Source organism: Arthrobacter sp. 3Tela_A, from assembly GCF_049311025.1.
In the GTDB taxonomy this organism is placed as follows: domain Bacteria; phylum Actinomycetota; class Actinomycetes; order Actinomycetales; family Micrococcaceae; genus Arthrobacter_B.
The window spans coordinates 1-56,191 of record NZ_JAXIOM010000015.1 but is presented as its reverse complement, the minus strand read 5'-3'; the positions used below and the strand labels follow the sequence as shown (position 1 = coordinate 56,191).

Genomic DNA, 56,191 nt, shown 5'->3' with positions numbered 1-56,191 from the left:
CGCCAGCGCCTGACCCGGGCCATGTCCTACCCCGGACGCCGGCAGGCAGCACGTTTCGTGGAAACCGTGGCCGTTCCGGCCCTGGCCGAAGTCCACGACGAGCTTGAAGCCAAGGGCGCCGACGTCTCGCTCTCCCAGACCGAGGCCGGCAACGGCATCCTCTCCGCTGACCTGACCGTGGGCCTGGGCGAGGAACGCCCGTTCAAGTACCAGGTTTATCCCGTTGAGTACGAGACCCCGTCCTACGCCCTGCGCAGCGCTTCCGCCGAGACGAAGTACTTCCGCACGGAGGTCTTCTCCCTGGAGGGCAGCCACGGCTACGACGTCATGGGTTACACCAAGGACCAGCTGATCACCGACGTCCTGGACCATTACGAACGCCACCTCGAATTCCTGCACCTCAACCGAGAGATGCCCGGAAACACCGCAATCACCGAAGACCCAGTTGTCAAAGACAACTGGGACGCCGACTTTGTCGGCGGGGAGGAGAAACGATGAGTACACCGGCAACACTTTTCATCGACGGGGCCTGGGTGCCCGCATCCGACGGCGGTACCCGCGAAATCCGCAACCCCGCCGACGGCGAACTGGTCGCCGTCGTTTCCGAAGCAACTGCACTGGACACGGAAAAGGCCATTGCCTCCGCCCGCTCGGCGTTTGACCGCGGCGAGTGGGCGGCCGTTCCGGCCCCGGAACGCGGCGACTTCCTGCTCCGGGTCGCAGCCGAGCTGAAGGCACGCAAGGCCGAGTTCGCCCGTGCCGAGACACTGGACACGGGCAAGCGGCTGTCCGAGAGCGAAATCGACATGGACGACATCGCCGCCTGCTTCACGTACTTCGGCAAAATCGCCGGCCAGAACGCCGGCCGGATCGTGGACGCCGGGAACCCCGACGTCGTCTCCCGAATTGAGTACGAGCCCGTCGGCGTGTGCGGGCTGATCGCACCCTGGAACTACCCGCTGCTGCAGGCTGCCTGGAAGATCGCCCCCGCTCTGGCGGCCGGCTGCACCTTTGTGCTCAAGCCCTCCGAGCTGACACCGTCCACCTCCATCCTGATGATGCGGGTCCTGGAAGACCTCGGGCTTCCCCGCGGCACGGCCAACCTGGTGCTCGGTGCCGGCGCCGTCGCCGGAGCGCCGTTGGCGGAATCGCCCGACGTCGATCTGGTCTCCTTCACCGGCGGAGTCGCCACGGGCAAGACCATTGCCGCAGCCGCGGCAGGCACGGTCAAGAAGGTCGCGCTGGAGCTGGGCGGCAAGAACCCCAACGTCGTCTTCGCCGACGCCGACTTCGACGCCGCCCTGGACAACGCACTGAACGCAGCCTTCGTCCACTCCGGACAGGTCTGCTCCGCCGGTGCCCGGCTGATCGTCGAAGAGCCGATCGCGGAGCGCTTCGTGAACGAGCTGGTCCGCCGCGCCGAACAAATCCGCATGGGCGGGCCGTTCGATGAAAACGCGGAAACCGGACCGCTGATCTCCGCCGCACACCGGGACAAGGTCACCGCCTACGTCAAAAACGCAGTGGCTGAAGGAGCCCGCGTCCGCTGCGGCGGCACCTGGGGAACCGGCGAGCTGGAAAAGGGCTACTACTACGCCCCCACCGTCCTGGACAATATCCAGCGCGGAAGCTCCGCACTCCTGGAAGAAGCCTTCGGCCCGGTAGTCACCGTTGAAACCTTCAACGGTGAAGACGAAGCCGTAGCCCTCGCCAATGACACCGCCTACGGTCTCGCCGGAGCCGTCTGGTCCGCTGACGCCGGCAAGACCCAGCGCGTCGCCCGCCGCCTGCGCCACGGCACCATCTGGATCAATGACTTCCACCCCTATCTCCCGCAGGCCGAATGGGGCGGCTTCGGGATCTCCGGTGTCGGCCGGGAACTCGGCCCTACCGGGCTGGGCGAGTACCAGGAAGCCAAGCACATCTACCAGAACATCAACCCCCAGGTAACCGGCTGGTTCAACGACCACGGAAAGGTCAACTAAGTTTCATGACTGATCTGCACAAACGCGAGTTCGACTACATCGTCATTGGCGGCGGCTCCGCCGGAGCGGCCGTCGCCTCCCGGCTCAGCGAAGACCCGTCCCTCGAAGTAGCCCTGGTCGAGGCCGGCCCGGATGACCGTGGCCTGGAGGAAATCCTGCAGCTGGACCGCTGGATGGAGCTGCTGGAATCCGGCTACGACTGGGACTACCAGATCGAGCCCCAGGAGAACGGCAACTCCTTTATGCGCCAGGCCCGGGCCAAGGTGATGGGCGGATGCTCCAGCCACAACTCCTGCATCGCTTTCTGGGCGCCGCGGGAGGACATCGATGAATGGGAATCCCGTTTCGGCGCCGAGGGCTGGAACTCGGCGATGGCGTTCCGCCTGTTCAAGCAGCTGGAAAAGAACGAAGACGCCGGCCCGGATGCGCCGCACCACGGGGACAGCGGTCCGGTGCACCTGATGAACATCCCGCCGAATGACCCCTGCGGCGTGGCACTGCTGGACGCCTGCGAGCAGGCCGGGATCCCGCGTGTGAAGTTCAATACCGGTGAAACCGTGATCAACGGGGCGAACTTCTTCCAGATCAACCGGCGTGCGGACGGCACCCGCTCGTCCTCGTCCGTCTCCTACATCCACCCGATCATGGAACGGCCCAACTTCACGCTGCTGACAGGCCTGCGTGCCCGTGAACTGAAGTTCGACGAAAACAACCGCTGCACCGGCGTCGACGTGGTGGACGGACAGTTCGCCCGCACCCACGCGCTCACGGCCCGCACCGAGGTGATCCTCTCCGCGGGGGCGATCGATTCGCCCAAGCTCCTGATGCTCTCCGGCATCGGTCCGGCCGCACACCTGGCGCAGCACGGCATCGACGTCCGGGTGGATTCCCCCGGTGTGGGTGAAAACCTGCAGGATCATCCGGAGGGAGTCATCCAGTGGGAAGCGAAGCAGCCGATGCCGGAAACCTCCACGCAGTGGTGGGAGATCGGCATCTTCACCCCCACGGAAGAGGGGCTTGACCGCCCGGACCTCATGTTCCACTACGGTTCGGTCCCGTTCGATATGCACACTCTCCGGCACGGTTACCCCACCACCGAGAACGGCTTCTGCCTCACCCCGAACGTCACCCATGCGCGCTCCCGCGGCACCGTGCGGCTGCGCAGCCGGGACTTCCGCGACAAGCCGATGGTTGACCCGCGGTACTTCACCGACCCGCATGACATGCGCGTGATGGTCTACGGCATCAAAAAGGCCCGCGAGATCGTCGCGTCCCCGGCGATGGCCGAGTGGGCGGGCCGTGAGCTCTACCCGGGACCGGACGTGCAGACGGACGAGGAGATCACCGAGTACATCAGGAAAACGCACAACACGGTCTATCACCCGGCCGGCACGGTGCGGATGGGAGCAGCCGACGACGCCATGTCGCCGCTGGATCCGCAACTGCGGGTCAAGGGTGTCACCGGACTGCGCGTCGCGGACGCCTCGGTCATGCCGGAGCTGACCACGGTGAATCCGAACATCACCACCATGATGATCGGTGAACGCTGCGCCGAACTTGTGCGGCAGGACCGCCCCGGCGCGGGCGCTGCTGCCACTGCGGAGACCGCCGCAGTGTAACTGCGCGTAACCAACCCCCGAGGGGGGGGCGGGGGGCGGGGCGCCCCCCCCCCCCGCGCGGCGGGCGGGGGCGGGCCGGCCGCCCCCCCCCGCTTCTTGTACCGGCTTTTTCGACCTGCGCCGGTACTGTGGGCGCATGGGGAAACACCGCTGGCTCGCGTCTGTCCTGTCCGTCGCTGTCCTGGGATTGTCGCTGAGCGCCTGCTCGGCGGACGGCCCGACACCCGAAGAAGCAGCACAGACCCTCGCGGACGGACTGGCTGAACTGGACGTCTCGGGCAGCACGTTCCTGGACTCCACCACGGAGGAAGCCAACTCCCTTCTCACGGACTGGACCTCCGGCATGGCGCCGCTGAAACCCGCCGTCAGCGTCGCCTCGGTCGAGGAAACCGGCGACGGTGAGGCAGTGGCCACCCTGAACTACGTCTGGGACGTGAACGCCTCGGAGAACGACTACAGCTACGAAACCACGGTGGCACTGCAGCGCAGTGACGATGAGGACTGGCAGGTTCGCCTCACCTCCACGGCGGTGCATCCGGAGCTTGCGCCCGACGACTCCCTGCTGCTTGAAACGGGGGCACCCCAGCGAGGGGACATCCTCGGAGCAGGAGGCCAGGTGCTGGTCACGGACCGGCCGGTGTGGCGGGTCGGGATCGACAAGACCCGCATCCCGGAGGCACAGCTGGAAACCTCCGCCGCAGCCCTGGCATCGTTCCTGGAACTGGACCCCGCTCCCTTCGTCGAGCAGGTGAAGGCCGCCGGCCCGGAGGCCTTTGTTGAAGCCATAACGCTGCGCCAGGATGCTGTCAGCCCGCCGCCCGTCTTCCAGGAAGAGATCGCTGCGATTTCAGGCGCTGCTGCACTGTCCTCCACCCTGTCCCTCGCACCAACACGAACTTTCGCCCGGGCACTGCTCGGCTCCGCCGGGGAAGCGACAGCAGAACTGATCGAAAAGTCCGAAGGCAGGCTCTCCCCCGGTGACATCACCGGGCTCTCCGGGCTGCAGCGGGAATATGACGAACTGCTGCGCGGCGCTGATTTTGTGAGCGTCCGGACTGTCGCAGCTGATGGGACCCGTTCTGCACCGCTCTTCGAAGAAGCCGGAGAACGCGGCGAACTGCGCACCACGCTGGACGCCGGCATGCAGACGCTCGCTGAATCAGTGCTGGAGGACGAGCCCTCCGCTTCCGCCCTTGTTGCCATCCAGCCTTCCACCGGCAATGTGCTGGCCGTGGCCAACGGACCAGGCAGCGAGGGACAGCAGACGGCCCTGCTGGGACAGTATGCACCCGGCTCCACCTTCAAGCTCGCCACCACCCTGGCGATGCTCCGCTCCGGAACGACGGCTCAGAGCACCGTCTCCTGCCCGGCGGAACTGAACGTGGACGGGCGCAGTTTCAATAACGCCAGCACCTACCCCGGCAATTTCCTGGGCGAAATTCCGCTGATCCAGGCTTTCGCCCAGTCCTGTAACACTGCCTTCATCAACGCCCGCGGAGAGATCCCGCAGTCGGCCCTGGCCGACGCCGCGCTGAGCCTGGGCATTGGAGTGGAATCACCGATCGGCACGGGCGCCTACTTCGGTTCAGTTCCGGACACGGCGGAAGGCACCGCGCATGCTGCCTCCATGATCGGACAGGGCCAGGTACTCGTCTCCCCGTTCGCGCTGGCCGTCGCTGCCGCTTCCATTGGAAACGGCAGCCTCGTTTCCCCCGTGCTTGTCGAGCAGGCAGACCAGGCCGCGGCGCCGTCGGCTTCTGCCTCCCCGTCCACCGCGGGCGGAAAGCCGTTGACCACTGAGGAGGCCGCGGCGCTGCGGGAAATGATGCGTGCCGTGGTGACCGACGGCGGCGTCCAGCTGCTGGGATCCGTGCCGGGTGAGCCTGTGATCGCCAAGACCGGCACGGCGGAGTTTGGCAGTGATGTTCCGCCGCGCACCCATGCCTGGGTGGTGGCCCTGCAGGGCGACCTCGCCGTGGCCCTGTTCATCGAAGAAGGCGAACTCGGTTCCACCTCCGGCGGGCCCGTGATGAAAGCGTTCCTGGACGGCCTGTCCGGAATTGGCCAATAGGCTCCGCACAGCCGCACTTCGGGGCTTCCCTGTGCCCTTTTCCCCGGCGCGCAGCTAGCCTTCCCGCATGGGGAAGAACCGCCTGACCGCTGCCATCCTGGCCGTCTCGTTACTGGGCCTCCCGCTGGCGGGATGCTCTCCTGAAGAGCGCCCGGGCCCGGAGGAATCCGTTGCGTCATTGGCCGACGGGCTGTCCCGTCTGGATGTCACCGGAAACGAGTTTGCCGGGTCAACCGTCGAGGCCGTGAACGGAATGCTGGACTACGAGGTCTCCGGCATGAACATCAGGCCTTCCGTGACGGTCTCCAAAATCGAGGAGGTCTCCTCCAATGAGGCGGTTGCCACCCTGAAGTACGTGTGGGACGTCAACGCGTCACCGGAGGACTACAGCTACGAGACCACCGTGACCCTGGAACGGGGTCCGGACAGCGGCTGGGAAACCCGGTTCCGGTCCACCACCGTGCATCCTGATCTGCTCCCGGGGCAGCGGCTGGTTCGCAAGGCCAGCCCGCCGCCCCGTGCGGATATTCTCGGCGCCGGCGGATCGGTGCTGATGCGGCACTGGCCGGTGTGGCGCGTAGGCCTGGATAAGTCGGTGCTGGCTGAGCGTGAGTACGCTTCCTCCGTCTTTTACCTTTCCCTCTATCTGGGACTGGATGCGGACGCGTTGGCAGCGAAGCTCCAGGCGGCCGGGCCGGATGCGTTCGTCGAAGTCGTAACCGTGCGGCAGGACAAGGTATCACCGGCGTTCGAAACCGACATAGCCACCATTCCGGGCGCCGCAGCCCTTCCGGAAAGACGCGTACTGGGCCCAAATCCCGGCTTCGCAGCGGAGCTGCTGGGGACGGTGGGCCCGGCGAGTGAAGAGATGGCCGCAGACGGACCGCTTGCGCCCGGAGACCTGGCCGGCCTGTCCGGGCTGCAGCTTGAGTACGACCGGCAGCTGCGCGGCTCGGACGCGGTAACCGTTCGTGTGATGGGCGCAGATAACACCCTTTCCCCGCCTCTTTTCGAGGCTCCATCGGAACCCGGCACTGCACTGCAGACCACCCTTGACCTGCGGGTCCAGTCCCAGGCAGAAGCCGTCCTTCCGGGGGAACCCGGCGCTGCGCTGGTAGCGGTGCAGCCGTCCACCGGCAACGTCCTGGCGGTGGCCAATGCTCCCGGAGGCAAGGGCACCCAGACCGCCCTGCTGGGTGAATACTCCCTGGGCAGTTCGTTCCAGCCGGTCACCGAACTGGCCCGGCTCCGTTCCGCTGAGGCCGGGGCAGGAACGGAAGACGGCGGCGTTCCGGCCGGATTGGCCTCTGCTGCCCAAAGCCTGGGGCTGGGGGTTGCTGCCGGCCTGGGAACCCAGGCATTCTACGGCGGCGTGCCGGACGGTTCCGATGATGCCGCGGCGGCTGCAGCAGTCGACGGTCCTGGCACTGTGCTCGCTTCTCCTTTTGCCGCGGCAGCCGCCGCGGCGTCGGTGGCGAGGGGCGAGCGGGTCTCTCCCGTGCTGGTCCTTAACCCGGCTGACGAGCAGGATTCCGGGAACGGGGAAACGGAGTCAGCCGCGCCGCCGCCGGATGAGGAGGACGTCCCGGCGCTAACCCCCGATGAGGCAGAGGAACTGCGTTCCGCGCTGCGCGCCAACGTTGCCGGGGGACGCGCGGATGAGGGCCTTCAGGTGCTGGGCTCCGTGACCGGCAAACCCGTCCTGGCAGCGGCGGGCATTGCGGGATCCGGCGGAGCGAAGCCCAACAGTGCCTGGGTGACGGTCATTCAGGGTGACCTCGCGGTCGCCGTCTTCCTGCCGGGCGCCGGCGCGGATCCCGCTTCCGTGGCGGCAGCCTTCCTGGAAGGGCTGGCAGGCTAGCGGTAGGACGGACCCGGGTACGTTCCATACGGGGCGTTCCGGCTGTACGGCACCAGACCGGGACCCGACGTCGGCACAATCCGCTTGCCCAGCGGGGTCAGCGAGATAGGGATCATCTTCAGGTTCGCGATGCCCAGCGGAATTCCGATAATGCTCAGGAACATGGGAATGGCCGTGGCGATGTGCCCAAAGGCGATCCAGATACCGGCGACGATCACCCAAATGACGTTCCCCAGGGTGGCCATCACTCCGGTGCCCCGGCCGTTGTCCACTACGGTGCGGCCAAAGGGCCAGAGGGCGTAGGACGCGATCCGGAAAGACGCGATGCCGAACGGAATGGTCACGATCAGCAGGCAGCACACAATGCCGGCAACAACGTAGCCAAGAGCCAGCCAGATGCCGCCGAACAGTAGCCAGATGACGTTCAGGATTGCCTTCATGAGCCCATTGTTCTCCATTTGGCCTGCGGAGTCACGGCTGGCTGCTTACCGGCCCGGCTGCGGTTATGCCTAGACTGGGGACATGCCGCCAACCAATGATGCAGGGGTACCCGTCGAACTCGGATCCAGTGACTGCTGGGAATACATCCGCCAGGCCTCCGTGGGACGGCTGGCGGTGGTGGTGGACGGACATCCGGAGATCTTCCCCATCAACTTCGCCGTGGACCACGGATCTCTCGTCTTCCGCACCGCTGAGGGGACCAAGCTCTCCGCAGCCCTGGACGATTCCGCTGTGGCCTTTGAAGTCGACGGCTATGACGACCGGCTCGGCTATGCCTGGAGCGTCGTTGTAAAGGGCACTGCGTCCCGGCTGGAGTCCATCGAAGATGTCCTGGACTCCGCAGAGCTGGAGCTCTTCCCCTGGCAGGCCGGGGAGAAGAACCACTTCATCCGGATCGTCCCCGCAGAGACCACCGGCCGGCGTTTTTTGATCAGCAACGCCGCACGCCGGCACGTCCTCGACGCGCGCCGCCGCCAGGCGCTCATCGAATAGGCATGGCAGCTGCCCTGATGCGGTTCGCATCCCTTCCGTCCCGGTCCTGGGGCTCGAATTCCGGCCGCGCCAAGGACCTGGCCACCGGACCGGCCGGCCCTTCGGGCAGCCCGGGCTGGCGGCTGTCCGCCGCGACCATCGAGAAGTCCGGACCGTTCACGTCTTTCGAGGGCCTTGACCGGATCACCGTCCCGGTGGAGGGCGAACTGCTAATCCTGAATGTGGACGGCACCGAGCACGCCATGGAACGGCTCCGCCCGCTGCGCTATCCCGGCGACGTACCGGTTCAGGCCTCGCTGCCCACCGGTGAGGTGACGGTACTGAATACCTTCGTGGACCGGAACAGCTACGGAGCCGCCGTCATGGTGGTGGAACTGTCGAAGAAGAATCCGCCCTCCCTTGGCCCCGACCAGTTCCTGGTCCTCCTCCAGGGCTCTGCCAAAGCCGTGCTCGAGGGCGGAAGCCGAACCGAAGACCTGGATCTGCTGGACACAGTTGCCGGCGGCGACGACCGCCCCCAGGTGCTCGGCCGCGGCTTCGCCGCCGTCGTCAGTTTCTATCCCCTGGACTGAGCGGAAATCCCGGAGGGCTGGGCCACAGAGCTCACGGATGCCTAGCATCGAGGCATGAGCACATCACCGACGTCGCTGAACGAGCTGCCCCGGATCGGGGCACCGGCTTCCCGCGGGCTGGGAGCGGCGGGGTACACCACGCTCCGCCAGCTCGCCGGAGTCCCGCGCGGGGAACTCGCCCAGCTGCACGGTGTGGGGCCGAAAGCCCTGGACCTTATTGAAGCCGCATTGAACGAGCACGGGCTCGGCCTGACATGACACCAAAGGCCCTGCACCCGAAACGGGTACAGGGCCTTTGCTACGCGTTTGGTTAGCGGCCGCGGCGTTCGTTCGATGCCGGTGCCGTTGCGCGGCGGGGCCCAGCCGAGCGGGCCGGACGGCCGCTGCCTGCCGGGGCTGCCGAGCGGGTGCCGCCGGAGCGGTGCGTGCCGGTTGCTGCCACGTCTCCGGCGCGCTGGCCGGTGGCGGGACGGCGGTTGCGGCCCTGCGAAGTGGCTGCGGCAGCCGATCCGCGGCGGCCCTCGGGGCTGCGCTGGGCGCGGGGAGCGTCAGCGGATGCCGTGCGCTCGGCCGAGACGCGTCCACGGCCGCCTGCACCGCCGCGTCCGCCGGCACGGGTACCGGTACCGGAACGGGCTGCGCGCTTGCGCTGGGCATTGGCGCCGGTGGAGCGTCCTGCACCCTGCTGCGGGGACTTCGCGGCCAGCTGGGCTGCACGGACGTGCGGCTCCACTACGGCTGCGCGCTCACCGATGAGCTTGGCGATGGATGGGGAGTTGTGTGAGACCTTCTCGATCGAGACGTCGACGCCGGCAGCCTTCATCAGCTTGGACACCTCGCCCTTCTGCTCGGGCAGGGTCACCGTAACAACGGTTCCGTCCGAACCGGCACGCGCGGTGCGGCCGGAGCGGTGCAGGTATGCCTTGTGCTCCGTCGGCGGGTCAATGTGGACAACCAGCTCGACGTCGTTCACGTGGACACCCCGGGCGGCTACGTCGGTGGCGACGAGGACGCGGACGTCGCCGGAGGCGAACTCGGCCAGGTTCCGGTCACGGGCATTCTGCGAAAGGTTGCCGTGCAGGTCGACGGTGGGGATGCCGCTGTCCGTGAGGAACTTGGCCATCTTCCGGGCGTGGTGCTTGGTGCGCATGAACATGATGCGGCGGCCCTGGCCGGACGCCAGTTCCTTCACCAGCAGCTTCTTGGCCGTCTGGTCCTGGACCAGCAGCACGTGGTGTTCCATGGTGGACACCGCTGCCTGCGGCTCGTCCACGGAGTGGGTCAGCGGGTTGGACAGGTAGCGGCGGACCAGCTTGTCCACGCCGTTGTCCAGGGTGGCGGAGAAGAGCATGCGCTGGCCCTTTTCCGGGGTGCGGTCCAGCAGGCGCTGCACTACGGGGAGGAAGCCGAGGTCCGCCATGTGGTCGGCCTCGTCCAGCACGGTGATTTCAACTGACTCAAGGCTGATGACCTTCTGCTTCATCAGGTCCTCAAGGCGGCCCGGGCAGGCGATGACAATGTCGACGCCGGCGCCGAGTGCCTTTTCCTGGCGCTGCTGGGAAACGCCGCCGTAGATCACGGTGGTGTTCAGGCCCAGCTCGGCGGCCAGCGGCTCGATGACGTTGTTGATCTGGGTGGCCAGTTCACGGGTCGGTGCCAGCACCAGGCCCAGCGGGCGGTTCGGCCGGCGGCGGTAAGCTGCCTCGGCTTCAGCCAGGCGGGTGACCAGCGGCAGTGAAAAGGCCAGCGTCTTGCCGGAACCGGTGCGTCCGCGGCCCAGGACATCCCGGCCCTTGAGGGTGTCAGGGAGGGTCTCCACCTGGATGGGGAACGGTTCTGCGATTCCCTGGGCGGAGAGGTTTGAAACAAGTGCCTTGGGTACGCCAAGGGCAGCAAAAGTGGTCATGAAAAGACAGGCAACTTTCGGTAAGTGGCCCCCTATGCCGTGTGGCGCAGAGGGTTCGCCGAAGAAAAGTCAGACAGTGTCCACCGCCCCGTAACTAACGGGCGGGACAAAAGAAAGCGTTCATCGACGCAGGTTGCGCTGCTTACACACGCGGCTTTTAGGCGCGGCAGTCGCAACAACTTGCCCCAGTTTACCGGATCAGCGCCAGTTACCTAATTAGGGCCGCTTATTCCGGACACGGTGGCGTGCCCGGACACGGTTAGCATTAACAGTGATGACTACTGACCCAGCCCTGCCCGTTTCCGACGCTGCCGACGGGTCCGAGAGCCCGGATGCCGTGCATTTCCGGGCCCCGGTGTCCTTTGTCCGCAGGGGTTCACGCCTGCAGGGACGCCGCCAGCAGGCCTGGGATGAGCTCTCGGATGTCTTCGTCATTGACGTTCCGCGTGTGCATTCGGACACCTCGGTGGACCCGGACTATGTGTTCGACGCCGAAGCGGCTTTCGGTCGCAAGGCTCCCCTCGTCGTCGAAATCGGTTCCGGCCTGGGCGAAGCCATTACCCATGCCGCGGAGCAGAACCCGGAGAAGAACTTCCTTGCCGTCGAGGTGTACCTGCCCGGCCTGGCTCAGACCCTGCAGCGCATCGGTCAGAAAAACCTGACGAATGTGCGCGTGGTGCAGGCCAATGCCCCCGAGGTCCTCACCACCATGCTTCCGGCAGGCTCCGTTGATGAGCTGTGGGTTTTCTTCCCCGACCCGTGGCACAAGACGCGCCATCACAAGCGCCGCATGGTCAAGGACACCTTCGCCGAACTCGCGGCCCGTGCGCTGGTTCCCGGCGGCCTCTGGCGGCTGGCGACCGACTGGTCCGACTATGCCGTCCAGATGCGCGAAGTCCTGGATGCCTCCCCCGCCTTCGAGAGCCTGCACCCCGGCGAGCGCGCCGGTGCGGAAAGCCCGCTGACTAAGGTCCGCACCCAGGGCCTGGAAGGCAAGGAAGCCAGCGACGACCCCGACACCCTGGGTGGCTGGGCGCCGCGCTTCGAAGGCCGGACCCTCACCAGCTTCGAGAACAAGGCGCACCAGGCCGGCCGGCTCATCTTTGACCTGACTTACCGGCGACTCTGACGGTCTCCCGAATCCGAACCCCGCGCTGCCAGCTGGCGCGGGGTTTCGTCGTTTACAGGGCGCCAAACGACGGAAACCTGACGAAATAGTTTGAAAAAAACATCTAAACGAAACATGGGCGGACTAGGTTTCTGCCATGACGGCAGATCTCATCATCCACAACGCCCTGGTCCGCACCATGGAGCACGCTTCGCCTGAAGAGGCCGGGGCCGGCCCCGGACCCACCGCCGTGGCGGTCACCGGGGACCGGATCACCGCGGCAGGCTCCGATGCGGAAGTGCTGGCCCTCGCAGGCCCGGATACCCGGGTCATCGACGCCGGCGGCGCGGCACTGGTCCCCGGGCTCATCGACTCCCACATGCACCCAATCTGGGGCATCGAACTGACCCGCGGCGTTGACCTGTACGGCTTGGACTTCGAGGGCGTCCGTTCGGCACTGGCCCGGGAGGCCGACCAGCTGCCGGAAGGGGCCTGGGTCTGTGCCTGGAACCTTGACCACAACATCTTCGACACGCCGATGCGCGGAGATGTCTTCGACGACGTCCTCGGCGGCCGCCCGCTCGCCGTCGTGCTTTATGACCTCCACACCGGGCTGGGCAACCCGGCCGCGCTGGCAGCCGCCGGAATCACCGGCGACGAAACATTCGACGACGCGAGCCTGGTGGTCCTGGACGAGGACGGCGTGCCCACCGGCGAGCTCCGTGAAATCCCCGCCTACCTGCTGCTGCTCGACGCCGTTCCCCCGATCCCGCAGGCCGAGTACATCGCCCGCCTGCGTGACCTCTTTGCCACGCTGAATTCCGCGGGTATCACCTCCGCCGTCGTGATGGACGGCCGGGACAAGCATCTGGACCTGCTTGCCGAAATGGAACAGGACGGGGACCTCTCCGTGCAGCTGCACATCGCCATGTGGCACCAGCCCGGCGATGGCGATGACCGGGTCGAGAAGATCATCTCCCAGCTGGGACGCAGCGGCCGCGGGTACCGGGTTCAGCTGATCAAGATGTTCCTGGACGGCGTGATCGAGTCCGGAACCGCCTGGCTGAACGAACCGGACACCTGCGGCACCGGCACCCACTCCTTCTGGAAAGACCTGGACCGGTATGAGGAAGTCACCGGCCGGTACATCGAGGCCGGCTACCAGATCGCCACGCACTCTGTGGGCGACGCCGGAGTTGGACAGATCCTGGAGGCCTACAAGCGTGTGGGCACGGCCTCACCCGGGGGTGCGCCCAACCGGATTGAACATCTGGAAGTCCTGACCGACGCGGACATTTCGAACCTGGCGGAGACCGGCGTCGTCGCTTCGATGCAGCCGCTGCACATGCAGTGGCGGGCCGGCGACGGCAGCGACGCCTGGGCCTCCCGGCTCGGCCCGCACCGCTCACACCACGGGGCGTTCCGGGTCAGGGACGTGCTTGCGGCAGGCGGCCGCGTTGCCCTGGGCTCCGACTGGCCCGTGGCTCAGTACGACCCGCGGCTGGGCATGGCCTGGGCGCGGCTGCGCCGCACACCGGGCAGACCCGGCGCACCGGTTTTTGAGCCTGGCCAGCGGCTCACCGGCTACGAAGCGCTGCTTGGCTACACCCGCTGGGCCGCCGAAGCACTGGGCCGTCATGACCTGGGCGTCATTCGGACCGGCGCCAAAGCAAACCTGGTGCTCTTTGCCGAAGATCCGGCGGAGACCGAAGGCGATGCCCTCCCCGAGCTGCCGGTGCTGCTGACGATAGTGGACGGAAAACCTGTCCATTCCGCTCTGGCGTAGTTCGGACTGCCTCACTACTCTCTTCCTCCCCTGCCAGTTTCCTGGCCCCCACAGAAACGGAAATCGGATGGCAAATCCCCAAACCGCACCGGCGGGAATCCGTAAACCACAGCTCAAGCGCACCCTGGGACTTCCCTCGGTTGTGTTTTTCGGACTCGCCTACATGGTGCCGCTGACGGTGTTCACCACCTACGGCATCGTCACCGAGCTCACCAGCGGACACCTTCCCGCCGCCTACGTGGTGACCATGGTCGCCATGATCTTCACCGCGGTCGCCTACGCGAACATGGTCCGGGCCTACCCCGTTGCGGGAAGCGCGTACACCTACGTACAGCAGTCCTTTGGTGCCTCCACGGGTTTCCTGGCCGGCTGGGCGCTGCTCCTGGACTACCTGTTCCTGCCGATGCTCAACTACATGGTCATCGGGATCTACATGGGAGTCGCCTTCCCCGCCATCCCCGCCTGGATCTGGGTGGTCGCTGCCATCGCCGTCGTCACCACCTTCAACGTCATCGGCATCCGGCTGGTAGCCAGCGCCAACATGATCCTGATCGCCGCCCAGGCCGTGTTCATCGGCGTGTTCCTGGTGATGTCACTGGGCACCTACGCCGGCTACGCCGAGCCGATCAGCCCGCTGGCACCGTTCTACAGCGACGGCTTTGACGCGAGCACCATTTTCGCCGGTGCCGCGATCCTCTGCCTGTCTTTCCTGGGCTTCGACGCCGTCTCCACCCTGGCCGAGGAAACCCGGGATCCGCGCCGGATCATTCCGCGCGCCATCCTGCTGTGCACCGTGCTTTCCGGATCCATCTACCTGGGTCTGTCCTGGCTGGGCCACGTCGCCTTTCCGGACTGGATGTCCTTCACGGACCCCGACTCCGCGGCCGTTGACGTCATGGTCCATGTTGGCGGCAGCTTCCTGAGCACGTTCTTCACCGCTGCGTACGTAGCCGGGTGCATCGCCTCCGCTATGGCCTCCCAGGTTTCCGTGTCCCGGATCCTGCTCTCCATGGGCCGGGACGGCACGCTGCCCCGGGGACTCTTCGGACGAATCCACCCGCGCTTCAAGACCCCCTATTCGGCGTCCCTCATTGTCGGCGCCGTCTCCCTGGTGGCCCTGGTGCTTAGCCTGGAACTGGCCTCCTCGATGATCAGCTTCGGCGCCCTGATCGCCTTCACCTTCGTGAACCTGTCCGTCATCAAGCACTACGCCGTCGACAACGGCCGGCGCGCCGGGATGGACGCCGTGAAGTACATTGTGGTGCCCCTGATCGGTGTGGCCCTGTGCCTGTGGCTGTGGACGTCGCTCTCCGCCACAACCTTCGTGGTGGGGCTTATCTGGGTGGGGCTGGGCCTGCTGCACCTGATCTACCTGACCCGGCTGTTCCGGCGCCCGACGCCGACCCTGGACTTCAGCGAGACAACTGAAGTACCGGAAGAGTCCCGGAACTAGAAACAGGAAACCCGCGTCGAACAGGGGAGCTGGTGCCGCGGCACCGGCTCCCCTGTTTTTTGTTGGCACCTCTTGCCAACATCAGGTTTGTACCGCAAACTACTTTGCATGAACGAGAATTCCTTCCGCAACGGCCGGTCTGACGCCGCCGCACCGGGTTCATCCGCGGCAACCACAGAGTCCGTCAGCGGAACAAACAGCCAGGCCCCGGCCGAGGCCATGGACCTGCACGCCGCGCTGAGCGTGGTCCAGGACGCAGAGCGTTCTGCCCGTCGGACCCTCGACGGAAACACCGCGCTGGTTTACCTGCTCTGGGGCCTTGCCTGGATCATTGGCTACGGTTCGCTGTGGGGAGCCCAGCAGGGATGGCTGCCCCTCGAACCGGCCTCCGCACTGATCGTCATGGCCACTGCCCTTGCTGCGGCCACCGTGTCCACTGTTGTCATCTTCACCCGCAGCAGCCGGGGCATTCGGGGACAGTCCGCTTTCCAGGGACGGATGTATGGGGCTGCCTGGGCCCTGGGGTTCACTGTCGTGGGTACCCTTAGCGCCGTGATCAGCAGGGCGGTTGATGACTTCTGGCTCCGCGGACTACTGATCAACTCGATCGCTGTCCTCGTTGTGGGGCTCCTGTACATCACTGGTGGTGCTGCCTTTAATGACCGAGCACAGTCCTACCTGGGGATCTGGCTCCTGGTTGTTACCACGGCCGCACTGGTTTCGGGACCGGCTCATTTCCTGGCCGTCTTCCTCTTCCTGGGTGCCACGGGCCTCCTGGCCGGTGCTGGTGTGGAATACCTGCGTAACCGCAGGCACAGGAAAGGACCGGCCCGTGCCTGAACTTGATCCGGTCATCCATGCCGAGTCCCGGCTGCGGACTCTGACGACACTCAATGAAGTGGGCGAGAACAACCAAATCGCCTTTACCAAACTGCAAAAAATGCTGGAAATGACCGCCGGAAACCTCTCCACGCACCTGCGGAAACTTGAAACCGCCGGCTATGTGGAGGTCACCAAGACCATCGAGGGCCGAACGCCCGCCACCTACGTCGGCATCACTCCGGAGGGAAAAGCAGCCTACGCCCTTTACCGCAGGAACCTCCACGACCTGCTCTCCGGCCTCACCTAGCCCAAAGCGCCACCAACGCCCTCAGGAGCTACCTGCCATGACCATTCCTTCCCCTCCCCTCCCCGACGTCCTGGCCCGTGCCTGCGGTGTCTGCAAGAGCTACGGCCCTGTGACAGCCCTGGACGGCATCGACTTCGCCGTCACGGCAGGAGAAACGGTAGGTCTGCTGGGCCCAAACGGTGCGGGCAAATCAACCCTGCTGAACCTGCTCAGCGGACTCCGGCAACCTGACTCCGGGCGTGTCGAACTGTTTGGGCGCGATCCGCGGAGCCCGCTGGCCCGCCAGCTGCTGGGAACCACACCGCAGGCGACGTCGGTTCCGGCCACCCTGCGGGTGCGCGAAACCGTGGACTTCGTCGGCTCGCACTACGCGGACCCGGTGCCCACAGGTGAACTGCTGGACGGGTTCGGGCTGGGACCGGCAGCCAACAAGCAGTGCGGCGGGCTTTCGGGCGGACAGCAGCGGCGCCTCCTGGTGGCCCTGGCCCTGGTGGGCCGGCCCCGCCTGGTGATCCTGGATGAGCCCACCACCGGACTGGACGTCGAAGCGCGGGAGAACCTCTGGGAGCGTCTGGCGGACTACCGTGCCGGGGGCGGAACACTGCTGATCACCAGCCATTACCTGGACGAAATCCAGACCCTGGCCAGCCGTGTGGTGGTGATCAACGGCGGGGCCGTGGTCGCAGACGGGCAGGTGGATGAGATCCGCAGCCGGGTCAGCGTCAGCCGGGTCTCCTTCCACACCGCGCGTCCGGCGTCGTTCTTCGAAGCCCTGCCGGAGACAGTCTCAGTGAGCCTGTCCCCCTCTGGTGCCACCACGGTCCTCACGCACGACGCCGATGCCACCGTGCGGACGCTGGTGCGCCGGGAGGTGGATTTCCGCGGACTCGAAGTGCACGCCGCGAGCCTGGAAGAAGCATTCATTTCCCTCACCCACTCCGGGGCTGCACCGGCCCCGGACACCCGCAGCATGGACAGGAAGGCAGCACGATGAGCAGCACCGCAGCGGTTCCCCACAGCACGCCTGTTCCGGCGAACAAGCCGCTTTTCACCCTGATCCGGATCCACACCCGCGCCCAGGTCCTGGAGCAGCTGCGGATTCCGGTGGCGGTGCTGTCCTCTACCGTCTTCCCCACTCTGGCACTGGTGTTCTTTGTGCTGCCGCAGACGGCGGTGACCTCCGACCCCCAGGCGTCGCTGATGTCGATCGCCCAGCTGGCGGTCTTCGGGGTGATGAGCGCGTTCCTGTTCAACTACGGGATCGGCGTGGCGGAGGAGCGGGCTAATCCCTGGAGCAGCTACGTGCGCACGCTGCCGGTCGGGGCTTTCCCCGCGACGGTGGCACGTGCGGTGACTGCCATGATGTTCGCCTTCTTCGCGCTGATCCCGGTGCTGGTGGTGGGGGCCACCACCACGGCAGGGCTGCAGCTGTACACGGACGGCACCCTGTCCTGGTGGCGGATACCGGCCTCGGTTGTGGTGTGGCTGCTGTGCGGGCTGCCGTTCCTGTTCCTGGGACTGCTCATTGGCTACCTGTGCACGTCCAAGGTGGCGATTGCGGTGACGCAGGTGGTCTTCTTTCCACTGGCCTTCGCCGGCGGAATGATGCTGCCTCCGGCCATCTTCTCTCCCGGCCTGAACACCTTTTCGCAGTTCCTGCCGTCCCGGGCAGCCCGCGACATTTCAGTTTCGGCGCTCTCCGGTGAGGATCTGGCAGCGACGTCGGTTCTCTGCTTCCTGGCGTGGACCGTACTGCTCTGCGCGGGAGCTGTGTGGGCCAACCGGAGGGACCAGGGACGCCGCTTCCGCTAGACCCGCAGACGCAGGCCTGCGCTGGAGAGCGCTAGTTGGCGCGGAAGAAATCGCTGCGGTCTGCGGTGTAGCCAAGTTCGGTTTCCACTGCGGCTCCTTTGCCGGCGGGCAGCGCCATCACCCGGCGGCTGCGGGCCACGAGGGATGCCAGTCCGGTGCGTGCCGGCGCCTTGGAGGCAGGGGGACGCTGTCCGCGGGTGAGCGTGACGACATCCCCGGCCAGGCCGGCTGCGAACACACGTCCCATGTCGGAGCTGCGCTGCTGGATCTGGTCCAGTTCGGCGGAGAGCTGGTTCACCCGTTCACGCAGTCCGCTCACCTGCTGCTGCAGCTGCATGATGCGCTTGATGCCCTCGAGGGAGACGCCCTCCTGGGAGAGCCGCTGCACCTCCCGCAGCATCTCGATGTCCCGCTGGGAGTACCGGCGGGAGCGGCCCGGAGCCCGGCTGGGGCTGACGATGCCCAGCCGGTCGTACTGCCGCAGGGTCTGCGGATGCATGTCGGCAAGCTCTGCGGCAACCGAGATCACGAAGATCGGCGCATTGACGTCTATGCCCACTGCCCTCTCCTTCGTTCCTTGGGTGTTCTCGTTATAGTAGCTGCGCCCCGGCGGGACAGGGCTGAGGCCCTACAGGCGTGCCTTGGCAGCCAGGCCCGCCCGCGGGTCTTCGCCCTTGGTCGCCTCCGCGAAGGCTTCCACGGCGGCCTTGGCATCCTTGTTCAGGTGGGAGGGAACCGCAACATCGACTGTCACCAGCAGATCCCCGTTGCCCTTGGAGGTATGTACCCCGCGCCCCTTGACCCGCAGTGTGCGTCCGGACGGCGTGCCGGCCGGGACCTTCAGCTTCACCTTGTCCGCGGTGAGTGTGGGCACCTCGATGGTGGCCCCCAGCGCGGCTTCGGGGAACGTGATGGGAACATGGATGCGGATGTTGTTGCCGTCGCGGACAAAGAAGTCGTGCGGGGTAACGTGCACGGTGACCATCAGGTCCCCGTTGCCGGCGGCGCCGGGCATGCCCTTGCCGCGCACCCTGATCCGCTGCCCGTCCTTGACCCCTGCAGGGACGCGGACTTCAACTACTTCACCGCTGGGCTCGCGCAGCCCGATCACGGTTCCGTTGATGGAGCCCGCAAAGGAGATGGTGGTGCTGGCCGTGCGGTCCGCACCTTTCTGGGGCGGAGCGGAGCCGAAGCCGCCGCCGCCGCCAAAACCGCCGCCGCCGAACAGATCGGCGAACTCCGGCGGGATGTTGCTGCCGCCGGTGCTGTACGTGGTGCGGCGCGAACGTCCGGACGGCTGGCCGAACAGGCCGCCGAAGATGTCCTCGAATCCGGCACCGGCACCGCCGGCGGGGCCGCCGCCGCCAGCCGAGAACCGGGCACCGCTGCCCATGGCACGGATGGCGTCGTACTGCTGGCGTTCCTCGGCGTCGGAAAGCACCGAGTAGGCCTCGGAGACGTCCTTGAACATCTTCTCCGCGGACGGATCATTCTGGTTCTGGTCCGGGTGGTATTTGCGGGCGAGCTTCCGGTACGACTTCTTGATGTCGGCGTCGGAAGCGTCCTTGGGAACACCCAGAATCTTGTAGAAATCCTTGTCGACCCAATCCTGGCTAGCCAATTGGTGTCCCCTTCCTGTGTCTTGCATAAACAACGCTTAAACCGGCTCCGATGCGGAGCCGCCAGGGACCGCCGAAGCGGCGGTCCCTGGCGTAAAGTGCTACTGCTCCGGAACGGAGACGATCACCTGTGCCGCACGCAGCACCCTCTCGTTCGCCTTGTAGCCGGTGCGCAGGATCTGCGTAACGGCGTCGAAGGTGACGTCAGGGCTCTGCTGCTGGATCAGTGCTTCGTGGACGTTCGGGTCGAACTCCACGCCGGTCTCGTCGATCCGGGTCAGGCCGTAGCCCTTGAGCGTGTTTTCCAGCTTTACCGCGATCGAGGCGAAGGGCCCCTCCGCGAGGTCGCCGTGCTGGCGTGCTGCCTCGATGTCATCCAGGACGGGCAGAAGGGAATTGAGCATTCCGATCACTGCCATTTCCCGGGCGACGTCGCGGTCACGTTCCACACGGCGGCGGTAGTTCACGTACTCTGCCTGCAGCCGAAGCAGGTCGTTGCGCAGTTCCTCCGCTTCGGGGGATCCCGCAGCTGCCGGTGCCTCGGCGCCGGCGCTGTTCAGGATTTCCTCAGCCTGGGACAGTGCATCGCCCTCGGCGCCGTCCTCCGCGGCGGGCTGGCCGCCCGCCTCGGAGGATCCTGCCTGCTGTGACTGGGGGTCCAGGTTTTCCTCCGGCTCGTTGCCGGGAGTCTGGTTTCCGTTGGTGTCCTCAGCAGCCATGGCTACTTCTTTTCTTCGTCATCGACGACTTCGGCATCCACGATGTCTTCATCGCCTGCAGAAGTTCCGTCTGCGCCTTCACCCGCGGCGGAACCGCCGGCTGCACCGGCGCCCGAGTCCCCGGCAGCCTGGGCCTGGGAGTAGATGGCTTCGCCGAGCTTGGTCTGGGAAGCCTGCAGCTTCTCGAACGCGGTCTTCACCTCGTCGTCGTTGTCGGTGCCTTCCAGCGCCTTCTTCAGCGCATCGACGTCGCCCTTGACCTCGGACTTGACGTCCTCGGGCAGCTTGTCGTCGTTGTCGGTGAGCAGCTTGTCCACCGAGTAGGCCAGCTGTTCGGCGGAGTTGCGGACGTCGGCGGCCTCGCGGCGCTTCTTGTCCTCGGCAGCGTGCTCTTCAGCTTCGCGGACCATGCGGTCGATGTCTTCCTTGGAGAGGGAGGAACCGCCGGTGATGGTCATGGACTGCTCAGCACCGGTGCCCTTGTCCTTCGCGGAGACGTGCACAATGCCGTTGGCGTCGATGTCGAAGGTGACCTCGACCTGCGGCACACCGCGCGGAGCCGGCGCGATGCCGGTCAGCTCGAAGGTACCCAGCGGCTTGTTGTCGCGGGTGAACTCGCGTTCGCCCTGGAAGACCTGGATGGCCACGGAGGGCTGGTTGTCATCAGCGGTGGTGAAGGTTTCGCTGCGCTTGGTCGGGATGGCCGTGTTGCGCTCGATCAGCTTGGTCATCACGCCGCCCTTGGTCTCAATACCCAGGGAAAGCGGGGTGACGTCGATCAGCAGCACGTCCTTGCGCTCGCCCTTCAGGACACCGGCCTGCAGCGCTGCGCCAACGGCCACAACCTCGTCCGGGTTCACGCCCTTGTTCGGCTCCTGGCCGCCGGCCAGTTCCTTGACCAGCTCGGAGACAGCCGGCATACGGGTGGAGCCGCCAACCAGGATGATGTGGTCGATGTCCGAGACCTTGATGCCGGCTTCGGAGATGACGTCGTGGAACGGCTTCTTGGTGCGGTCCAGCAGGTCCTTGGTCAGGTCCTGGAACTTGGCCCGGGAAAGGTGCTCGTCCAGGTGGACGGGGCCTTCGGGGGTCACCGAGAGGTACTGCAGGGAGATGTTGGTGGAGGTGGCCGAGGAGAGTTCCTTCTTGGCCTGCTCAGCGGCTTCCTTCAGGCGCTGCAGGGCGATCTTGTCCTTGGACAGGTCTGCACCCTTGGCCTTGGCCTGGCTCAGCAGGTAGTCGACGATCCGCTGGTCCCAGTCGTCGCCGCCGAGGCGGTTGTCGCCGGCGGTGGCGCGGACCTGGATGGTGGAGAAGTCGTCTTCATCCTTGCCGACTTCCAGCAGGGACACGTCGAAGGTACCGCCGCCGAGGTCGAAGACCAGGATGAGTTCGTCTTCCTTGCCCTTGTCCAGGCCGTAGGCGAGTGCTGCGGCGGTGGGCTCGTTGACGATGCGCAGGACGTTCAGGCCTGCGATCTCGCCGGCTTCCTTGGTGGCCTGGCGCTCGGCGTCGTTGAAGTAGGCAGGAACGGTCACGACGGCGTCGGTGACCTTCTCGCCCAGGTACGCCTCGGCGTCGGCCTTCAGCTTCTGCAGGATGCGGGCGGAGATTTCCTGGGCGGTGTACTTCTTGCCGTCGATGTCCACGTTCCAGTCGGTGCCCATGTGGCGCTTGACCGAGGAAATGGTGCGGTCGATGTTGTTAACGGCCTGGCGCTTGGCGATCTCGCCAACCAGGACCTCACCGGACTTCGCGAAAGCAACAACCGACGGGGTGGTCCGGCCGCCTTCGGCGTTGGCGATGACGGTGGGCTCGCCGCCTTCCAGGACGGAGACAACGGAGTTGGTGGTTCCGAGGTCGATACCTACTGCACGTGACATATTTGCTTCCTCTTTCCTTGGAAATCGATGGCCGCCGCAACAGCATCCGGCCTGCAAGCTGCCGGATCTGTTGCTGCGCCACCCGTAGCGCATATTGAGCGTTCTACACTCAACTCTAGCGCCGGCCTGCATTTTGTCAACAAAGTTGAGTGGACTGGACTCAACTATGCTGCAGGATCAGCGTCCCATGGCGTGCAGCAGGGAACGCGCCCAGAACTCCGCTTTCTCAACTTCACCGGACAGCAGCGGCCCCTCGGTTCCTTTGACGTAGAAGGGCTGCGGAGCAGAGATGATTTCCGCTCCCCGGGAACTGAGCTCATCGGAAAGCTTCCGGGCCGCATCACCGTGGATAAACAGCCGGACACGGGTATCGAAAGCGGCCGCCCTAATCCCCCGGAGCTGGTCCCGGCCCAGCGCTTCAAGCGCCGCAGAAACGATCGGGGTTGGCCGCCAGCCGTTGATCGGGCTTCCGACTACCAGCAGGTCACCGGGCCGCAGCTCTTCCGGGTGGAACCCGGGGACCTCAGTGGCCTTGGCGTCCACGCCCTCGAGCGAACCTGCAATCGCTTCGGCTATGCGGCGCGTGTTGCCGTAGGCGGAGTCGTAGAGGACAACGGCCTTCATCCGCGGGTTCCTTCCTGCGCGCGTCCGGGTTCTATCAAGGCACCGCCGCGGTGCGGCGCACAAGGGGTTTCCGGAATCTGAGGCGGCGGGAAGGGAAGCGGCATGTGACACAGCATGACCTCCGGCGCCTTCCACGGCAGCCAAACCGGGCCGGGTCCGCGTATCGTCCTGCTATGCCTCAGGACACGTACTCGCATGGACACCACCGCAGCGTAGTCAGCGCGCACGCCACCCGCAGCGCGGCGGACTCCGCCGCCTACCTGCTCCCGCATCTGCAGCCCGGGCTGCGCATCCTCGACGTCGGCTGCGGCCCCGGCAGCATCACCGTGGATCTCGCGGCCCTGGCCGCACCGGGACTGGTCACCGGGCTGGACCGCTCCAAGGACGTGCTGGTGCAGGCGCGTGCGCTGGCCGCCGAACGCGGCGCCGGCAACGTGGAGTTCCTGCCCGGCAACGTCTATGACCTCGATTTCCCGGACGACACCTTCGACGTAGTGCACGCCCACCAGGTGCTCCAGCACCTGACTGATCCGGTGGCGGCCCTGCACGAAATGCGCCGGGTCACCCGCCCCGGCGGCCTGGTGGCGGTGCGCGACGCCGACTACCGCGCCATGAGCTGGTACCCCGAAGTGCCGGAGCTGGAGGAATGGATGCAGACGTACCAGCAGATCGCCCGCGGCAACCAGGCAGAACCCAATGCCGGACGCCGCCTGATCGCGTGGGCGCTGGAAGCCGGATTCACCGAGCTGGAGCCGTCGTCGTCGAACTGGCTATACGCCACCGACGAACGGCGCCGCTGGCATGCCGGCGCCTGGGCTGACCGGGTGCTTCATTCGGCCTACGCCGAGCAGGCGCTGGAACGCGGCCTTGCCTCCCGGGAAGACCTGGCCCGGATCGCGGACGGCTGGAAGCGCTGGGCGGACGCCGCTGACGGCTGGTTCCTCATGCCCAACGGCGAGCTGCTGGCCCGGGCATGAGCCAGCCCCGCTCCGGGGAAGGCCGGCTGCCGGCCGCTGGGTAGGCTGGGAAGATGTACCGAATCATCACGGTGTGCACCGGGAACATCTGCCGCTCCCCCATGGCCCAGTTCAGTATTGAGCGTGCCCTGTCCGAAGCCGGGCTGCAGGCGCAGACCCAGGTGGACTCCGCCGGGGTGACGGGCTGGGAAGCCGGACGTCCCATGGACCCCCGCACGGCCGCCGAGCTGCTTAAGCACCAGTACCCGGAACCCGCTGTGGACAGCTTCCGGGCCCGCGCCTTCGAAGCGGACTGGTACAGGTCCCGGGACCTGATCCTTGCCCTGGACTACGGGCACCTGACCCACCTGCAGGCCGAAGCTCCGGCCGAGGCAAGGGACAGGATCCGGATGCTGCGCAGCTTTGATCCGGCTGCCGCCCGCCTCCCGGCCAGCGAACAGGGCATCGAGGACCCCTGGTACGGGGACATGTCCGACTTCGACTCCTCCTACACCCTGATCCAGGCTGCCGTGCCCGGTGTGGCGGCATACGTCCGTGCAGCCCTGGCGGACCGCATCCAATGACCGCACCTGCCGGGCGCCCGCTGCTGATCGGCGTCGACGGGTTCTCCGGGGCGGGGAAAACCAGCCTGGCTCTGGAGCTGGCCGCTGCCCTGCGGGTTCACCGTTCCGTTGCCGTTTTCCATCTGGAGGATGTCTACCCCGGCTGGGACGGACTGCAGGAGGGCATGGAGTATTACCTCCGCGAGGTGCTGATGCCGCTTGCCTCCGGGCAGGCCGCGGTCTGGCAGGCGTGGGACTGGACGGCCGGGTGCTACGACCGGGCGCGGCACACCGAGCCGGCGGAGATCATCATTTTCGAAGGTGTGGGTGCCGGGCACCGCGCCGCCCGCAGCCTGCTGGACGCCGTGGTGTGGGTGCAGGCGCCCCCGGCGCTGCGCAAGGAACGCGCGCTGGCCCGCGACGGCGAGACCTACGCGCCGCACTGGGACCGGTGGGCTGCGCAGGAAGCTGCCTGGACTGCTGCCGATCCGGTGGCCGCCGAGGCTGATGTGCTTCTCTCGAGCGGTCCCGCGCCCTTTCCGCTCCACCAGTACGTGCTGCGTGCGCTGGCGTCACTTCCCTTTTCCCGCCCCCGGACTCGGCCTGCCGCCCGCCGGGGGTGAAGTCTCCGTCCAGACGCTGCCTGGCGCTCCGGATCCGCAGGTTCTGTTCAGTGCCCTGTTCGGCAGCAGCGCCAACGCGGTATGGCTGGATAGTTCCGACGCCGGTTCCGCCGGGGCCGGCGGCAGCCCCGCCGAGCGCAGCCGGTTCAGCATCATGGCTGACGACGGCGGGCCGCTGGGCAGGCATGCCGTGCACACCGCCGGAAACACCCGGGTCAGCTGGGGGCCGGTCGAGGCCAACGTCCCGGGCCCGTTCTTCCGCTGGCTTGAGTCCGAGTGGGGCAGCCCCAGGGTTGCCGCACCGGATGGTTTTCCCTGCCCGTTCGTCCTGGGCTGGGCGGGAGCCCTTGGGTACGGACTCAAGCGGGAAACCGGTGCCGCGGCGGACTCCGGGCAGCCCGTTCCAGGATCAGAGCCGGCTGCCGCGGATGCCGCCCTGGTTTTCGCGGCCCGCGCCGTGGTGCTGGACCACGCCCTGAACAAGGTTCACCTGCTGGTCCTGCATGATCCGGATCTGCAAGATCCCGGCGCCGGAACACCCTGGCTGGAACAGGCCCGGACGGTCCTCGAGGCCGCCACCCATCCCGGCGGCCCCGCGGGACCTGCAGAAGTTCCGGCGCAGGTCATCGGACCCTCATTCACGTTTCGGGACAGCCGCGCGGACTATCTGGCCAAGGTGCGCCGGGCCCAGGCGGAGATCCGGGACGGCAACAGCTACGAAATCTGCCTGACTACGGCGTTGGAGGGATTCCTTCCCGGCCCCGTGCCGCCGCAGGAGGTCCTGGCGCTCTACGCTGCCATGCGCCGGCGCAGCCCGGCCCCCTTCGCCTCGCTGCTGCGGGTGGGTGGACTGGCACTTCTGGGTACCTCCCCCGAACGGTTCCTGAGGATCACCGCCGGCGGCGCGCTGCGGGCTGAACCAATCAAGGGCACCCGCCCGCGGGGGTCTGCTCCCGCGGAAGACGCCGCGCTGCGGCAGGAACTGCTCGAGAGCATCAAGGACCGGGCGGAGAACATCATGATTGTGGATCTGATGCGCAATGACCTCTCCCGGCTGGCCGTTCCCGGATCGGTCACGGTTCCGCGGCTGTGCGTGGTGGAAAGCTATGCCACGGTCCATCAGCTGGTCAGCACCATCGATGCGCAGCTCGCGCCCGGTGCCAGCCGGGCCGAAGCCGTGGCCGCGGCCTTCCCCGCGGGGTCAATGACCGGGGCGCCGAAAGTCAGCACCATGGCTATCCTGGACGGCCTGGAAGCGGTGCCCCGTGGTTTCTATTCCGGAGCGGTGGGCTACTTCTCCCTGAGCGGCGCTGCGGATCTCTCCGTAGTCATCCGCACCCTGGTGATGCAGCCGGACACGGCCGGCGGCACCTCGCTCACCCTCGGCGTCGGCGGAGCTGTGACCTCCGGATCGGATCCGGAGGCGGAATGGGAAGAGGTCCGCACCAAGTCCCGGGGTGTGCTCGGTGCACTCGGCTCAGAGGTCCCCGCCGGCTAGGACTCCTACTGCAGGGTGGCCGTAAGGCGGGCGACGTTGTCCACGTAGCGCTGCCAGACGGGACGGTTGCGCCATTCGTCAAGGATCAGTTCCTTCGACAGGCCGCGGTACGTGTCTTCGATCTGGCGCATTTTCTCCACAATGTTCCCGCCGAACATCATCATGGAGACTTCCAGGTTCAGCGAGAAGGAACGCATGTCCATGTTGGAGGAGCCCAGGACGGCGACGTCGTTGTCCACGGTGAAGTGCTTGGCATGGAGCACCAGCGGCGCGGGATACTGCCAGATCCGGATGCCGGCCTCCAGTAGCACCTCGTAGTAGGAACGCTGGGCGTGGTCCACCAGGAACTGGTCGCCGCGCTCGGAGACGAACAGTTCCACCTGCACCCCGCGCTGCGCCGCCGTCGTAATGGCGTAGAGCAGGGAATCATCCGGCACGAAGTACGGGCTGGTGATGGAGATCCGCTCGGAGGCGGAGTACAGCAGCGAGGTGAACAGGCGCAGGTTGTTCTCCGTCGTGAAACCGGGACCGGAAGGAACAACCTGGCAGGTGATGTCGCCGGGCTTGGACGTTCCCTCATACAGGCTCAGTTCCTGCTCAAGGTTCTCGTCCGTCTCCATGTTCCAGTCGGTGGCAAACACCACGTTGATTTCATCAACTACCGGGCCTTCGAGCCGGCTCATGAGCTCCACCCATTTGCGGCCGATCCGGTGGTTGCGGGGTTTGCGGTAGCCCGGTTCCACGAGGTTCTGCGAGCCGGTGAAGCCAATGACCCCGTCGACGACGAGGATCTTGCGGTGGTTGCGCAGGTCGGGGCGCCGCCAGTGGCCGCGGAGGGGCTGGATGGGCAGCATGGGATGCCACTGGATCCTGCTGGACTTCAGCTCCTTGAGCAGCTGGCGGTAACCCTTCACGCGCAGGGTGCCGATGTGGTCAAACAGCAGGCGCACCGTCACGCCGCGGTCCGCCGCGTCCCGCAGGGCAGTGAAGAACTCCCGGGTCACGGCGTCGTAGCTCATGATGTAGAACTCGACGTGTACGTATTTGGAGGCACCGCGGACCGCTTCGGTCATCTGGCGGATGGATTCCTCGTAGTCCCGCTGCAGTTCAACCCTGTTGCCGTCCAGGCTGGGCAGCGAACCGAGCCGGCGGTTCAGTTCCACGGCGGAGAGCACCCAGTCCGGGCCTGAATAGGAGGAGGACTCCGCTTCGAGCTCGCGGGTGTTTTCACGGACCCTTTTGTTGATCATGGTCTGGCGTTCCACCCGCTGTTCGGAGAGCCGGTGGTTGCCGAACAGCGCGAACACGATGATTCCCGGGACGGGCAGGAAGAAGATGGCCAGCAGCCAGGCCATGGCAGTGGTGGGGCGCCGGTTTCCGGGCACCACGCCCAGGGCGATGATCCGGATTGCGAAGTCGAGAATCGTCAGGCTCGTCGCAAGCCAGTTTGGAGCAGTTACCGTCCACCACACGTGCGCTAATCCCTCCGACCACCCAACCGTCCCTTCAGCCTAGCGCCCGGGGTCGCCCACTGCGGCAACTAGGCTTGCTGCATGACAGTTTTGGTTTTCCTCGATCCTGCTTTTCCCGCCGGCCGCACGGCCGATGCCTCGCAGCCGCAGCTGATGGCGACGGACCTCGGCGCGACCCGCGGCGACGGGGTTTTCGAATCGATGCTGGCGGTGGACGGGCGTCCCCGGAAGCTGGCCATGCACCTGGAACGGATGGCGTCCTCCGCGGCCGCCCTGCAGCTGGACTTTCCCTCACCGCAGATGTGGGAGCCTGCCATTGCGACGGCGATGGCTGAGTTCACGCGCGTGCACGGCGAGGTGCCCGCTGTGGTGAAGCTGATGCTGACCCGGGGTCCGGAGGGCGCCGGAAGCCCGACGGCGTGGGTGGCGGCGTCCCCCGTTCCGGAGTCCAGTGCCCGGCAGCGCGAGGAAGGCCTGGACGTGCTGCTGCTGGACCGCGGCTACGATTCCTCCGTGGCGGAGCGCGCTCCCTGGCTGCTGCTCGGCTCCAAGACGCTGTCCTATGCGGTGAACATGGCGGCTATCCGGTTCGCAAAGCAGCACGGCGCCGATGATGTCATCTTCACCTCCTCCGACGGCAAGGTCCTGGAGGGGCCCACGTCCACAGTTGTGCTGGCCGTGGTTGAAGACGGGGTGAAGACCCTGCTCACTCCGGAGCTTGAAAGCGGCATCCTGCCCGGAACCACGCAAAGCGCACTGTTTGCCGCGGCAGAGAAGGAAGGCTGGCAGCTTGGCTACGGCCCGCTGGAGCCTTCGCACCTGATGCAGGCCGACGGCGTGTGGCTGATTTCCAGCATCCGCCTGCTCGCGCCGGTGAAATCGGTAGACGGGAACCCGCTGCCGGTCTCCCGCGAACTCACTGACGAGCTCGCCGCACTGGTGGACACCGTCCTGTAGCACCCGGCTCACCGCCGGACGGGGACAGCCGGTTGGCGGCCCCGCCCGGCGGTGCGGGACTTCTAGGACAGGATGAAATTGAACGTTCCGGCTGCCGCAGCAGCCCACACGGCCGCTGCAGCCAGTCCGACACCGTAGGCCAGGACCCACAGATCGATCCGGCTGAATGTGGAAGCCCGGGCCCAGGTCCGGTCGCTGCTTCCGAAGCCGCGGGCCTCCATGGCCACGGCCAGCCGGGTGGCGCGCCGGATCGCCTGGATAAGCAGGGCCAGACCCTGGCCCAGGAAGTTGCGGAACCTGCCCAGCGGGGAGGCAGCGGCGTCGGCCCCGCGGGCGTGCCGTGCCAGTCCGAGCGTGCGCCATTCCTGAACCAGCAGGCCCACCAGCCGCATCGCTGCCAGTGCCCCAAGGACAAAGCGGGAGGGCAGGCGCAGCCGCTGGGCCAGGGCGTCCGCCAGGTCCGTCGCGTCCACGGTGACCAGCAGGAAGATGCCCGGCAGCGCGATCGCCAGTCCGCGCAGGCCAATCGCGATACCAGCCGCCACCGAGTCAGTGGTGAACAGCAGCGGACCGGCATCCAGCAGGACCTCTCCGGTTTTCTCCGCGAGCAGGGCGGTGCCGTAGGCGCCTATCACCGCAGCGATCAGCAGCGGCCAGATCCGTTTCACCAGGGTCCACGGATTGATCCGCAGCAGCGGCAGGAGGGCCAGTTCCCCGGCCAGCACCACGGTGGCGCTGACCCAGTCCACCGTCAGCAGCACCGCGACGGTAACGGCGACGGCGGCGCCGAGCGTGGAGAGCGGGTTCGCCGCTGCCAGCCGGGACTTCCGCGGGCCGGCAGCTGTTCCCGCGGCTGGGGCTCGAACGGCCTGGGCGCTCATGCTGCAGCTCCTGCCGCCGGTTCTGCCGGCTGCAGGCGGGCAGCGCCGTCCTGCACCCGGAGGACCTGTCCGCCGAGCGCCGCAATGAACTCGCGGTCGTGCGTCACCGAGACGACGGCACAGCCGGAGTCCCGGCGCAGCTCAGCCAGCAAGGAGACCAGTTCCTTCCACGTGTTCGCATCCTGTCCGAAGGTGGGTTCGTCCAGCAGCAGGATGTCCGGAGATGTGGCGAGCATGGTGGCCACGGAGAGCCGGCGTTTCTCCCCGCCGGAGAGGGTGAAGGGGTTGACCTTGAGCAGCGCCGCCAGCCGCAGCCGCTGGGCCAGTTCCTCCACTGTGGCCTGGACTTCAGCGTCGCTGCGCCCGGCCCGCCGCGGCCCGAAGGCCAGTTCGTCACGGACTGAGCCGGTGAGGAATTGGTGTTCCGGTTCCTGGAACACCGTTCCGATCCGGGTCACCAGCTGGGCCGACTTCCACTTGGACGGGATGTTCCCCGCTTCGCGTGCCAGCGCCGGGGCTGCGGCCAGGGTTCCGCCGCGGGGACGCAGGAGTCCGCCCAGGGTCAGTGCCAGCGTGGATTTGCCGGCTCCGTTGGGTCCGGTGATGCCCAGGGCATCTCCGGCCTGCAGGGACAGATCGACACCGGAGAGCACGGACTGGCCTTTGGGGGTGCGTGCAACCTCGAGGCTGTCCGCGGCCAGCAGCTCGGGAGCGGAGGAAACGGGCAGAAGCGGCGGCGGCACGTCCAGTGCGGCGCCGGGCAGCCAGACACCGGCTTCCGCCAGACGGGCACGGGTCTGCTCCGCGGTGAGGACTTCCTCAGGCGGGCCGTCAGCGAGCAGTCCTCCGCCGGCGTCGAGCACTATCACCCGGTCCACCAGCTCCGCCCAGGCGGCGACCCGGTGCTCCACCACAATCAGTGTGGCTCCGGTACCCTCCAGCACCCGCTGAACGGCGTCCCGGATTTCCAGGACACCGTCCGGGTCGAGGTTCGCAGTCGGTTCGTCGAGCAGCAGCAGGCCGGGAGACATAGCCAGGATGGAAGCCAGCGCCAGGCGCTGCTTCTGCCCGCCGGAGAGCGCTGCGGTTGAGTGTTCCAGCGGCACCCGGAGTCCGACGTCGTCTAGCGCAGTATGCACCCGCTGCCAGATCTCCGTTCGGGGCACGCCCAGGTTCTCCGCACCGAACGCGACCTCGTCGCCCACCCGGGAAAGCACGATCTGCGACTCGGGGTCCTGCAGGAGCAGGCCCGCCCGGCCGCGTGCGCCCTGCGGGTGAACGCCGTCGAGCTGCAGCGAACCGGTTTCCGTGCCGCCGGTATCCTCACCGAGAACCCCGGCGAGGGCATGCAGCAGGGTGGATTTGCCCGCCCCGGATGCTCCCAGCAGGAGCACCCGCTCCCCCGGGCTAATGTCGAAGGACACACCGGCAACGGCCTGGGCCTTTCGCCCGGCGTGACGCCATCCCCAGTCCCTGGCGCTGACCGCCACGGGAGTAGCTGCGGCCATCGGTTACGCGTCCGCGGTGCGCCCGGAGGCAAAGGCGGAAAGCACTCCCGTGCGGGCCAGCGCCCTCACCGCCAGCCAGGACAGCAGGCCGGCCAGCAGCAGTCCGGACACCATGGCAAAAACGGTGTACAGCGCCTGCCACTGGAAGGCCCATTCGGGCATGTACAGAATCGTTTCGCTCACCCCGAGGAAAAGGCCGGAGCCGAGGCCCGCCAGCAGCGCCACGGGAAGAGTGAACTTCCGGTACAGGAAGAGCAGGAACACCAGTTCGGCGCCCAGGCCCTGGATGGCTCCGGAGAGCAGCACGGAAAGGCCGAACTGGGTTCCCAGCACACCGGAAACAGCAGAAGCCAGAATCTCGCAGTACAGTGCGGCACCGGGTTTGCGGATGATCAGCGCGCCCAGGACGCCGGCAATCAGCCAGCCGCCGGTGTACAGCCCGGCCAGCGGCGGGAAGGCCACGAACACTGCGGCCACGCCGCCGTAGGCGAGGGACCAGGCCCAGAACACAACGCCGGTGGCTACGGCAAGGACGGACGCGACGACGATGTCCACTACCCGCCAGGATGAGCGGACGGGCTTTATGGATTGGGTTTCTTGCATGGAAGGTTCCTCCTGGATTCAGGAGGGGAGGGAAAACCGCCGGCGGCGGTGCACCCCTGAGATCTCGACTCCCTTCGCCGGTACTAACCGGAGCAGGTTCGAGGGTCTGCGGCTTGGTCCGCACTCTCAGCGCCCGAAAACCGGCGTCCGGATAATCTCCGGAGCCGGGAAGCGGCGCTCCCCTGTCGTGTGTATGCGTGGTCCACTGTACACGCAGTGCCGCGTGGAATCCGGGTGCGGCAGGTAGCGTAGGGGGAAACAGCAACGCACAACACCAAGGAGCACTTATGAACCTGATCCTGAAACTGCTGGGTACCGGTGTCAGCGTGGGCGCGGGACTTGCCTCGGCAAAGATCCTGGACTTCGTCTGGACCAAGGCAACGGGCAACGAACCGCCCAAGGACAAGGACGGCGCCCTGGATGCGAGCCTGCGCTCGGCAGTTATTTTCGCGCTCGTTTCCGGCGCGGTCAGCCAGGTGATCCGGGTGCTGACCAACCGCGGCACGCAGCGTGCAATCGCCCGCTACAGCCGCACCCCCGAGGTCGTCTAACTCGTCTCACCGTAACGAGATTACAGAAACTGCCCGTATAAGCGTTCATACGGGCAGTTTCTGTAATCTCGTTTTCGTATGGCCGCAGCGTCAGCCTTCGCGGCTGCGCCCGGGCGGCCGGCTGGCCGCTTCGGCTTCGGAACGGGTGCGTGCCAGTTCCTCGTCGCTGAGATCACCGGTGTAATAGGTACCGTCCGGTTCCTGCCCGGGATCGTCGTCGACCTTCGGATCCGCATCTGAGTCGGCGGCAGCCTTTTCCTCGGTGGCCTCAAACATCAGCTGCTGTGCCCGCTCGACGACGTCGTCCAGCTCATCGATGGTCAGCAGCTCCGGGCGCAGGTGCTTGGTGCGGTAGCCGGCACGGCCCACCATGTGGGCAGAGACCGGCGCGGTCAGCAGCATAAAAATCCAGCACAGCGCCAGGACCGGCAGCAGGACCCAGCTGCGGAACTCCACGGCCATGGCCAGCAGGAAGAGCAGCAGGCCCAGCACCTGCGGCTTGGACGCGGCGTGCATCCGGCTCATCAGGTCAGGGAACCGCGCCAGGCCAATCGCTGCGGCGAGAGACATTGTGGCGCCGCCAAGCAGCAGGGCTGCCACGATTACGTCAATCACGGTTTCGTTCATGGCTACCTCCGGTCCGTTACGAAGCGGGCAACCGTCACGGAGCCAATGAAGCCGATCAGCGAAATTGCGATCAGCAGGGCCAGGTAATTCAGGTTCCGGTTCACAACCATGTCCACCACCAGAGCGCCGCCCACGATCGCCAGCAGGACGTCTGCGGCGAGCACGCGGTCAAGGATGGAAGGACCGCGGACGATCCGGAAGATGGCACCGGCGGCGGATACGGCCAGCATGACGGACACGATGATGATGGCAACAGTCATCGGCTGACCTCCCCTTCGCGCAGTTCCCTGAGGTCCTTCTGTTCCGCCCGGACAAGCGCCAGCTCTTCCTTGGTGCCCATCATGCGGATCAGCCAGGATTCGGTGGCGCGCACGTCGTCACGGACCTTTTCGGCTGCCTGCTGGCTGTCCACTCCCAGGCAGTGCAGGTACAGCGTGGAGGTGGATCGGTCCACCTCCACCACCAGGGAGCCCGGGATCAGGGAGAGCGCATGGCCGGTGGCCGTAACCAGCAGGTCCGAGTGGCTGCGCAGCTTCACCGCGACGACGGCGTTCTTGATCCGCGGTCCCTGGACGGTGGCCAGCCACAGCACATGGACACTGGCGATCACCAGTTTCCACAGGAACCGCACGCCAAAGCCCGCGGCGTAGAAGATGTTGAACCGCCCGGAGAGGTCAACCGGGGGCAGGTAGAAGATATTCGTGACAACGAACGCGATGATGGCGCCGAACACGAGGTTGCCCAGGCTGAAGTCCTGCCAGAGTGCTCCCCAGAGCAGCACCAGCCAGATGATCAGCGGCAGTTCCTTCAGCAGGGGAATCCGCGGGTGGTTGCGCATGAGTGCCTTCTTGGTCACGGTGCACTCCCTTCGCCGAGCACTGCCTCAATGTACGGCGTGCGGTCCAGCAGGTCCTGTGCCGCGTCGTCGCTCAGTGAGAACAGCGGTCCGGCCAGGATGGTGAGGGATACGCCCAGGGCAACCAGTCCCACCGTGGGATAAACCATCGTCTTCGGCAGCAGGTCCACCGTGGAGCGGCCGCCGAAGCGTCCGCTGCTGTGCCCGCTCACGTTGCCGGAGTCCCGGACGGTACTGCCGTCGGTGGTGGTGGCCAGCAGGATCGGATCCGGATGGACTGCGTCTTCCGGGGTGCGCCAGAACGCACGGTTCCAAACCCGCGCCATGACCAGCAGCGTCAGCAGCGAGGTCAGGACGGACGCGGCAACCAGGACGTAGGCAAGCGGCGTACCCAGTTCCACGCCGGCCTGCATCAGGCCGAGCTTACCCAGGAAGCCGGAGAACGGCGGTATGCCGGCGAGGTTGATCGCCGGGATGAAGTACAGCACTGCCAGCAGCGGAGAGAGCCGCGCCAGGCCGCCCAGGCGGTCCATGTTGGCTGTCCCGCCGCGCCGCTCGATCAGGCCGGTCACCAGGAACAGGCTCGTCTGCACGGTGATGTGGTGGACAACGTAGAACACTGCTGCGCCAATGCCCACAATCGAGGCGACTGCCAGTCCAAACACCATGTAGCCGATGTGGCTGACCAGGGTGAAGGAGAGCATACGTTTGATGTCGGTCTGCGCCAGCGCACCCAGGATGCCCACCAGCATGGTCAGGCCGGCCACCACCATCAGCAGCGTATTGATCCGGTCTCCCGGGAAGAGCAGCGTTTCGGTCCGGACCATGGCGTACACGCCGACCTTGGTCAGCAGGCCGGCAAACACCGCAGTAACGGGTGCCGGGGCCGTCGGGTAGGAGTCCGGCAGCCAGAAGGAAAGCGGGAAGACGGCGGCCTTGATGCCGAAGGCGACCAGCAGCATCAGGTGCAGCATCATCTGCGTTCCCGGGTCCAGTTCGCCCAGCTTGATGGCCAGGTCCGCCATGTTCACGGTGCCGGTGGCGGCGTAGATCATGCCGATTGCGGTGAGGAACAGGACGGAGGAAATGACGCTCACGACGACGTAGGTCACGCCGGCGCGGATCCGCGGCGTAGTGCCGCCCAGGGTCATCAGCACGTAGCTGGCCGTCAGCAGGATTTCGAATCCAACGTAGAGGTTGAAGAGGTCACCGGCCAGGAAGGCGTTGGAAACGCCTGCCACCAGGATCAGGTAGGTCGGGTGGAAGATTGAAATCGGACCGTCTTCATCACCATCGGCCATGCCCTGGCCGGCGGCGTAAATGAGCACCGCCAGGCTGATGGCAGTGGAGACCACCAGCATCAGGGCGGAGAACTGGTCCACCACCATGGTGATGCCGAACGGCGGCATCCAGCCGCCCAGGTTCACTGCCTGCGCTCCGGTCTCCCAGACTGCTGCCAGCAGGAAACACTCCAGTGCCAGGGTCAGGGTGAGCACACTGATCGAGACGATGCGCTGGGAACGCTGGTGCCGGATGAGCAGGAAGGCCAGGGCTGCGCCGAGGAACGGCAGGACGACGGCGAGCGGGGCAAAACTGGAAGCGTTCATCGTTTTGCCTCTCCTGTGGATCCGGTACCCTGGCCGCGCTGCGACCCGGGTGCTTCCTCGGCCTCGTCAGCCGGCGTGAACTCGGTCGTGTCCTCGGGGACATCGGCGTCGTCTTCCGCGTCGTAGCTGCTCTGGCTGGCCACGCGGCGGTCTTCGATGTCGTCCTGGACCTCGTCCTGGCGCCCCAGCACCCAGGACCGGTAAATGATGCCGAGCATAAAGGCCGTCACGGAGAAGGAAATGACGATTGAGGTGAGGATAAACGCCTGCGGGAGCGGATCGTTGTAATCTTCCGGCGGAATCTCGGAGCTGAACAGCGGAGCCAGGCCCTGGAAGCCTCCGGTGGCCAGCAGCAGCAGGTTGGTCGCGTTGGTCATCATGGCCAGGCCCAGCACCACCCGGGTCAGGCTCCGTTCCAGTACCAGGTAGATCCCGGCCGCGTAGAGGGCGCCCATGATGAGCAGCAGCGTGATGTTGACGCTCATCGGGACACTCCTTCCGTTTCAAGCATTTCGGGTTCGGGTTCCACCAGGTCATCGTCGTCGTCGTCCGGCCCGCCTTCGCTGCGCTCGTCGATCTCCGAGCCGAGGCTGCGCAGGACATCGAGGACCAGGCCGACCACCACCAGGTACACGCCAATGTCAAAGATGGTGGAGGTGACGAACTTGATGTCTCCGAAGATCGGCCAGGTGAACTCGATGATGGCGCTCTGCAGTACCTGCCCGCCAAAGAAGAGCGGCGCTGCGGCAGAGAGCGCAGCCAGGCCCAGGCCGCCGCCAAGCAGGGTTCCGGCGCTGACGGGGGTTGCTTCGGCAAGTTCGAAGCGTCCGCCCGCCAGGTAGCGGATGGTCAGCGCCAGGCCGGCCATCAGGCCTCCGGCGAAGCCGCCGCCCGGTGAGTTGTGGCCTGCAATGAGCAGGTAGACGGAGAAAATGATCACCGAGTGGAACAGCAGGCGGGTGACCACTTCGAAGATGATGGAGCGGCGTTCAGGAGCCAGCGTGCGGCCGGCCACCAGCCACGCCTCACGGGCCACGGAGGAGAACTTCCGGGCCAGGGCCAGGGTGGCGGCTTCCCGCTCGGAGGACGCGAAGTGTTCGCGCCCGCGGTCCACGGAACCGGTGGCAACTTCATTCGCCCGCCGGCGCTTGTCGCCGCGCCCGCGGATGAAGATCAGGGACGCAACACCGGTAGCGGCCATGGCCAGGACGGAGATTTCGCCGAAGGTATCCCAGGCGCGGATATCCACCAGGGTCACGTTGACGATGTTCAGTCCGCCGCCGCCTTTGTAGGCAAGCTCGGGGTAGGCGAGCGAAATGGGTTCGGCCACGCGGGATGCCATCGCGGTCATGGCGAAGACCACCATGGCGGCACCGAAGGCAATCCCGAGTCCGGCCCGCAGCAGGCGCTGGCCGGTGGGTTCACGCTTCCAGAGCCGGGCCGGCAGCGACCGCAGTGCCAGCACAAAGGCCACCAGGACGATGGTCTCCACCAGCATCTGGGTCAGGGCCAGGTCCGGGGCACCCTGCAGGGCAAAGATCAGGGCGATGCCGTAGCCGCTGACGCTGACCATCAGCACCGCCAGGAACCGCTTGTTGGCGCGGGCTGCGCCCACGGCACCGATCACCACGGCTGCACCGATCACGGCCTGCAGCGGTGAATCGAACCAGTGGAAGTGTTCCGGCGTCGGCGCGTTCCGCAGCAGCACCGCACTCAGCGGCGTCACGATCGCCATGCTCAGGATGACAAAGAGGTAGAAGGTCAGCGAACCGCGCTGCGTGCGCCCGGTGACCCAGACGGCGGCGTCGTCCAGGATGCCGATCAGGCCGCGGTAGGAACGCTCTGCGTCCAGCGGGCTGGCCATGCCGGCCTGGATTTTCTCAACCCGGGTGCGCTGCCAGAAGAGCAGGGTACCTGCCGCGATCGTCAGCGCGGTCAGGCCCAGAGCCAGGGTGAAGCCGTGCCAGAGCGCCAGGTGGGTGGCTTCGCCCTCCAGCGGGTACAGATCTGCGTACGGGCTGATGACCGTGTCCAGCGGTTTCGGCCAAAGACCGAAGAATACGGTGGCGGCTGCCAGGATGGCCGGCGGAGCCAGGAACGGCCATGGAATGGCCTTGAACGCCGTCGGCTTGCAGGATTCCTTGGTGGCGAAACCGCCCCAGACGAACCGGCAGCTGTAAGCGAAGGTCAGGATGGCACCGGCAACAACGCCCACCAGCAGCACGATGGCTGTGGGTGTGCCCTGCTTCTCGGCAAAGTGCACATAGGTTTCGTAGACGGATTCCTTGGCCACGAATCCGAGCAGCGGGGGCAGCCCGGCCATGGAGGCAGCACCGATCGCAGCCACGACGGCCAGGACGGGAGCTGAACGTCCGACGCCGGAGAGCTTGCGGATGTCGCGGGTTCCGGCCTGGTGGTCAATGATGCCCACTACCAGGAACAGGGTGGCCTTGAAGAAACCGTGGGCCACGAGCAGGCCCAGGCCTGCCAGCGCCGCCTCGCGGTTTCCGAGCCCTACAACGAGGGTGAGGAAACCGAGCTGGCTGACGGTGCCGTAGGCAAGCATCAGCTTCAGGTCGTGCTGGCGCAGTGCGCGCCAGCCGCCAAGCAGCAGCGTGGCCAGGCCCAGCACGGTGATCACCGGGGTCCAGTACGTGGTTTCCCAGAAGCCCGGTGCCAGGCGCGCCACCAGGTAGATGCCGGCCTTCACCATGGCTGCAGCGTGCAGGTAGGCGCTGACCGGGGTCGGTGCGGCCATCGCCGCGGGGAGCCAGAAGTGGAAGGGGAACAGCGCGGACTTGGACACCGCGCCGATCAGCATCAGCACGACCGCCACGTCGACGATGACGCCGCTGGCCACCAGCTCCGGTGCCATCGCCATGATTTCGGAGATGCGGTAGGTGCCGGCTGCAGAGCCGAGCATGATCATTCCCACCAGCATTGCCAGGCCGCCGAACGTCGTGACGATCAGCGCCTGCAGGGCTGCGCGGCGGGCCGAGAGGCGGTGCGCGGCATAGCCGATCAGCAGGTAGGACAGGATGGTGGTCAGTTCCCAGAAGATGAACAGCAGGATCAGGTCATCTGCTGTGACCAAACCGAACATTGCCGCGGCGAAGGCCAGCAGCTGGGCACCGAAGCTGCCCATTTTGGGGTCTTCCGGGCGGAAGTAGCGGGCGCAGTAGAACAGGACCAGGGAGCCGACGCCCAGGATGAGGATCGCCAGGACGGCGGAGAGCGCGTCCATGCGGAAGGCCAGTTCCACCCGGAGGTCCGGGATCCAGCCGATGATGACCGACGGCGGCGCGTTGGGCGCGCCCGACGCGAGGGACTGGCCGGACTCGATGTACCGCGGATACGTGGCCATCAGCCAGATGAAGGCACCGGCGGGAACTGCCGCAAGAAGATAGAAAGCGGACCTGCCAATCCGGCGGAAGAATAAGGGCGCCACTAGTGCCACCGCAAATAGAACGGTTAGCACAAATAGCACGTAGATCTCCCGGGTTCTCTGATGGGCCTTGCAGGTCAGAACACAGCTTTAGTTATCAACGTCGGGTCGAGGGGCTTTGTTTATTCTAGCGGAGGCATACGCACGGGTCATATTCGGTACAACAGCAAAGGCGGCCGCGTCCGTGCACCTTCCGCGCGCTTTTGCCCGCTAGCATCTGGAGCATGGCTTCGATGACGCACGCAACCCCCGGACAGTCCGGGATCCCCGCTCAGGCGCGACGGCGGGAGGTTTGGGCGTGGGCATCCTGGGACTGGGGATCGGCGTCATTCAACGCCGTCATGACCACCTTCGTTTTCACGGTGTATCTGACTTCCGATTTATTTGGTGATGAAGATCATGCTTCGGCGGTGCTGGGCGCCGGCCTGGCGGTGGCCGGCGTTCTGGTGGCCGTGCTGGCCCCCGTTGCCGGCCAGCGGTCCGACGCCGGCGGGCGCCGCAAGCTGTGGCTGGCGGTCAACACCGTGGCGGTCTGCGTTGCAACCGGACTCTGCTTCTTTGTGTATCCCAGCGAGAACTTCCTGCTGCTCGGCGTCGCGCTCATTGCCCTGGCCAACGTGTTCTTCGAGTTCGCCAACGTGAACTACTTCGCGATGCTCAAGCAGGTCTCCACGCCGGGCACGATCGGCAAGGTCAGCGGATTCGGCTGGGCCATGGGATATGTGGGCGGAATCGCCGCCCTGGCGCTGGTACTGGTGGGATTCATCAACCCGGACGTCGGCTGGTTCGGCGTCACCTCGGAGAACGGCCAGAACATCCGCGCCGTGGCTCTCTTCTCCGCGGCATGGTTCCTGGTCTTCTCCCTGCCCATCTTCTTCACCGTGCCTGAGGTTCCAAGGACCCGCGCCGCAAAGATCGGTTTCTTCGCCTCCTACGGGCTGTTGTTCCGCCGGATCAAGGCAATCTACAGGACCAGCCCGCACACCATCTTCTTCCTGCTGGCCAGCGCGGTGTTCCGGGACGGGCTGGCGGCCGTCTTCACGTTCGGGGGCATCATTGCAGGCGGAACCTTCGGCTGGGAGCTCCCGCAGGTGATCATGTTCGCCATCTTCGGGAACATCGTGGCGGCAGCCGGCTCCTTCGCCGGCGGATTCCTCGATGACCGGATTGGTCCCAAGCCTGTGATCGTCGGTGCGCTGACGGGCCTGCTGCTGGCAGGAACGGTCATTGCCGTGCTCGGTGCGGACGAGGTGAGCATGTTTGGCCTTGAATGGACCGGGGACACCACGTTCTGGATTTTCGGCCTGGCCCTGTGCCTCTTCGTCGGACCGGCCCAGTCTGCCTCGCGTGCCTTCCTCGCTCGGCTCGCGCCCGACGGCGAGGAGTCGGAGCTCTTTGGGCTCTACGCAACCACCGGCCGCGCCGTGAGTTTCCTGGCGCCGTCGCTGTTTGCGGCCTTCATCGCCATCTTCGGGGCGCAGCGGTACGGCATTATCGGCATTCTGCTGGTGCTGCTGCTGGGCCTGCTGGCGCTGCTGCCGGTCCGTGCCCCGGGGCGTACGCCCAAGGCAGTGGTGCCGGAGGTCTAGCGGCTATTCCAGCTGCGCCACCCACTGGCGGACGACGTCGGTGAAATCATCCATGGCCGCTTCGGCTGCCGCCCTGCTGGAGAAGGTCACCACTCCCCTGTTCCTCCCGGCCATCCGCAGCACCTTGCGCGGATCGGTGACGGTGATTTCCCGGTGGTCGGGTTTCGGCCTGGCGCCGGTGTGAAGGACAACCTGGATGTTCTCCGGGCGGCGCAGGCTGAAAGTGGCAAAGTCATCACGCAGGGCGAAGTTCGGGGCGCCCCACTTGATGTTCTCGCGGATCCGGGGATCCACGGAGAGAATGGCCGCACGAAGGTGCCGCACCACGGAGGACATCGGGTGGTCCAGGGCTGCCAGGTAATCCGTCAGCTCTTCTGGTTCTGCGGGTTCCATGCGCACAATCTGGCACCGTGCAGTGCCGGTGTCCACAGTATTCAGGCGCAGACGGTGCCTGGAGACCCTAGATGCTGGTGCGGTGGAAGTTCTGGTAGCTGCGCGACGCCGTCGGGCCGCGCTGGCCCTGGTACCGGTTGCCATAGGCGCCGGAACCGTAGGCGTGTTCCGCTGGCGAGGTGAGCCGGAAGAAACACAGCTGGCCGATCTTCGAGCCGGGCCAGAGCTTAATCGGCAGGGTTGCCATATTGGAGAGTTCAAGCGTCACGTGGCCGGAGAAACCGGGGTCGATGAAGCCGGCAGTGGAGTGCGTCAGCAGACCGAGCCGGCCCAGCGAGGACTTGCCTTCCAGCCGGGCAGCAACGTCGTCCGGGAGGGTGACCTGTTCGTAGGTGGATCCAAGGACGAACTCGCCCGGGTGCAGGATGAACGGTTCGTCCGGGGCCACTTCAACCAGGCGGGTCAGGTCGGGCTGGTCCAGGGACGGATCGATGTGCGCGTACTTGTGGTTGTCGAAAAGCCGGAAGTAGCGGTCGATCCGTACGTCCACGCTGGAGGGCTGCACCATGGCCGGGTCGTAGGGATCGAGAACGATCCGCTCGTCTGCAATTTCGGCTCGGATGTCGCGGTCAGATATCAGCACCTTCTAAAAATAGCGCATCCTCATGCCTGCTTAATTTCGGTCCGGACAGCATAGAGCTCGGGAAAAAACGTCAGGTCCAGGGCGCTGCGCAGGAAGTGCGCGCCGGAGGATCCCCCGGTGCCCCGCTTCATCCCAATGGTCCGCTGCACGGTTAGCAGGTGGCGGAAGCGCCAGAGCTGGAAGTTGTCCTCCAGATCCACCAGCTCCTCGCAGGCCTCGTAGATGTCCCAGTTCTCCGCGGGATTCTCATAGACGAGCCGGAATATGTCCATCAGGGCTGCGTTGAAGACGTGGGCCTGTGTGACGTCACGTTCAAGCAGTTCCTGCGGCACCGGGTAGCCGCGGCGGCTGAGCGCAGCGATGAACTCGTCATAGACGCTGGTGGCGGCCAGCAGTTCCGCGAGCAGCGCCTGGGCCTGCGGATCGGAGCGGAACACCTCCAGCATGGCGGCGTTCTTGTTTCCCAGCAGGAACTCGACGGCGCGGTACTGGTAGGACTGGAAACCGGAGGAAGCGCCGAGCTCGCCCCGGAACTCGGCGTACTCGGACGGAGTCAGCGTGGCCAGGACGGACCACTGTTCAGTCAGCGAGCGCTGGATGTGCTTGATCCGGGCGATCCCCTTCATGGCAGCACGCAGGTCGTCAGCCATCAGCCGGGCACGGACACCGCGCAGCTCGTGCAGGACAAGCTTTAGCCACAGTTCGGAGGTCTGGTGCTGAATGATGAACACCATCTCGTCATGATGGCTGCTCACCGGATGCTGGGCGGAGAGCAGCTCATCAAGGCCCAGGTAGGAGCCGTAGCTCATTTTCCGGCTGAAGTCCCGCTCGATTCCTGGCTCCAGGTCCCTGGTGTTCCGGTCTACGCTCATCGCTGCTCCATTAGTGGCTGACTGTAGTGGCTGATTGGCTGCCTGTGCTCTGTACATACCGCTTTATAAGGCCTGTGTGTTCGCCCTTACCCGGTTCACGGTAGCCGGGACGCCGCACCAGTGGCTTCTGCGCCACGGGGAGGCTGTGGAAGACTGGCGGTTTATGCATCCGACCCTCCAGAGGAGGTCCCCTTGGACAACGGCACCGAGAACAGCACCAACGGCATCGAAGACGACCGCAGCCAGGAAACCGGCACCCCGGAAGGTGCCCAGTCCGGATCGCCTGCTCCCGACACGGAACTGGAGCAGGTCATTGTTGCCGGCCAGGCGGGGACGGCCAGCAACAAGGACGTCATCACGGCAATCTGGAACTCGGAGCTGCTCAGTGTCGGCCGGCTGACTGTCGAGAACGACCCGGCGAGCTTCCAGGCCCTGGTCCTGAAGTCCCCCGAAGGCGCGGCACCTGTCGCAGCAACCTTCACGGACGCCAGGCGCATTCCTCCGCGCATCCGCGATACCGCTCCGATCATGGTCAAGGCGTCCGGCGAGGCGACCCTGCGCAGCATCGCTCCGGGTTACGGGCTGGCGATCAACCCGGGCAACCCGCTGGGACTCGAACTTGGCCCGGAGGGCGTTGAAGCCGTAGTCGCAGCCTTTGGCGGCGCTCCCGCAGCGGACCCGGATACCTCCGCCGGCTAATCCGCCTGCCCCTCCGCAGCGGCCCCAGCCTGCTTTTAGGTTGCCCTTTGGCCAACAGTGCCCGGTTTTGCCTGCCTCGGCCTTGCCGTGTGGGTGGCGGCGCATAGTCTTGGGAAACTCACTACAGATGGAGGGCTGTAAAGTGACCTGTTTCCCAGCTTCCCAAATGAACTGCTCGATCGTTCCGCCGTATCTGCTCTCCCGGATCGCTGAACGTCCCGACCGGCTTGCCGGCGCTGCCGATGCTGCCCGGCGCACGCTGATGGAGTTCAACTCCGTCGCAGAAACCCGGCAGCTCGGCCGCACCGCCAAGGCGAAGTCATCCGGTACCGCCTTCAGCCCCAAGCTCCGCCGCACCGTTTTTGACGCGATGCAGCGGCAGGAGCTTCCAGGAAAGGAAGTGCGCGCCGAGGGTGCTCCCCCAACAGGGGATCCCGCGGTGGACGAGGCCTACGACGGTCTGGGGGCTACCTACGCCCTTTTTGAGGATGCCTACGGACGGGCGTCCGTGGACGGCGCGGGGCAGCCCCTCCTGGCCACCGTGCATTACGGGCGCGACTATGACAACGCGTTCTGGGACGGTGCGCAGATGGTCCTGGGTGATGGGGACGGAGAAGTCTTCGAACGGTTCAGCAAGTCGCTGACCGTGATTGGGCATGAACTGACCCACGGAGTCATCCAGTACACGGCCAGGCTGGTCTACCAGAGCCAGGCCGGTGCCCTGAACGAATCCGTGTCCGACGTGTTCGGCACCCTGGTGGAACAGCGCCTCCTGGGACAAACCGTGAATGATGCGTCCTGGCTGATCGGCGAGGGACTTTTCACCCCTGAGGTCAGCGGATCGGCACTCCGGTCCCTGGCCGCTCCCGGAACGGCATACGACGACGACGTCCTGGGCAAGGATCCGCAGCCTGCCAACATGTCCGGTTACGTGGAAACCACCTCGGACAACGGGGGTGTGCACCTGAACTCGGGAATCCCCAACCATGCCTTCTACCTCACGGCTATGCGGCTCGGCGGCTACGCATGGGAACGCGCAGGCCAGGTCTGGTATGACACGATCACGGAGCCCAACTTTCCCGCAGACTGCTCCTTTGCGCTCTTTGCGTCAGCCACCATCACGGCTGCTGAAAAGCGCTACGGTGCCGGAAGCGAAGAAAGTTCTGCTGTGCAGGCCGCATGGCAAGAGGTTAATGTCATGGTATGAGACTGGTTGTGGTGCGTACCGGAGGTATGGCTGGCATGCGACGCACGTGGAGCAGCGAGGTGAGTTCCGAGGAAGCCGAGGAACGCTGGCTTCCCCTGCTCCAGGACCCGCCGCAGGAGTCCGCCGGCGGTCCCGACCGGTTTACCTATGAGATCAGCGTTGGCCAGCAGGCCGTCACCATTCCCGAGACTTCGCTCAAGGGGCGGTGGCAGGAACTGGTGGACCGGGCCAGGGACGGCGAAGAGGCGCGCCGGGCCTAGGTTCCACCGCGGCGGCTGGTTCCCGGCGGCGTGGCCTGCAACGCCTTTATGCTGCTGGTGCCAAAGGCATGTAAAGTGGTTTGTTGTGCCGGTGGCTTCACCGGCATTGCGGGCGTAGCTCAATGGTAGAGCGCTAGCTTCCCAAGCTCGATACGCGGGTTCGATTCCCGTCGCCCGCTCCAGCGTGATGTTTCACTTACACCCCCGGTCCGCGGACCGGGGGTGTTTTTGCCGCCCGGGGGCGGCTCGGAGGCGGGCGTACACTTGAACACGCTATGAACCGGAAAATGTTTAAGTCCAAAATCCACCGGGCCACCGTTACCCACTCAAATCTCCACTACGTCGGATCCGTGACCGTGGATGAGGACCTGCTCGATGCCGCCGACATCCTTCCGGGTGAACTGGTTGCGATTGTGGACGTGGACAACGGCTCGCGGCTGGAAACCTACACCATTGCCGGCGAACGCGGCTCCGGCGTCATTGGCATTAACGGTGCCGCTGCGCACCTGGTGAACATCGGGGACAAGGTCATCCTCATCACCTACGCCGACATGACCACGGACGAAGCCCGTTCCTACGTACCTGTTGTGGTCCACGTAGACGCCGGCAACCGCATTCTTGAACTGGGCAGCGACCCGGCCGAGGCACTCACTCCCGGCACCGAGCGCCCGCCGCTCGCCGTTTCCCGCGGCTAAGCCTTCTGCCTCCTCAGCTGCGTTCGGCAAAACTGCCGGCAGTTACTGGCGCCCTACTCGCTTATCTGGCCGCAACAAGCGGCGTCTACGTACCCGGTTCCCCCTCCCGGACACGGTTGGATAACAGTTAGCACCCCTGCCACCTGAGCTTTCGCGGCTTTAGCCCGGGAACTGTGGCGCAATGCACCTTGCAGGGCATATGGTCGATCGAAAGGTTGCTGAGCTTCCTTTCGCGGAACATCACTGAAGTCCATGCCTACGACGAGGTGGAGGCATATACCCATGCCACAAGGTGCAAAACATCACGGCAGACACCGGATGAGGAAGTCTGCAGCTGCGGGGTTCGCCCTCGCCGTCGGTGCCACTCTGCTGGCAGGCTGCAGTTCGGATTCCGGTTCTGCGCCGACCCTGACGTGGTACATCAACCCGGACGACGGCGGGCAGGCCGAAATCGCCAAGCGATGCTCTGACGCTTCGGACGGGGCGTACACCATCGAGACTTCGCTGCTTCCCACCGACGCGGCTTCCCAGCGGGAACAGCTGGCCCGGCGCCTCGCCGCCGGCGACACCAGCATGGACATCATGAGCCTGGACCCGCCGAACGTTCCCGAATACGCCGAACCGGGCTATTTGGCTCCCATCCCCGACGATGTCCGCGAACGCACCACGGCAAACGTCGTGGAGGGCGCCCTCGCCGGAGCCACCTGGAAGGACGAGGTAGTGGCGGTCCCGTTCTGGGCCAACACGCAGATCCTCTGGTACCGCAAGTCAGTGGCCGAGGCAGCCGGTCTGGACATGAGCCAGCCCGTCACCTGGGACCAGCTGATCGAAGCGGTTGCCAGCCAGGATAAGTACCTCAGCGTTCAGGGTGCCCGGGCCGAGTCCATGACCGTGTGGGTGAACGCACTGATCGAATCAGCCGGTGGACAGATTGTGGAGAACCCCGACGCACCGGCCGACGAGATCAAGCTAAGCCTCGACTCCGAGGCCGGAAAGCAGGCGGCGGAGATCGTCTCCACCATCGGCAAAGAAGGGCTCGGCGGGCCCGGCCTTCCGACCCAGACCGAGAACTTCTCGATGATCCAGTTCCAAGGCGACAAGGGTGCCTTTATGGTCAACTACCCCTTCGTCTGGCCCGCCACCAACGCCGCCGTCGAGGAAGGCGCCCTCCCTGCTTCCCTGATTGATGACATTGGCTGGACGCTGTATCCGCAGGTCAACGAGGGAGAGCAAACCGCGCCCCCGCTTGGCGGGATCGACCTGGGCGTGGGTTCGAAGAGCAAGCACCCGGACCTGGCGTTCGACGCGATCGAGTGCATTGTCAGCCCGGAGAACCAGGCCTACTACTTCGCCAGCAACGGCAACCCGCCGTCCAACCCGGACGCGTACAACGATCCCGAGGTTGTTGACACGTTCCCGATGGCCGGGACCATCCGTGAGTCGCTGGAGCTCTCCAAGCCCCGTCCGCAGACTCCTTACTACAACGAAATCTCCACCGGCATCCAGCAGACCTGGACTCCGCCGCAGGACGTCAATCCGGACACAACGCCGGAAACAAGCCAGCAGTTCATTCTTGAGGTCCTGAAGGGAGAGAGGCTGCTATGAGTACGTCAGTCGAGACGCGTGCCGCCACCGGCGGCAGCCCCAAAGGACGCAAGCCCGGGCTGAGCGACCGGGCCAAGGCTGAACGGCGGCTGGGATTCTGGCTCGCCGGACCGGCGTTCATCATCATGCTGGCCGTGACGGCCTACCCAATCCTCCTCGCGCTGTGGGACTCGCTCTTCAAGTACCGCCTGACTGCCCCGGATGACAGGGAATTCGTTTTCCTCGGCAACTACGCCACCATCCTGACGGACGAAGTGTTCTGGCGGGATCTGGGAGTAACCCTGCTGATCACGGTGGTTACCGTGGTCATCGAGCTGGTCCTCGGCTTCGCCCTGGCCATGGTCATGAACAGTGCGCTGAAGGCCGTGCGCGGCTGGCTTCGCACGGCAATCCTGGTTCCCTACGGCATCATCACCGTGGTTTCCGCCTTCGCTTGGTTCTACGCCTTCGACATCAACTCCGGGTATATAAACCACTGGTTCAGCTGGGTACCTGGCATCAGCACCGACCTGAACTGGTTCGCTGACTTTGGCACCGCCATTACCGTGATCATGGCTTCGGAAATCTGGAAGACGACGCCGTTCATCTCGCTGCTTCTGCTGGCCGGCCTGGCACAGGTACCCGGCGAACTCACCGAAGCGGCCGAAGTCGACGGCGCCACCTGGTGGCAGCGGTTCTCGCGGGTGATCGTGCCGAACATGAAGGCAGCCATCATGGTGGCGGTCCTGTTCCGTGCACTGGATGCGTTCCGCATTTTCGACAACGTCTACATCATGACCAGAGGCGCCTACGGCACGGAGACACTCTCCCTGCTGGCCTACCGGACTTCCATCACCCGGCTGGAGATCGGCATGGGTTCGGCGGTTTCCGTGCTGCTGTTCCTCTGCGTGATCCTGATCTGCTTCATAGCGATCAAACTCTTCAAGGTGGACCTGACCGGCGCACGAGGGGGCAACTAAATGAAATCGTCACCGATACGCAGGCGCATAACCTGGACCATCATTTCGATCCTGGTGATCGTCTACGCGCTGTTCCCGGTCGCTTCCATCTTCGCGACATCGTTCAAGCTTCCCAGCGACCTGACCTCGGGCAGCTTCCTGCCGACAAACTGGTCCACGGTGAACTACGAGCAGATTCTGGTCGGGGACGCCCAGGAACTGTTCCTCTCCGCGCTGCGGAACTCGATCGGCATCTCGCTGATCGCCACGTTCATCGCCGTCGTGCTGGCCACGCTCTGTGCCTACGCAATCGCCCGCCTGGATTTCCCGGGCAAGCGGCTGGTGCTGACCACGGCTCTTGGCGTATCGATCTTCCCGGTGATCTCGATTGTGACCCCGCTGTTCAACCTCTGGCGGAACATCGGTCTCTACGACACCTGGCCCGGATTGATCATTCCCTATCTCTCACTCACCCTTCCCATTTCCATCTGGACCCTGGCTGCGTTCTTCCGCCAGATTCCGTGGGAACTGGAACAGGCTGCGCAGGTCGACGGCGCCACCACCTGGCAGGCGTTCCGGAAGGCGATCGTTCCGCTCGCCGCCCCCGGCGTCTTCACGACGGCAATCATCGCGTTCTTCATCGCCTGGAATGACTTCGTGTACGGGATTTCGCTCACCTCGACCTCCGCTGCCCGGCCGGTGCCGGCGGCTCTGGCATTCTTCACCGGCGCTTCCCAGTTCGAGGCGCCAACCGGAGCAATTTCCGCGGCAGCGATCATTGTGACCATCCCGGTCGTTGTACTCGTACTGCTGTTCCAGCGACAGATCGTATCCGGACTAACCCAGGGCGCCGTCAAGGGCTAGCCCCAGACGCACGGTACTAGAAAAGGAGCCATGAGCATGGCATCTATAACGCTCAACCATCTCGTCAAGAAGTACGGGGACGGCTTCCCGGCCGTCAACGACATCAGCCTGGATATTGCCGACGGGGAATTCATCATCCTGGTGGGCCCCTCCGGCTGCGGCAAGTCGACCCTGCTTCGGATGATTGTGGGTCTGGAGGACATCACCTCCGGTGACCTGCTGATCAACGGGGAGCGCGTCAATGACAAGGCCCCCCGGGACCGGAACCTGGCCATGGTGTTCCAGAACTATGCCCTGTATCCGCACCTGACGGTGTTCGAGAACATCGCCTTCCCGCTCCGGCTGAACAAGGGAAAGTACAGCGATGAGCAGGTCAAGAAACTGGTGAACGATGCAGCGGCGACTCTGGAGCTGACCGAGCATCTGGACCGCAAGCCTGCGAATCTCTCCGGCGGGCAGCGCCAGCGGGTGGCCATGGGCCGGGCGATCGTCCGCCAGGCCGATGCCTTCCTGTTCGATGAGCCGCTCTCCAACCTGGATGCCAAGCTCCGCGGGCAGATGCGTTCGGAAATCGCGCAGATGCAGCGCCGCCTCGGCGTCACCAGCGTCTACGTGACCCACGACCAGACCGAAGCCATGACCCTGGGCGACCGCGTTGCCGTTCTGAAAAAGGGAATCCTGCAGCAGGTGGCCTCCCCCCGCGAACTTTACGAGCAGCCGGTCAACCTGTTTGTTGCCGGTTTCATCGGGTCTCCGTCGATGAACTTCCTCCCCGCAACGATCAAGGACGGCAACGTCCTTGAAACTGCGGTGGGTGACATCACGATTCCCGAGGACAAGGCCGCCAAAGCCGCGGGAAAGAAGGTAGTGCTGGTCGGTATCCGGCCGGAGTTCTTCGAAGATGCCTCTCTTGTTGAGGGGGACAAGAAAGCGCATGGTTCCACCTTCACGGCGCCGATCACCCACACTGAATGGCTCGGCAACGAGCAGTACGGCTACATCCACTTCGATCCGACGCCCGAGGTCCGGGAACTGCTGGATAACCTCGCCAGGGACATGGATGCGGACGAGCTCCGCCCGCAGATTGTTGTGACGCTCGACGCCGCAAGCCGGGTGCGCGGCGGGCGTGAAGCAGAACTGTGGCTGGATACGCGCAAGATCCACATCTTTGATCCCGAGACCGGCGATAACCTCACCCGGGACCCCGAGGCCGGAGCAGAGCTGACGGAGGAAGCCAACGAGCGCCGTGCCGAAGAGATCGCCATGGCCCACGAGGAAACCAGGGAAGCGGCAGCCACCGGAGCTGATTCCTAAACCGGTGCGAAGGTGACCCGGGAACCGCCTGTGCGGCTCCCGGGTCACCCGCGTCCAGCGGCGGCAGGTAACGTAAGAGCGTGCAGGCATCATCACCGGTAATCAAGGCAGTCACCATCTGGCTCACTGCCCTCATGCTCACCATCGCGGCCGCCGTCGTCGTTATTTGGCTTGTCAATGCCAAGGTCTACGGCCCGGCCAAGCAGGTGGATAAGTACCTTCAGGCGATTCAGGACGGCGATGGGGCTCTGGCCCTGGGCATCCTCAATGCCCAGGTCCCGGACGCCAATGCGGCGCTGCTGGATTCGGAGGCGCTGCGCGCGTCCACGCAGGGGCTGGAAGTGCTGGAGCTGGAGGAAGTCCCCGCCTCCGTGGGAGGACGAGCCAATGTGGTTCTCAGCTACCGGCTGGACGGCGCCGAGGCACAGTCCACCTTTGAGCTGGAGCAGACCGGCACCCGCTGGATGTTCTTCGACGAGTGGAGCTTCCGGGCGCAGGACCTGCCCACTGTGCGGGTCACTGCACCCAACCAGAATGAAGCCGAGCTGAACGGCACCCGGGTCCTGCTGCCCGAGGGCACCAACACCTTCGCCGCGTTTTATCCCTCCCGCGTGGCCGCTTCCTACACCAGCGGCTATTTCGAGGCACCGGAGCAGTCAAGTCTGCTCTCCGGCCCCGGGGATGCCGTGGACCTGACGCTGCGCAGCCAGGCCACTGCAGAACTGGTGGAAACCGTCGATGCACGAGTCCGGGAATTCCTGGACAACTGTGCCGGCGAACAGAACCGCCTGGCCCCTCCTGGCTGCCCGTTCTACCACCTGACGGACAACCGGGTGGAGCCACCCATCACCTGGGAGATCCTGGAGTACCCCACGGTGGAGATTTCGCCCGCTGACGGCCACTGGGTCCTGGCGCCGCTGGAAGGCAGGGCCAAGGTCAGCGCGACGCAGACCGATCTGTTCTCCGGAGCGCAGAGCCCGCTGGTGGAAGAGAAAGAGTTCTCCTTCGGTGCCCGGCTGTCGATCACGGACGCCGGTGTGTCCCTCACCGCCGTCATCGAGTAGCTCCTCAGGAAATCGAGATAACAGAAACTGCCCGTATCCGGCCGGATACGGGCAGTTTCTGTTATGTCGATGGTGCCTAGTCGAGGCCGCGGAGGTCCAGGGTCAGCTCCGTTTCGCCGCCGGCCTGCATCAGGACCGGGATCCCCCAGTCCTGCTGGTACAGGTGGCAGGCGGCATGATCCGGGATCTCTCCCCCGGGCTCGCCGTCGCAGGCAGCAGCGCGGGCGGTGATGTGCAGGACACCCTCGGTGACGGTATCGGACAGGACCAGTTCACGGACCAGGCCGACGGCGGTTCCCCCGCCGGAGACCAGGAGCTCTTCCGGGGAGGAGGAGATCTTCAGCTGGGTGGGATCACCCCAGCGGTCATCGAGCTTCTGCCCCTTGGGGGCTGCAAAGCGTACGGTCAGGCCCAGCGCCCCGGGAGCAATGGCGGTCTTGGGCCGCTGGGTCTGGCGCGCTCCTTCGTCCACGGACTGCGCTTCCTTGGGGATCGGCAGCCGCACCAGCTGGTGCCTGTTGGCTTCCACAACGATCAGCAGCGGCTCATCGGCCGTGGAATCGACCAGGACCCCGGACGGCTCTGCGAGGCCGCGGGAGAGCGTGGAGACGGCCTGTGTAACCGGGTCGTAGCGGCGTACGGCGCCGTTGTATGTGTCCGCGATGGCCACCGAGCCGTCCGGAAGCACAGCAACGCCCAGCGGGTGCTGCAGGCGTGCCTCGGAGGAGGCACCATCGCGGTAGCCGAAGTCGAACAGGCCGGTCCCGACGGCGGTGTCCACCGTGACGGCGGGCTTGCCCTCGGCGGAGGTGTCGAAGCGGAGCCTGCGCAGTGCTGAGGTTTCGGAGTCGGCAACCCAGATGCTGCCTTCAGCGTCCTGGGCCAGACCGGAGGACTGGGCGAACCAGGCAGCGTCCCCGTCGCCGTCGAGCAGTCCTTCCAAGCCAGTTCCGGCCAGGATGGACAGGGCACCGGTGGCGGGGTCGAAGGCGAAGATCTGGTGGGTGCCGGCCATGGCCACAACGGCCTGGCCCAGTGCGGTGGACCAGAGCACGTCCCACGGCGAGGAAAGCGAAGTGCCCAGCGGATCGGTTCCGAGGTCTGTCGAGGCCTCAGCAGCCTGGTTCTCGGCGTCGAGCAGCCGCTGGACACCGTTGCCGGCCACTGTCGTGACTGCGCCGGTGGCCAGGTTCACGCCGCGCAGGCGGTGGTTCACGGTGTCGGCAACCAGGACGTCGTAGTCCAGGGTCTCGGCCACGGCTGCGGGCAGCACGGCCAGGCCCTGCGGCTCGTTGAAGCGGGCGGTTCCGGAGTCGCCGTCGCGCCATCCCTTGGTGCCTTCACCGATGACGCGGCGGACGGTTGCCAGGTCCGCTTCCAGTTCCACCAGCCGGTGATGGCCGGTGTCAGCAACCAGGAACGTTCCTTCCGGCAGAGCTACCGCCTTGCCCGGGAACCGCAGGTCACCGGAGGTGGCTTCAGCGGGAACGTAGGGGCCGTCGCCGCGGTGCAGGGTGCCCTTGGCCTCGTGCTCTGCAACGAGCTCCGCTACGAGTGATTCAAGTCCGGCGGCGTGGCCTTCACCGGAGAGGTGGGCCACGATGTAGCCCTCGGGGTCGATGACCACCAGGGTGGGCCAGGCACGGGCCGTGTAGGCCTGCCAGGTGGCCAGCTCAGGGTCATCGAGGACCGGGTGATGGATTTCGTAACGTTCGACGGCGGCCGCCAGCGCCACCGGATCGGCCTCGTGCTCGAACTTGGGCGAGTGGACGCCCACTGTCACCAGGACGTCGGAGTACTTCTCTTCCAGCGGCCGCAGCTCATCGAGGACATGGAGGCAGTTGATGCAGCAGAAGGTCCAGAAGTCCAGCAGGACGATCTTGCCGCGGAGGTCTTCCAGCCCCAGCTGCTTCCCGCCCGTGTTGAGCCAGTTGCGGCCTTCCAGCTCGGAGGCCCGGACGCGGTATCCGGCGCGCACCGTTTCAGTCATCTGCGTTCTCCTTGGTCTGTCCTTGCATCACGTTCGGCCAGCTGGGCGAACATATTGTTGTAAGCCGTAAGTTCAGCATCGTTATTCCGTTCGGCCGCACGGTCTTTGCGTTTTGTTTCACGTGCATCCGTCCGGGACCACTGGAGAGCGACGCCGATCGCCACCAGAACCGTCGGAACTTCGCCGATTCCCCACATGATCGCTCCGCCAAGCTGCTGGTCTTCCAGGGCGCTCACGCCCCAATCGCGGCCCATGTTGCCGAAGTAGGACGCCTGGATCAGTGAGGTCTGGCCCATCACGGCCACGCCGAAGAACGCGTGGAACGCCATGGTGGCCAGCAGGATAACGAGTCGCAGCGGGTAGGGTGCCCGGCTGGGAAGCGGGTCGATCCCGATCATGGTGAGGATGAAGATGTAGCCGGTGAGCAGGAAGTGCAGCACCATCAGTTCATGGCCCACGTGCTCGCGCAGCGCGAACCCGAAGAGCTCCGAGTAATAGAAGATCACGATCGAGCCCGCGAAGTTCACGGCCGCAAAGATCGGATTGGTGATGATCTTGGAATACCGCGAGTGCACCGCGATCAGGATCCATTCGCGCAGGCCGCGGCTGCCGTCCCGGCGCGGGGTCAGGGCCTTGAGCGCCAGGGTAACGGGAGCGCCGAGGACCAGAAACAGCGGCACCACCATGGTCAGCGCCATGTGTCCGAGCATGTGCGTGCTGAAGAGCACCATGCCGTACACGGCGGGCGCGCCGGAGGTGACGTAAGTGAGCGCGATCAGGCCCACGAACCAGCACAGCGTCCGTACCAGGGACCATTTGTCTCCCCGGCGGCGGACCTTGATGACACCCAGCACGTAGGCAGCACCAATGGTCACGACAATCGCGACCCACAGCCAGTCGAAGCGCCACTCGGTGAGGAAGCGTTCTGCCGTAAGTTCCGGCGGCAGGTCGTAGCCGGTGAGGATGCGGGCCGGCGAGGCGTTCGGCGGCAGTTCCTCCGGCCGCGGCGGGGCTGTGCGGGCCAGGGCAGCAGCGACACCGGAGATGGCACCCATGATGAGCAGTTCGACGCCGATCAGCTGCCACAGCACCCGGCCGGCACTCATCGAGCGCGGAGTCTCCGCGGACGTACCCCTGGTGGACCCGGCGGCCTGGGCCGGGAGCTGCGGAATGATCCAGCGCCGGTGCAGGAAGCCGAGGATGCCCAGTACCAGCGTGGCAGCGACCTTGAACAGGACCAGGGCACCCCAGCGTGAATCGAGCTGCTCCAGGGACGTGATCCGAAGCGAGGCGTTGACCAGGCCGGAGGCTGAGACCAGGACGAACCCGAAGCCTGCCAGTGCCGAGAAGCGGCGGAGAACCACCCCGGTGATGTCACCGAGCTGCTTGGCAATGACGGCGAGGACGATGATCCCGCCAATCCACACGCAGACACCGATCAGGTGCAGGCCGATCGAGTTCACTGCGGCGCTGTGGTCATCTCCGCCGGCGGCGTGCCCCACCAGGGCCATGGGCAGCAGTCCGCCGACCGCCAATACAAGCGTGAGCGCCAGGCCGGTCAGGGAACGGACGCCGAACGTCAGGGTAGTCACAACGGCGGCAATAATGCTGACTGCCAGCCAGGCGCGGCCGGTCGCGAAATCAGTCAGGAAGGATGCAAGTCCGTCGGTGTAGGACGGGTCCGGGCTCAGTGGAAGGCCGGAGACATCCGAGTAGGTGAAGAGCATGACGGCGATGGCGGACAGGGTCCACAGGGCTGCGGCGCCGGAGGCGAGGTACATGGCCTGCGTGAAGGCAGGATGCTCAGGGCGGGTCTCCGCCTCCCCCCTGCCGGGCCGGGGTCCGGCGTGCTTGGGAAGAATGAAGACGGCGAATACCAGGGCGCCAATAACTGCCGCCACTGCACCGTTCTGCACCGCCTTCGCGATGGGCAGCCCCCAGCGTGTCAGCGCTCCCGGATCCGAGAGCTGCGATGCGGCGGCCGCACCGGTGAAGAGCAGCGCAACGCTCAGGGCAAGGACCATGACACCGGCACCGGCAGCCAGCCAGCCGTTGCGTGCGGGGTGCCCGGGTTCGGACGGCTGTCCGGCAGGACGGCCCGGCAGGGTGTTCTGGGTCTTGGCAGAGTTTGGCACGGTATCCATTCTCTACCCCTTGTAAAAATTGGGCCAATCACGGCCGCTGTTTGGACCCGGGCAGGCCGGAGCTAACTGCCCGCCGGGCCGGAGAACACGAGAGGCCGGTACCATCCGGTACCGGCCTCTCGGGGAAAGCGAAAATACTACTTCTTGGCGACAGCAGCCTTCAGCTTGGAGCCTGCGGTCAGCTTGACGCTGTGGCCGGCCGGGATCTGGATGGTTTCGCCGGTCTGCGGGTTGCGGCCCTGGCGAGCTGCACGGTCGGTGCGCTCAACAGCAAGCCAGCCCGGGATGGTGATCTTCTCGCCGTTGGCAACGGAAGTGGCGAAGATGTCGAAGACAGCATCGAGCACGCCGTTAACGGCGGTCTGGCTGTTGCCGGACTTCTCTGCGACAGCGGCAACAAGTTCACTGCGGTTCATAGCCAATTTATGTCCTCCTGGACTCTGGTGTTTAGCGCGAGCGGTTCACGGATGCGTAACCGCCTCTGTTCGAAAACTTACCAGCTTGAAAGCCGAAAGCACGCTGAAAACCGCGGGTTTTCGCGGATTTTTCGGGTTTTTGGACAAAATCCATGCCGTTTTGGATGCGGAGAACTCGCGGGTACGCAAAAAGGGCGGCAGCCGTAACGGC

Annotated in this window: 53 protein-coding genes, 1 tRNA gene, 1 pseudogene and 1 riboswitch (1 of these 56 cut by a window edge); of the genes and pseudogenes, 32 read left to right on the top strand and 23 right to left on the bottom strand. The window is 65.7% G+C overall.

Annotated elements, in window-relative coordinates:
• The 5 genes from betT to TVC13_RS06865 form a co-directional block, all read left to right on the top strand.
• Window positions 1-498 carry the 3' portion of a choline BCCT transporter BetT gene (betT, locus tag TVC13_RS06885; protein WP_422400480.1) on the top strand. 1,611 nt of this gene lie to the left of the window's left edge, so 498 of the gene's 2,109 nt are visible here — the last part of the coding sequence; the start codon falls outside the window, past its left edge; it ends in the stop codon at window positions 496-498.
• A complete protein-coding gene (locus TVC13_RS06880; protein WP_422400479.1) occupies window positions 495-1,985 on the top strand; it encodes an aldehyde dehydrogenase family protein in 1,491 nt (496 codons plus the stop codon). The genes betT and TVC13_RS06880 overlap by 4 nt, the downstream gene beginning before the upstream one ends.
• A gap of 5 nt (window positions 1,986-1,990) precedes the next feature.
• Window positions 1,991-3,604, top strand: coding sequence for a GMC family oxidoreductase (locus TVC13_RS06875; protein WP_422400478.1), 1,614 nt, complete (start codon window positions 1,991-1,993; stop codon window positions 3,602-3,604).
• Between the two features lie 136 nt (window positions 3,605-3,740).
• Complete coding sequence (locus tag TVC13_RS06870) at window positions 3,741-5,675, top strand: penicillin-binding transpeptidase domain-containing protein (RefSeq protein ID WP_422400477.1); 1,935 nt, start codon at window positions 3,741-3,743, stop codon at window positions 5,673-5,675.
• 67 nt (window positions 5,676-5,742) lie between these two features.
• Window positions 5,743-7,536: a hypothetical protein gene (locus TVC13_RS06865; protein ID WP_422400476.1), complete on the top strand. Its 1,794-nt coding sequence runs from the start codon at window positions 5,743-5,745 to the stop codon at window positions 7,534-7,536.
• Here TVC13_RS06865 and TVC13_RS06860 read toward each other — a convergent pair.
• Complete coding sequence (locus TVC13_RS06860; RefSeq protein ID WP_422400475.1) at window positions 7,533-7,976, bottom strand: YccF domain-containing protein; 444 nt, start codon at window positions 7,974-7,976, stop codon at window positions 7,533-7,535. The two genes, TVC13_RS06865 and TVC13_RS06860, sit on opposite strands and share 4 nt — an antisense overlap.
• A gap of 82 nt (window positions 7,977-8,058) precedes the next feature.
• On the opposite strand from TVC13_RS06860, the gene TVC13_RS06855 reads away from it, so the two are divergent.
• Genes TVC13_RS06855 through TVC13_RS06845 form a run of 3 tightly spaced genes read left to right on the top strand, consistent with a single transcriptional unit; the run spans window position 8,059 to window position 9,359 of the window.
• Window positions 8,059-8,529 (top strand): pyridoxamine 5'-phosphate oxidase family protein, encoded by a 471-nt coding sequence (locus TVC13_RS06855; RefSeq protein ID WP_422400474.1) that lies wholly within the window; start codon window positions 8,059-8,061, stop codon window positions 8,527-8,529.
• Between the two features lie 2 nt (window positions 8,530-8,531).
• Window positions 8,532-9,101 carry a HutD family protein gene (locus TVC13_RS06850; protein WP_422400473.1) on the top strand — a complete coding sequence of 190 codons (570 nt, stop codon included), beginning with the start codon at window positions 8,532-8,534 and terminating at the stop codon, window positions 9,099-9,101.
• Window positions 9,102-9,155: 54 nt separating this feature from the next.
• Entirely contained in the window at window positions 9,156-9,359 is a 204-nt protein-coding gene (locus TVC13_RS06845; RefSeq protein ID WP_422400472.1) for a hypothetical protein, read from the top strand.
• Window positions 9,360-9,411: 52 nt separating this feature from the next.
• Here the strand turns inward: TVC13_RS06845 and TVC13_RS06840 are convergent, their stop codons facing one another.
• Window positions 9,412-11,007: a DEAD/DEAH box helicase gene (locus tag TVC13_RS06840; RefSeq protein ID WP_422400471.1), complete on the bottom strand. Its 1,596-nt coding sequence runs from the start codon at window positions 11,005-11,007 to the stop codon at window positions 9,412-9,414.
• Between the two features lie 274 nt (window positions 11,008-11,281).
• Here TVC13_RS06840 and trmB point away from each other — a divergent pair, with 274 nt between their 5' ends.
• From trmB to TVC13_RS06805, 7 genes are all read left to right on the top strand, one after another.
• Complete coding sequence (gene trmB / locus TVC13_RS06835; protein ID WP_422400470.1) at window positions 11,282-12,136, top strand: tRNA (guanosine(46)-N7)-methyltransferase TrmB; 855 nt, start codon at window positions 11,282-11,284, stop codon at window positions 12,134-12,136.
• Between the two features lie 136 nt (window positions 12,137-12,272).
• On the top strand, window positions 12,273-13,901 hold the full coding sequence (locus TVC13_RS06830; RefSeq protein WP_422400469.1) for an amidohydrolase: 1,629 nt from the start codon (window positions 12,273-12,275) through the stop codon (window positions 13,899-13,901).
• 67 nt (window positions 13,902-13,968) lie between these two features.
• Window positions 13,969-15,354: an APC family permease gene (locus TVC13_RS06825; protein ID WP_422400468.1), complete on the top strand. Its 1,386-nt coding sequence runs from the start codon at window positions 13,969-13,971 to the stop codon at window positions 15,352-15,354.
• Window positions 15,355-15,462: 108 nt separating this feature from the next.
• Window positions 15,463-16,194, top strand: coding sequence for a hypothetical protein (locus TVC13_RS06820; RefSeq protein WP_422400467.1), 732 nt, complete (start codon window positions 15,463-15,465; stop codon window positions 16,192-16,194).
• Window positions 16,187-16,483 (top strand): transcriptional regulator, encoded by a 297-nt coding sequence (locus tag TVC13_RS06815; RefSeq protein ID WP_422400466.1) that lies wholly within the window; start codon window positions 16,187-16,189, stop codon window positions 16,481-16,483. Before TVC13_RS06820 ends, TVC13_RS06815 begins: the two co-directional genes overlap by 8 nt.
• A 37-nt stretch (window positions 16,484-16,520) precedes the next feature.
• Window positions 16,521-17,477 carry an ABC transporter ATP-binding protein gene (locus TVC13_RS06810; protein ID WP_422400465.1) on the top strand — a complete coding sequence of 319 codons (957 nt, stop codon included), beginning with the start codon at window positions 16,521-16,523 and terminating at the stop codon, window positions 17,475-17,477.
• Window positions 17,474-18,295 (top strand): ABC transporter permease, encoded by an 822-nt coding sequence (locus TVC13_RS06805; protein WP_422400464.1) that lies wholly within the window; start codon window positions 17,474-17,476, stop codon window positions 18,293-18,295. The genes TVC13_RS06810 and TVC13_RS06805 overlap by 4 nt, the downstream gene beginning before the upstream one ends.
• Window positions 18,296-18,326: 31 nt before the next feature.
• On the opposite strand, the gene TVC13_RS06800 is transcribed toward TVC13_RS06805, so the two are convergent.
• From TVC13_RS06800 to TVC13_RS06780, 5 genes are all read right to left on the bottom strand, one after another.
• On the bottom strand, window positions 18,327-18,848 hold the full coding sequence (locus TVC13_RS06800; RefSeq protein WP_422400485.1) for a heat shock protein transcriptional repressor HspR: 522 nt from the start codon (window positions 18,846-18,848) through the stop codon (window positions 18,327-18,329).
• 75 nt (window positions 18,849-18,923) lie between these two features.
• Entirely contained in the window at window positions 18,924-19,916 is a 993-nt protein-coding gene (locus tag TVC13_RS06795; RefSeq protein WP_422400463.1) for a DnaJ C-terminal domain-containing protein, read from the bottom strand.
• Between the two features lie 99 nt (window positions 19,917-20,015).
• Complete coding sequence (locus TVC13_RS06790; protein WP_422400462.1) at window positions 20,016-20,633, bottom strand: nucleotide exchange factor GrpE; 618 nt, start codon at window positions 20,631-20,633, stop codon at window positions 20,016-20,018.
• Window positions 20,634-20,635: 2 nt separating this feature from the next.
• A complete protein-coding gene (gene dnaK, locus TVC13_RS06785) occupies window positions 20,636-22,516 on the bottom strand; it encodes a molecular chaperone DnaK (RefSeq protein ID WP_422400461.1) in 1,881 nt (626 codons plus the stop codon).
• A gap of 177 nt (window positions 22,517-22,693) precedes the next feature.
• Window positions 22,694-23,140, bottom strand: a complete 447-nt coding sequence (locus TVC13_RS06780) for a flavodoxin family protein (RefSeq protein WP_422400460.1) — start codon at window positions 23,138-23,140, stop codon at window positions 22,694-22,696.
• Window positions 23,141-23,313: 173 nt separating this feature from the next.
• On the opposite strand from TVC13_RS06780, the gene TVC13_RS06775 reads away from it, so the two are divergent.
• From TVC13_RS06775 to TVC13_RS06760, 4 genes are read left to right on the top strand one after another with little or no spacing between them, the layout of a single operon-like run.
• Entirely contained in the window at window positions 23,314-24,117 is an 804-nt protein-coding gene (locus TVC13_RS06775; protein WP_422400459.1) for a methyltransferase domain-containing protein, read from the top strand.
• Between the two features lie 53 nt (window positions 24,118-24,170).
• Window positions 24,171-24,680, top strand: coding sequence for a low molecular weight protein-tyrosine-phosphatase (locus TVC13_RS06770; protein ID WP_422400458.1), 510 nt, complete (start codon window positions 24,171-24,173; stop codon window positions 24,678-24,680).
• Window positions 24,677-25,282: a uridine kinase family protein gene (locus TVC13_RS06765; RefSeq protein ID WP_422400457.1), complete on the top strand. Its 606-nt coding sequence runs from the start codon at window positions 24,677-24,679 to the stop codon at window positions 25,280-25,282. Before TVC13_RS06770 ends, TVC13_RS06765 begins: the two co-directional genes overlap by 4 nt.
• Window positions 25,221-26,780 carry an anthranilate synthase component I family protein gene (locus TVC13_RS06760; protein ID WP_422400456.1) on the top strand — a complete coding sequence of 520 codons (1,560 nt, stop codon included), beginning with the start codon at window positions 25,221-25,223 and terminating at the stop codon, window positions 26,778-26,780. Before TVC13_RS06765 ends, TVC13_RS06760 begins: the two co-directional genes overlap by 62 nt.
• A 5-nt stretch (window positions 26,781-26,785) precedes the next feature.
• Here TVC13_RS06760 and cls read toward each other — a convergent pair whose 3' ends face one another.
• Entirely contained in the window at window positions 26,786-28,252 is a 1,467-nt protein-coding gene (cls, locus tag TVC13_RS06755; RefSeq protein WP_422400455.1) for a cardiolipin synthase, read from the bottom strand.
• Window positions 28,253-28,333: 81 nt separating this feature from the next.
• On the opposite strand from cls, the gene TVC13_RS06750 reads away from it, so the two are divergent.
• Window positions 28,334-29,209 (top strand): aminodeoxychorismate lyase, encoded by an 876-nt coding sequence (locus TVC13_RS06750; protein WP_422400454.1) that lies wholly within the window; start codon window positions 28,334-28,336, stop codon window positions 29,207-29,209.
• Window positions 29,210-29,271: 62 nt separating this feature from the next.
• Here TVC13_RS06750 and TVC13_RS06745 read toward each other — a convergent pair whose 3' ends face one another.
• The 3 genes from TVC13_RS06745 to TVC13_RS06735 are packed head-to-tail and all read right to left on the bottom strand — an operon-like array spanning window position 29,272 to window position 32,201.
• Window positions 29,272-30,090: an energy-coupling factor transporter transmembrane component T family protein gene (locus TVC13_RS06745; RefSeq protein WP_422400453.1), complete on the bottom strand. Its 819-nt coding sequence runs from the start codon at window positions 30,088-30,090 to the stop codon at window positions 29,272-29,274.
• Window positions 30,087-31,598 carry an ABC transporter ATP-binding protein gene (locus TVC13_RS06740; RefSeq protein ID WP_422400452.1) on the bottom strand — a complete coding sequence of 504 codons (1,512 nt, stop codon included), beginning with the start codon at window positions 31,596-31,598 and terminating at the stop codon, window positions 30,087-30,089. The genes TVC13_RS06745 and TVC13_RS06740 overlap by 4 nt, the downstream gene beginning before the upstream one ends.
• 3 nt (window positions 31,599-31,601) lie before the next feature.
• Window positions 31,602-32,201, bottom strand: coding sequence for an ECF transporter S component (locus TVC13_RS06735; protein WP_422400451.1), 600 nt, complete (start codon window positions 32,199-32,201; stop codon window positions 31,602-31,604).
• Window positions 32,202-32,253: 52 nt separating this feature from the next.
• A riboswitch (TPP riboswitch) is annotated at window positions 32,254-32,395 on the bottom strand.
• Window positions 32,396-32,488: 93 nt separating this feature from the next.
• On the opposite strand from TVC13_RS06735, the gene TVC13_RS06730 reads away from it, so the two are divergent.
• A complete protein-coding gene (locus TVC13_RS06730) occupies window positions 32,489-32,752 on the top strand; it encodes a DUF4235 domain-containing protein (RefSeq protein WP_055239059.1) in 264 nt (87 codons plus the stop codon).
• Between the two features lie 285 nt (window positions 32,753-33,037).
• On the opposite strand, the pseudogene mnhG reads toward TVC13_RS06730, so the two are convergent.
• From mnhG to TVC13_RS06700, 6 genes and pseudogenes are all read right to left on the bottom strand, one after another.
• Window positions 33,038-33,379 (bottom strand): annotated as a pseudogene (gene mnhG, locus TVC13_RS06725) (monovalent cation/H(+) antiporter subunit G); the annotation flags it as partial.
• 2 nt (window positions 33,380-33,381) lie between these two features.
• Entirely contained in the window at window positions 33,382-33,639 is a 258-nt protein-coding gene (locus tag TVC13_RS06720) for a monovalent cation/H+ antiporter complex subunit F (RefSeq protein ID WP_422400450.1), read from the bottom strand.
• Window positions 33,636-34,217, bottom strand: a complete 582-nt coding sequence (locus TVC13_RS06715) for a Na+/H+ antiporter subunit E (RefSeq protein WP_422400484.1) — start codon at window positions 34,215-34,217, stop codon at window positions 33,636-33,638. The genes TVC13_RS06720 and TVC13_RS06715 overlap by 4 nt, the downstream gene beginning before the upstream one ends.
• A gap of 14 nt (window positions 34,218-34,231) precedes the next feature.
• Complete coding sequence (locus tag TVC13_RS06710) at window positions 34,232-35,842, bottom strand: Na+/H+ antiporter subunit D (protein ID WP_422400449.1); 1,611 nt, start codon at window positions 35,840-35,842, stop codon at window positions 34,232-34,234.
• Window positions 35,839-36,327 (bottom strand): Na(+)/H(+) antiporter subunit C, encoded by a 489-nt coding sequence (locus TVC13_RS06705; RefSeq protein ID WP_422400448.1) that lies wholly within the window; start codon window positions 36,325-36,327, stop codon window positions 35,839-35,841. Before TVC13_RS06705 ends, TVC13_RS06710 begins: the two co-directional genes overlap by 4 nt.
• Window positions 36,324-39,329, bottom strand: a complete 3,006-nt coding sequence (locus TVC13_RS06700; RefSeq protein WP_422400447.1) for a Na+/H+ antiporter subunit A — start codon at window positions 39,327-39,329, stop codon at window positions 36,324-36,326. Before TVC13_RS06700 ends, TVC13_RS06705 begins: the two co-directional genes overlap by 4 nt.
• Before the next feature lie 191 nt (window positions 39,330-39,520).
• On the opposite strand from TVC13_RS06700, the gene TVC13_RS06695 reads away from it, so the two are divergent.
• Window positions 39,521-40,876: an MFS transporter gene (locus TVC13_RS06695; protein ID WP_422400483.1), complete on the top strand. Its 1,356-nt coding sequence runs from the start codon at window positions 39,521-39,523 to the stop codon at window positions 40,874-40,876.
• Window positions 40,877-40,879: 3 nt separating this feature from the next.
• On the opposite strand, the gene TVC13_RS06690 is transcribed toward TVC13_RS06695, so the two are convergent.
• The 3 genes from TVC13_RS06690 to kynA form a co-directional block, all read right to left on the bottom strand.
• Window positions 40,880-41,269, bottom strand: a complete 390-nt coding sequence (locus TVC13_RS06690) for a DUF1801 domain-containing protein (RefSeq protein ID WP_422400446.1) — start codon at window positions 41,267-41,269, stop codon at window positions 40,880-40,882.
• Window positions 41,270-41,336: 67 nt separating this feature from the next.
• On the bottom strand, window positions 41,337-41,912 hold the full coding sequence (dcd, locus tag TVC13_RS06685) for a dCTP deaminase (protein WP_422400445.1): 576 nt from the start codon (window positions 41,910-41,912) through the stop codon (window positions 41,337-41,339).
• A gap of 20 nt (window positions 41,913-41,932) precedes the next feature.
• The gene (kynA, locus tag TVC13_RS06680; protein ID WP_422400444.1) at window positions 41,933-42,784 is read right to left on the bottom strand and encodes a tryptophan 2,3-dioxygenase; all 852 of its coding nucleotides are present in this window, start codon (window positions 42,782-42,784) and stop codon (window positions 41,933-41,935) included.
• 192 nt (window positions 42,785-42,976) lie between these two features.
• Between kynA and TVC13_RS06675 the strand changes: the two genes are divergently transcribed.
• From TVC13_RS06675 to TVC13_RS06630, 10 genes are all read left to right on the top strand, one after another.
• On the top strand, window positions 42,977-43,483 hold the full coding sequence (locus TVC13_RS06675) for an SseB family protein (RefSeq protein WP_422400443.1): 507 nt from the start codon (window positions 42,977-42,979) through the stop codon (window positions 43,481-43,483).
• A 166-nt stretch (window positions 43,484-43,649) separates the two neighbouring features.
• The gene (locus TVC13_RS06670; protein ID WP_422400442.1) at window positions 43,650-44,690 is read left to right on the top strand and encodes a M4 family metallopeptidase; all 1,041 of its coding nucleotides are present in this window, start codon (window positions 43,650-43,652) and stop codon (window positions 44,688-44,690) included.
• Window positions 44,687-44,950 carry a protealysin inhibitor emfourin gene (locus TVC13_RS06665; protein WP_422400441.1) on the top strand — a complete coding sequence of 88 codons (264 nt, stop codon included), beginning with the start codon at window positions 44,687-44,689 and terminating at the stop codon, window positions 44,948-44,950. Before TVC13_RS06670 ends, TVC13_RS06665 begins: the two co-directional genes overlap by 4 nt.
• 108 nt (window positions 44,951-45,058) lie before the next feature.
• Window positions 45,059-45,132, top strand: a tRNA-Gly gene (locus TVC13_RS06660).
• A 93-nt stretch (window positions 45,133-45,225) separates the two neighbouring features.
• Window positions 45,226-45,645 (top strand): aspartate 1-decarboxylase, encoded by a 420-nt coding sequence (gene panD / locus TVC13_RS06655; RefSeq protein WP_422400440.1) that lies wholly within the window; start codon window positions 45,226-45,228, stop codon window positions 45,643-45,645.
• A 318-nt stretch (window positions 45,646-45,963) separates the two neighbouring features.
• Entirely contained in the window at window positions 45,964-47,250 is a 1,287-nt protein-coding gene (locus TVC13_RS06650) for an extracellular solute-binding protein (protein ID WP_422400439.1), read from the top strand.
• Complete coding sequence (locus tag TVC13_RS06645; RefSeq protein ID WP_422400438.1) at window positions 47,247-48,209, top strand: carbohydrate ABC transporter permease; 963 nt, start codon at window positions 47,247-47,249, stop codon at window positions 48,207-48,209. The genes TVC13_RS06650 and TVC13_RS06645 overlap by 4 nt, the downstream gene beginning before the upstream one ends.
• Window positions 48,210-49,052 (top strand): carbohydrate ABC transporter permease, encoded by an 843-nt coding sequence (locus TVC13_RS06640; protein WP_422400437.1) that lies wholly within the window; start codon window positions 48,210-48,212, stop codon window positions 49,050-49,052.
• Between the two features lie 36 nt (window positions 49,053-49,088).
• Entirely contained in the window at window positions 49,089-50,366 is a 1,278-nt protein-coding gene (locus TVC13_RS06635; RefSeq protein WP_422400436.1) for an ABC transporter ATP-binding protein, read from the top strand.
• An 80-nt stretch (window positions 50,367-50,446) separates the two neighbouring features.
• Window positions 50,447-51,430, top strand: a complete 984-nt coding sequence (locus tag TVC13_RS06630) for a hypothetical protein (RefSeq protein WP_422400435.1) — start codon at window positions 50,447-50,449, stop codon at window positions 51,428-51,430.
• 76 nt (window positions 51,431-51,506) lie between these two features.
• On the opposite strand, the gene TVC13_RS06625 is transcribed toward TVC13_RS06630, so the two are convergent.
• The 3 genes from TVC13_RS06625 to TVC13_RS06615 form a co-directional block, all read right to left on the bottom strand.
• Window positions 51,507-53,420, bottom strand: a complete 1,914-nt coding sequence (locus TVC13_RS06625) for an NHL domain-containing thioredoxin family protein (protein WP_422400434.1) — start codon at window positions 53,418-53,420, stop codon at window positions 51,507-51,509.
• Entirely contained in the window at window positions 53,417-55,564 is a 2,148-nt protein-coding gene (locus tag TVC13_RS06620; RefSeq protein ID WP_422400433.1) for a cytochrome c oxidase assembly protein, read from the bottom strand. Before TVC13_RS06620 ends, TVC13_RS06625 begins: the two co-directional genes overlap by 4 nt.
• A gap of 137 nt (window positions 55,565-55,701) precedes the next feature.
• The gene (locus TVC13_RS06615) at window positions 55,702-55,986 is read right to left on the bottom strand and encodes an HU family DNA-binding protein (RefSeq protein WP_055239039.1); all 285 of its coding nucleotides are present in this window, start codon (window positions 55,984-55,986) and stop codon (window positions 55,702-55,704) included.
• Between the last annotated feature and the right edge of the window lie 205 nt (window positions 55,987-56,191).

Excerpts from the sequence above, each read along its gene's own strand:
- TVC13_RS06880 (WP_422400479.1), top strand. The coding sequence starts at position 495 with ATGAGTACACCGGCAACACTTTTCATCGACGGGGCCTGGGTGCCCGCA.
- TVC13_RS06875 (WP_422400478.1), top strand. The coding sequence starts at position 1,991 with ATGACTGATCTGCACAAACGCGAGTTCGACTACATCGTCATTGGCGGC.
- TVC13_RS06870 (WP_422400477.1), top strand. The coding sequence starts at position 3,741 with ATGGGGAAACACCGCTGGCTCGCGTCTGTCCTGTCCGTCGCTGTCCTG.
- TVC13_RS06865 (WP_422400476.1), top strand. The coding sequence starts at position 5,743 with ATGGGGAAGAACCGCCTGACCGCTGCCATCCTGGCCGTCTCGTTACTG.
- TVC13_RS06860 (WP_422400475.1), bottom strand. The coding sequence starts at position 7,976 with ATGAAGGCAATCCTGAACGTCATCTGGCTACTGTTCGGCGGCATCTGG.
- TVC13_RS06855 (WP_422400474.1), top strand. The coding sequence starts at position 8,059 with ATGCCGCCAACCAATGATGCAGGGGTACCCGTCGAACTCGGATCCAGT.
- TVC13_RS06850 (WP_422400473.1), top strand. The coding sequence starts at position 8,532 with ATGGCAGCTGCCCTGATGCGGTTCGCATCCCTTCCGTCCCGGTCCTGG.
- TVC13_RS06845 (WP_422400472.1), top strand. The coding sequence starts at position 9,156 with ATGAGCACATCACCGACGTCGCTGAACGAGCTGCCCCGGATCGGGGCA.
- TVC13_RS06840 (WP_422400471.1), bottom strand. The coding sequence starts at position 11,007 with ATGACCACTTTTGCTGCCCTTGGCGTACCCAAGGCACTTGTTTCAAAC.
- trmB (WP_422400470.1), top strand. The coding sequence starts at position 11,282 with ATGACTACTGACCCAGCCCTGCCCGTTTCCGACGCTGCCGACGGGTCC.
- TVC13_RS06830 (WP_422400469.1), top strand. The coding sequence starts at position 12,273 with ATGACGGCAGATCTCATCATCCACAACGCCCTGGTCCGCACCATGGAG.
- TVC13_RS06825 (WP_422400468.1), top strand. The coding sequence starts at position 13,969 with ATGGCAAATCCCCAAACCGCACCGGCGGGAATCCGTAAACCACAGCTC.
- TVC13_RS06820 (WP_422400467.1), top strand. The coding sequence starts at position 15,463 with ATGAACGAGAATTCCTTCCGCAACGGCCGGTCTGACGCCGCCGCACCG.
- TVC13_RS06810 (WP_422400465.1), top strand. The coding sequence starts at position 16,521 with ATGACCATTCCTTCCCCTCCCCTCCCCGACGTCCTGGCCCGTGCCTGC.
- TVC13_RS06805 (WP_422400464.1), top strand. The coding sequence starts at position 17,474 with ATGAGCAGCACCGCAGCGGTTCCCCACAGCACGCCTGTTCCGGCGAAC.
- TVC13_RS06790 (WP_422400462.1), bottom strand. The coding sequence starts at position 20,633 with ATGGCTGCTGAGGACACCAACGGAAACCAGACTCCCGGCAACGAGCCG.
- dnaK (WP_422400461.1), bottom strand. The coding sequence starts at position 22,516 with ATGTCACGTGCAGTAGGTATCGACCTCGGAACCACCAACTCCGTTGTC.
- TVC13_RS06780 (WP_422400460.1), bottom strand. The coding sequence starts at position 23,140 with ATGAAGGCCGTTGTCCTCTACGACTCCGCCTACGGCAACACGCGCCGC.
- TVC13_RS06775 (WP_422400459.1), top strand. The coding sequence starts at position 23,314 with ATGCCTCAGGACACGTACTCGCATGGACACCACCGCAGCGTAGTCAGC.
- TVC13_RS06770 (WP_422400458.1), top strand. The coding sequence starts at position 24,171 with ATGTACCGAATCATCACGGTGTGCACCGGGAACATCTGCCGCTCCCCC.
- TVC13_RS06765 (WP_422400457.1), top strand. The coding sequence starts at position 24,677 with ATGACCGCACCTGCCGGGCGCCCGCTGCTGATCGGCGTCGACGGGTTC.
- TVC13_RS06750 (WP_422400454.1), top strand. The coding sequence starts at position 28,334 with ATGACAGTTTTGGTTTTCCTCGATCCTGCTTTTCCCGCCGGCCGCACG.
- TVC13_RS06745 (WP_422400453.1), bottom strand. The coding sequence starts at position 30,090 with ATGAGCGCCCAGGCCGTTCGAGCCCCAGCCGCGGGAACAGCTGCCGGC.
- TVC13_RS06740 (WP_422400452.1), bottom strand. The coding sequence starts at position 31,598 with ATGGCCGCAGCTACTCCCGTGGCGGTCAGCGCCAGGGACTGGGGATGG.
- TVC13_RS06735 (WP_422400451.1), bottom strand. The coding sequence starts at position 32,201 with ATGCAAGAAACCCAATCCATAAAGCCCGTCCGCTCATCCTGGCGGGTA.
- TVC13_RS06730 (WP_055239059.1), top strand. The coding sequence starts at position 32,489 with ATGAACCTGATCCTGAAACTGCTGGGTACCGGTGTCAGCGTGGGCGCG.
- TVC13_RS06720 (WP_422400450.1), bottom strand. The coding sequence starts at position 33,639 with ATGACTGTTGCCATCATCATCGTGTCCGTCATGCTGGCCGTATCCGCC.
- TVC13_RS06715 (WP_422400484.1), bottom strand. The coding sequence starts at position 34,217 with ATGCGCAACCACCCGCGGATTCCCCTGCTGAAGGAACTGCCGCTGATC.
- TVC13_RS06710 (WP_422400449.1), bottom strand. The coding sequence starts at position 35,842 with ATGAACGCTTCCAGTTTTGCCCCGCTCGCCGTCGTCCTGCCGTTCCTC.
- TVC13_RS06705 (WP_422400448.1), bottom strand. The coding sequence starts at position 36,327 with ATGAGCGTCAACATCACGCTGCTGCTCATCATGGGCGCCCTCTACGCG.
- TVC13_RS06695 (WP_422400483.1), top strand. The coding sequence starts at position 39,521 with ATGACGCACGCAACCCCCGGACAGTCCGGGATCCCCGCTCAGGCGCGA.
- TVC13_RS06690 (WP_422400446.1), bottom strand. The coding sequence starts at position 41,269 with ATGGAACCCGCAGAACCAGAAGAGCTGACGGATTACCTGGCAGCCCTG.
- kynA (WP_422400444.1), bottom strand. The coding sequence starts at position 42,784 with ATGAGCGTAGACCGGAACACCAGGGACCTGGAGCCAGGAATCGAGCGG.
- TVC13_RS06670 (WP_422400442.1), top strand. The coding sequence starts at position 43,650 with ATGAACTGCTCGATCGTTCCGCCGTATCTGCTCTCCCGGATCGCTGAA.
- TVC13_RS06665 (WP_422400441.1), top strand. The coding sequence starts at position 44,687 with ATGAGACTGGTTGTGGTGCGTACCGGAGGTATGGCTGGCATGCGACGC.
- panD (WP_422400440.1), top strand. The coding sequence starts at position 45,226 with ATGAACCGGAAAATGTTTAAGTCCAAAATCCACCGGGCCACCGTTACC.
- TVC13_RS06650 (WP_422400439.1), top strand. The coding sequence starts at position 45,964 with ATGAGGAAGTCTGCAGCTGCGGGGTTCGCCCTCGCCGTCGGTGCCACT.
- TVC13_RS06645 (WP_422400438.1), top strand. The coding sequence starts at position 47,247 with ATGAGTACGTCAGTCGAGACGCGTGCCGCCACCGGCGGCAGCCCCAAA.
- TVC13_RS06640 (WP_422400437.1), top strand. The coding sequence starts at position 48,210 with ATGAAATCGTCACCGATACGCAGGCGCATAACCTGGACCATCATTTCG.
- TVC13_RS06635 (WP_422400436.1), top strand. The coding sequence starts at position 49,089 with ATGGCATCTATAACGCTCAACCATCTCGTCAAGAAGTACGGGGACGGC.
- TVC13_RS06625 (WP_422400434.1), bottom strand. The coding sequence starts at position 53,420 with ATGACTGAAACGGTGCGCGCCGGATACCGCGTCCGGGCCTCCGAGCTG.
- TVC13_RS06620 (WP_422400433.1), bottom strand. The coding sequence starts at position 55,564 with ATGGATACCGTGCCAAACTCTGCCAAGACCCAGAACACCCTGCCGGGC.